The sequence below is a fragment of the Methyloceanibacter stevinii genome, assembly GCF_001723355.1.
Lineage (GTDB): Bacteria > Pseudomonadota > Alphaproteobacteria > Rhizobiales > Methyloligellaceae > Methyloceanibacter > Methyloceanibacter stevinii.
In genome coordinates this window covers 506,983-564,653 of sequence record NZ_LPWE01000011.1, presented here as the reverse complement: position 1 = coordinate 564,653, position 57,671 = coordinate 506,983, and the positions used below count along the sequence as shown (strand labels likewise).

52 protein-coding genes and 3 pseudogenes (2 of these 55 only partly in view) are annotated in these 57,671 nt (G+C 62.1%); 30 read left to right on the top strand and 25 right to left on the bottom strand.

Going from position 1 to position 57,671, the window contains the following annotated elements; genetic code table 11:
• Together AUC70_RS09475 and AUC70_RS09470 are read left to right on the top strand one after the other, a co-directional pair.
• Window positions 1–260 carry the final stretch of a glycoside hydrolase family 15 protein gene (locus tag AUC70_RS09475; RefSeq protein ID WP_069444574.1) on the top strand. The gene continues 1,585 nt to the left of window position 1, outside the view, so only the last 260 of its 1,845 coding nucleotides appear in the window; its start codon lies beyond the left edge, outside the window; the stop codon is at window positions 258–260.
• Window positions 261–346: 86 nt separating this feature from the next.
• Window positions 347–2,686 carry a fatty acid cis/trans isomerase gene (locus tag AUC70_RS09470; protein ID WP_069444573.1) on the top strand — a complete coding sequence of 780 codons (2,340 nt, stop codon included), beginning with the start codon at window positions 347–349 and terminating at the stop codon, window positions 2,684–2,686.
• Window positions 2,687–2,698: 12 nt separating this feature from the next.
• On the opposite strand, the gene AUC70_RS09465 is transcribed toward AUC70_RS09470, so the two are convergent.
• Entirely contained in the window at window positions 2,699–3,457 is a 759-nt protein-coding gene (locus AUC70_RS09465) for a flavodoxin family protein (protein WP_069444572.1), read from the bottom strand.
• Between the two features lie 450 nt (window positions 3,458–3,907).
• Entirely contained in the window at window positions 3,908–4,477 is a 570-nt protein-coding gene (locus AUC70_RS09460; RefSeq protein ID WP_069444571.1) for a TetR/AcrR family transcriptional regulator, read from the bottom strand.
• A gap of 166 nt (window positions 4,478–4,643) precedes the next feature.
• On the opposite strand from AUC70_RS09460, the gene AUC70_RS09455 reads away from it, so the two are divergent.
• The 4 genes from AUC70_RS09455 to AUC70_RS09445 all read left to right on the top strand — a co-directional run bounded on the left by AUC70_RS09455 (window position 4,644) and on the right by AUC70_RS09445 (window position 9,222).
• The gene (locus AUC70_RS09455; protein ID WP_206599356.1) at window positions 4,644–5,210 is read left to right on the top strand and encodes a cytochrome P460 family protein; all 567 of its coding nucleotides are present in this window, start codon (window positions 4,644–4,646) and stop codon (window positions 5,208–5,210) included.
• 141 nt (window positions 5,211–5,351) lie between these two features.
• The gene (locus AUC70_RS09450; protein WP_206599355.1) at window positions 5,352–7,475 is read left to right on the top strand and encodes a glycoside hydrolase family 15 protein; all 2,124 of its coding nucleotides are present in this window, start codon (window positions 5,352–5,354) and stop codon (window positions 7,473–7,475) included.
• A complete protein-coding gene (locus tag AUC70_RS17565) occupies window positions 7,472–7,699 on the top strand; it encodes a carbohydrate-binding protein (protein ID WP_206599354.1) in 228 nt (75 codons plus the stop codon). Before AUC70_RS09450 ends, AUC70_RS17565 begins: the two co-directional genes overlap by 4 nt.
• Before the next feature lie 158 nt (window positions 7,700–7,857).
• The gene (locus AUC70_RS09445) at window positions 7,858–9,222 is read left to right on the top strand and encodes an alpha/beta fold hydrolase (RefSeq protein WP_069444570.1); all 1,365 of its coding nucleotides are present in this window, start codon (window positions 7,858–7,860) and stop codon (window positions 9,220–9,222) included.
• Here AUC70_RS09445 and AUC70_RS17170 read toward each other — a convergent pair.
• The 9 genes and pseudogenes from AUC70_RS17170 to AUC70_RS18605 form a co-directional block, all read right to left on the bottom strand.
• Entirely contained in the window at window positions 9,217–9,369 is a 153-nt protein-coding gene (locus AUC70_RS17170) for a hypothetical protein (protein WP_158007422.1), read from the bottom strand. The genes AUC70_RS09445 and AUC70_RS17170 overlap by 6 nt on opposite strands.
• Window positions 9,370–9,410: 41 nt before the next feature.
• Window positions 9,411–9,605 (bottom strand): YidH family protein, encoded by a 195-nt coding sequence (locus AUC70_RS09440; RefSeq protein ID WP_069444569.1) that lies wholly within the window; start codon window positions 9,603–9,605, stop codon window positions 9,411–9,413.
• Between the two features lie 42 nt (window positions 9,606–9,647).
• A complete protein-coding gene (locus AUC70_RS09435; protein WP_158007421.1) occupies window positions 9,648–10,082 on the bottom strand; it encodes a MarR family winged helix-turn-helix transcriptional regulator in 435 nt (144 codons plus the stop codon).
• A gap of 110 nt (window positions 10,083–10,192) precedes the next feature.
• Complete coding sequence (locus tag AUC70_RS09430) at window positions 10,193–11,077, bottom strand: transglutaminase family protein (RefSeq protein WP_069444663.1); 885 nt, start codon at window positions 11,075–11,077, stop codon at window positions 10,193–10,195.
• 115 nt (window positions 11,078–11,192) lie between these two features.
• Window positions 11,193–12,200, bottom strand: a pseudogene (locus AUC70_RS18045) (alpha-E domain-containing protein); the annotation flags it as partial.
• 26 nt (window positions 12,201–12,226) lie between these two features.
• Window positions 12,227–13,315, bottom strand: a pseudogene (locus tag AUC70_RS18040) (circularly permuted type 2 ATP-grasp protein); the annotation flags it as partial.
• 254 nt (window positions 13,316–13,569) lie between these two features.
• Complete coding sequence (locus AUC70_RS09415) at window positions 13,570–16,881, bottom strand: transglutaminase family protein (RefSeq protein WP_069444565.1); 3,312 nt, start codon at window positions 16,879–16,881, stop codon at window positions 13,570–13,572.
• A gap of 229 nt (window positions 16,882–17,110) precedes the next feature.
• A complete protein-coding gene (locus AUC70_RS09410) occupies window positions 17,111–17,473 on the bottom strand; it encodes a DUF1428 domain-containing protein (protein ID WP_069444564.1) in 363 nt (120 codons plus the stop codon).
• 13 nt (window positions 17,474–17,486) lie between these two features.
• Window positions 17,487–18,464 (bottom strand): VOC family protein, encoded by a 978-nt coding sequence (locus AUC70_RS18605; RefSeq protein WP_206599353.1) that lies wholly within the window; start codon window positions 18,462–18,464, stop codon window positions 17,487–17,489.
• A gap of 105 nt (window positions 18,465–18,569) precedes the next feature.
• On the opposite strand from AUC70_RS18605, the gene AUC70_RS09400 reads away from it, so the two are divergent.
• The 3 genes from AUC70_RS09400 to AUC70_RS09390 all read left to right on the top strand — a co-directional run bounded on the left by AUC70_RS09400 (window position 18,570) and on the right by AUC70_RS09390 (window position 20,386).
• A complete protein-coding gene (locus AUC70_RS09400; RefSeq protein ID WP_069444563.1) occupies window positions 18,570–18,881 on the top strand; it encodes an ArsR/SmtB family transcription factor in 312 nt (103 codons plus the stop codon).
• Window positions 18,878–19,342: an SRPBCC family protein gene (locus AUC70_RS09395; RefSeq protein WP_069444562.1), complete on the top strand. Its 465-nt coding sequence runs from the start codon at window positions 18,878–18,880 to the stop codon at window positions 19,340–19,342. The genes AUC70_RS09400 and AUC70_RS09395 overlap by 4 nt, the downstream gene beginning before the upstream one ends.
• 351 nt (window positions 19,343–19,693) lie before the next feature.
• On the top strand, window positions 19,694–20,386 hold the full coding sequence (locus AUC70_RS09390) for a hypothetical protein (RefSeq protein WP_069444561.1): 693 nt from the start codon (window positions 19,694–19,696) through the stop codon (window positions 20,384–20,386).
• A gap of 9 nt (window positions 20,387–20,395) precedes the next feature.
• Here AUC70_RS09390 and AUC70_RS09385 read toward each other — a convergent pair whose 3' ends face one another.
• From AUC70_RS09385 to AUC70_RS09365, 5 genes are all read right to left on the bottom strand, one after another.
• On the bottom strand, window positions 20,396–20,812 hold the full coding sequence (locus AUC70_RS09385) for an HMA2 domain-containing protein (protein ID WP_069444560.1): 417 nt from the start codon (window positions 20,810–20,812) through the stop codon (window positions 20,396–20,398).
• An 82-nt stretch (window positions 20,813–20,894) separates the two neighbouring features.
• Window positions 20,895–23,147, bottom strand: coding sequence for a heavy metal translocating P-type ATPase (locus tag AUC70_RS09380; RefSeq protein WP_083241446.1), 2,253 nt, complete (start codon window positions 23,145–23,147; stop codon window positions 20,895–20,897).
• 12 nt (window positions 23,148–23,159) lie between these two features.
• A complete protein-coding gene (locus AUC70_RS09375; RefSeq protein ID WP_141702055.1) occupies window positions 23,160–23,564 on the bottom strand; it encodes a hypothetical protein in 405 nt (134 codons plus the stop codon).
• A gap of 88 nt (window positions 23,565–23,652) precedes the next feature.
• Window positions 23,653–24,006 (bottom strand): magnetosome protein MamC family protein, encoded by a 354-nt coding sequence (locus AUC70_RS09370; protein WP_069444557.1) that lies wholly within the window; start codon window positions 24,004–24,006, stop codon window positions 23,653–23,655.
• Window positions 24,003–24,602 (bottom strand): hypothetical protein, encoded by a 600-nt coding sequence (locus AUC70_RS09365; protein ID WP_069444556.1) that lies wholly within the window; start codon window positions 24,600–24,602, stop codon window positions 24,003–24,005. Before AUC70_RS09365 ends, AUC70_RS09370 begins: the two co-directional genes overlap by 4 nt.
• Window positions 24,603–24,827: 225 nt before the next feature.
• Between AUC70_RS09365 and AUC70_RS09360 the strand changes: the two genes are divergently transcribed.
• The 6 genes from AUC70_RS09360 (at window position 24,828) to AUC70_RS09340 (ending at window position 29,222) form a co-directional block, all read left to right on the top strand.
• A complete protein-coding gene (locus AUC70_RS09360) occupies window positions 24,828–25,055 on the top strand; it encodes a FeoA family protein (protein ID WP_206599352.1) in 228 nt (75 codons plus the stop codon).
• A 4-nt stretch (window positions 25,056–25,059) separates the two neighbouring features.
• A complete protein-coding gene (locus tag AUC70_RS09355; RefSeq protein ID WP_069444554.1) occupies window positions 25,060–25,296 on the top strand; it encodes a FeoA family protein in 237 nt (78 codons plus the stop codon).
• Complete coding sequence (feoB, locus tag AUC70_RS09350) at window positions 25,296–27,626, top strand: Fe(2+) transporter permease subunit FeoB (RefSeq protein WP_069444553.1); 2,331 nt, start codon at window positions 25,296–25,298, stop codon at window positions 27,624–27,626. The genes AUC70_RS09355 and feoB overlap by 1 nt, the downstream gene beginning before the upstream one ends.
• Before the next feature lie 50 nt (window positions 27,627–27,676).
• A complete protein-coding gene (locus AUC70_RS16315; RefSeq protein WP_083241445.1) occupies window positions 27,677–27,952 on the top strand; it encodes a FeoC-like transcriptional regulator in 276 nt (91 codons plus the stop codon).
• Entirely contained in the window at window positions 27,918–28,577 is a 660-nt protein-coding gene (locus AUC70_RS09345; RefSeq protein ID WP_083241444.1) for a hypothetical protein, read from the top strand. Before AUC70_RS16315 ends, AUC70_RS09345 begins: the two co-directional genes overlap by 35 nt.
• A 171-nt stretch (window positions 28,578–28,748) precedes the next feature.
• Window positions 28,749–29,222, top strand: coding sequence for an Rrf2 family transcriptional regulator (locus AUC70_RS09340; RefSeq protein WP_069444661.1), 474 nt, complete (start codon window positions 28,749–28,751; stop codon window positions 29,220–29,222).
• A 37-nt stretch (window positions 29,223–29,259) separates the two neighbouring features.
• Here the strand turns inward: AUC70_RS09340 and AUC70_RS09335 are convergent, their stop codons facing one another.
• The gene (locus AUC70_RS09335) at window positions 29,260–30,096 is read right to left on the bottom strand and encodes an LOG family protein (protein WP_069444551.1); all 837 of its coding nucleotides are present in this window, start codon (window positions 30,094–30,096) and stop codon (window positions 29,260–29,262) included.
• Window positions 30,097–30,251: 155 nt separating this feature from the next.
• Here AUC70_RS09335 and AUC70_RS18025 point away from each other — a divergent pair, with 155 nt between their 5' ends.
• Window positions 30,252–30,647, top strand: coding sequence for a hypothetical protein (locus AUC70_RS18025; protein WP_244505564.1), 396 nt, complete (start codon window positions 30,252–30,254; stop codon window positions 30,645–30,647).
• Complete coding sequence (locus tag AUC70_RS18020) at window positions 30,644–31,147, top strand: hypothetical protein (RefSeq protein WP_244505563.1); 504 nt, start codon at window positions 30,644–30,646, stop codon at window positions 31,145–31,147. Before AUC70_RS18025 ends, AUC70_RS18020 begins: the two co-directional genes overlap by 4 nt.
• A 780-nt stretch (window positions 31,148–31,927) precedes the next feature.
• On the opposite strand, the gene AUC70_RS09320 is transcribed toward AUC70_RS18020, so the two are convergent.
• Together AUC70_RS09320 and AUC70_RS09315 are read right to left on the bottom strand one after the other, a co-directional pair.
• On the bottom strand, window positions 31,928–33,688 hold the full coding sequence (locus AUC70_RS09320; protein ID WP_141702054.1) for a PQQ-dependent sugar dehydrogenase: 1,761 nt from the start codon (window positions 33,686–33,688) through the stop codon (window positions 31,928–31,930).
• Between the two features lie 8 nt (window positions 33,689–33,696).
• Window positions 33,697–34,572: an SMP-30/gluconolactonase/LRE family protein gene (locus AUC70_RS09315; protein ID WP_069444548.1), complete on the bottom strand. Its 876-nt coding sequence runs from the start codon at window positions 34,570–34,572 to the stop codon at window positions 33,697–33,699.
• A gap of 134 nt (window positions 34,573–34,706) precedes the next feature.
• Between AUC70_RS09315 and AUC70_RS09310 the strand changes: the two genes are divergently transcribed.
• Entirely contained in the window at window positions 34,707–35,600 is an 894-nt protein-coding gene (locus AUC70_RS09310; RefSeq protein ID WP_069444547.1) for a LysR family transcriptional regulator, read from the top strand.
• Window positions 35,601–35,853: 253 nt separating this feature from the next.
• Here the strand turns inward: AUC70_RS09310 and AUC70_RS09305 are convergent, their stop codons facing one another.
• Window positions 35,854–36,513 (bottom strand): GntR family transcriptional regulator, encoded by a 660-nt coding sequence (locus AUC70_RS09305; protein WP_069444546.1) that lies wholly within the window; start codon window positions 36,511–36,513, stop codon window positions 35,854–35,856.
• A 148-nt stretch (window positions 36,514–36,661) separates the two neighbouring features.
• Here AUC70_RS09305 and AUC70_RS09300 point away from each other — a divergent pair, with 148 nt between their 5' ends.
• The 8 genes from AUC70_RS09300 (at window position 36,662) to AUC70_RS09270 (ending at window position 45,153) form a co-directional block, all read left to right on the top strand.
• Window positions 36,662–37,069 (top strand): cobalamin B12-binding domain-containing protein, encoded by a 408-nt coding sequence (locus AUC70_RS09300; protein ID WP_069444545.1) that lies wholly within the window; start codon window positions 36,662–36,664, stop codon window positions 37,067–37,069.
• A gap of 14 nt (window positions 37,070–37,083) precedes the next feature.
• On the top strand, window positions 37,084–37,545 hold the full coding sequence (locus AUC70_RS18015; protein WP_244505562.1) for a phenylacetate--CoA ligase family protein: 462 nt from the start codon (window positions 37,084–37,086) through the stop codon (window positions 37,543–37,545).
• A gap of 107 nt (window positions 37,546–37,652) precedes the next feature.
• On the top strand, window positions 37,653–38,501 hold the full coding sequence (locus AUC70_RS18010; RefSeq protein ID WP_244505561.1) for a phenylacetate--CoA ligase family protein: 849 nt from the start codon (window positions 37,653–37,655) through the stop codon (window positions 38,499–38,501).
• Window positions 38,498–39,478 carry a methylmalonyl Co-A mutase-associated GTPase MeaB gene (meaB, locus tag AUC70_RS09290; protein ID WP_069444544.1) on the top strand — a complete coding sequence of 327 codons (981 nt, stop codon included), beginning with the start codon at window positions 38,498–38,500 and terminating at the stop codon, window positions 39,476–39,478. The genes AUC70_RS18010 and meaB overlap by 4 nt, the downstream gene beginning before the upstream one ends.
• On the top strand, window positions 39,475–41,181 hold the full coding sequence (locus AUC70_RS09285) for a methylmalonyl-CoA mutase family protein (protein ID WP_069444543.1): 1,707 nt from the start codon (window positions 39,475–39,477) through the stop codon (window positions 41,179–41,181). Before meaB ends, AUC70_RS09285 begins: the two co-directional genes overlap by 4 nt.
• An 8-nt stretch (window positions 41,182–41,189) precedes the next feature.
• Complete coding sequence (locus AUC70_RS09280; protein ID WP_244505560.1) at window positions 41,190–42,512, top strand: gamma carbonic anhydrase family protein; 1,323 nt, start codon at window positions 41,190–41,192, stop codon at window positions 42,510–42,512.
• A 21-nt stretch (window positions 42,513–42,533) separates the two neighbouring features.
• Window positions 42,534–43,124 carry an ATP:cob(I)alamin adenosyltransferase gene (locus AUC70_RS09275; protein WP_069444542.1) on the top strand — a complete coding sequence of 197 codons (591 nt, stop codon included), beginning with the start codon at window positions 42,534–42,536 and terminating at the stop codon, window positions 43,122–43,124.
• 301 nt (window positions 43,125–43,425) lie between these two features.
• The gene (locus AUC70_RS09270; protein WP_069444659.1) at window positions 43,426–45,153 is read left to right on the top strand and encodes a thiamine pyrophosphate-binding protein; all 1,728 of its coding nucleotides are present in this window, start codon (window positions 43,426–43,428) and stop codon (window positions 45,151–45,153) included.
• Window positions 45,154–45,158: 5 nt separating this feature from the next.
• On the opposite strand, the gene AUC70_RS09265 is transcribed toward AUC70_RS09270, so the two are convergent.
• Window positions 45,159–46,112, bottom strand: a complete 954-nt coding sequence (locus AUC70_RS09265) for an AEC family transporter (protein WP_342022010.1) — start codon at window positions 46,110–46,112, stop codon at window positions 45,159–45,161.
• Window positions 46,113–46,223: 111 nt separating this feature from the next.
• Here AUC70_RS09265 and AUC70_RS16310 point away from each other — a divergent pair.
• A pseudogene (locus AUC70_RS16310) lies at window positions 46,224–47,105 on the top strand (LysR family transcriptional regulator); the annotation flags it as partial.
• 100 nt (window positions 47,106–47,205) lie between these two features.
• On the opposite strand, the gene aldA reads toward AUC70_RS16310, so the two are convergent.
• Window positions 47,206–48,582 (bottom strand): aldehyde dehydrogenase, encoded by a 1,377-nt coding sequence (aldA, locus tag AUC70_RS18005; protein WP_244505577.1) that lies wholly within the window; start codon window positions 48,580–48,582, stop codon window positions 47,206–47,208.
• On the opposite strand from aldA, the gene AUC70_RS17555 reads away from it, so the two are divergent.
• A complete protein-coding gene (locus tag AUC70_RS17555; RefSeq protein ID WP_206599362.1) occupies window positions 48,499–48,813 on the top strand; it encodes a hypothetical protein in 315 nt (104 codons plus the stop codon). The genes aldA and AUC70_RS17555 overlap by 84 nt on opposite strands.
• A 41-nt stretch (window positions 48,814–48,854) precedes the next feature.
• Here AUC70_RS17555 and AUC70_RS09245 read toward each other — a convergent pair whose 3' ends face one another.
• From AUC70_RS09245 to AUC70_RS09235, 3 genes are all read right to left on the bottom strand, one after another.
• Window positions 48,855–49,745: a transporter gene (locus tag AUC70_RS09245; RefSeq protein ID WP_069444537.1), complete on the bottom strand. Its 891-nt coding sequence runs from the start codon at window positions 49,743–49,745 to the stop codon at window positions 48,855–48,857.
• Between the two features lie 859 nt (window positions 49,746–50,604).
• Entirely contained in the window at window positions 50,605–52,350 is a 1,746-nt protein-coding gene (locus AUC70_RS09240; protein ID WP_206599350.1) for an outer membrane protein assembly factor BamB family protein, read from the bottom strand.
• A gap of 86 nt (window positions 52,351–52,436) precedes the next feature.
• Window positions 52,437–52,955 carry a QcrA and Rieske domain-containing protein gene (locus tag AUC70_RS09235; RefSeq protein WP_206599349.1) on the bottom strand — a complete coding sequence of 173 codons (519 nt, stop codon included), beginning with the start codon at window positions 52,953–52,955 and terminating at the stop codon, window positions 52,437–52,439.
• 1,080 nt (window positions 52,956–54,035) lie between these two features.
• On the opposite strand from AUC70_RS09235, the gene AUC70_RS09230 reads away from it, so the two are divergent.
• A complete protein-coding gene (locus tag AUC70_RS09230) occupies window positions 54,036–56,012 on the top strand; it encodes a sigma-54-dependent Fis family transcriptional regulator (protein ID WP_206599348.1) in 1,977 nt (658 codons plus the stop codon).
• Window positions 56,013–57,113: 1,101 nt separating this feature from the next.
• Window positions 57,114–57,671, top strand: the 5' portion of a protein-coding gene (locus AUC70_RS09225; RefSeq protein ID WP_206599347.1) for a (Fe-S)-binding protein. Its footprint extends 237 nt past the window's final position; 558 of the gene's 795 nt are visible here — the first part of the coding sequence; it begins with the start codon at window positions 57,114–57,116; its stop codon lies off the right edge, out of view.

The following is a 57,671-nucleotide window of genomic DNA, read 5'->3' as shown; positions in this document are numbered from 1 at the left end:
TGATGGGGCGTGAGAAGGACGCGATCGCGCTGTTCGAGCGGCTCATCGGCCTAGCCAACGATCTCGGGCTCTTGAGCGAGGAATACGACACGGACGCCAAACGGCTATGCGGGAACTTCCCTCAAGCCTTCTCGCATCTCGCACTCGTCAACAGCGCCTGCAATCTCGGACGTAACGGCAGGCCGGTCGAGCAGCGCACCAATACCGAAAATAAAGCGGCGTCGAAGAAGACCGCAACCAAGGCAGGGGCAACGCACTAGACGGAGCGAGCATGAAGGGGTCGGCGCGAATCTCATCGAGCAATCTATCGGGCGGGAGACTCACCGTGCGCGAAGCAGGACGTTTGATGGCTTTAAGCCTGGCACTGCTGTTCGCGACCGCGAGTGCCGCGGAGGAAGCCGCGCCTGCCACGGCCGAAACGAAGGACAAGGTTCCAAGCTACATCCACGACATCCAGCCCCTCTTCAACAAGAGGTGCGTGGCCTGCCACGGCTGTCTCGGCTCCCCGTGCAATCTGAAGCTCTCGTCGTTTCGTGGACTCGAGCGCGGGGGGTTCGGTAAGAACCCCTATTCCAACCATCTCAACGCGTATGCGCGTACCGGCATGGACGTGGTTAAGACCACGGAGGAGTGGCGCAAGCGCGGCTTTTTTCCCGTGCTGTCCCGGGGCGGCTCCCGCGAAGAGAACCTGTCCCGGTCGATGCTGACTCAGATGATCGAGGCGGGCGCCAAACACAACACGCCGGGCTTTTCCCGGAAGGCCCTTATGCCGCTCTACGCCAAGCGCTATGAGCATCGATGCCCCGCGACGCCGGAGGCCCTGTCGGCGCAGATTGAGACAAACCCCGCGATCGGTATGCCGTTCGGACTGACGGCACTTGCCGGCAAAGACATTGAGACACTGCGGGACTGGGTCGCCGCGAACGCGCCCGGCCCGACGGATGCCGAGAAGCGCAAAGAGGATATGGTCGCCGACCCGAAAGCGGTCCGCGCTTGGGAGGATTTCTTCAATGCGGACGACAAACGGTCTCAGCTCGTCTCCCGCTACATATTCGACCACTTGTACCTGTCGATGATCGTCCTGGACGAAAGTCCAGGCGACTACTTCCGGCTTGTTCGGTCAACGACCGCGCCGGGGAACGCGAGCCAGAACCCGCCGGCGCGCGTCGACGTCATCGACACGCCCTTCCCCTACACGAACCCCTACAAATATGCCGGGGTCGATCGCTTCTATTATCGCCTGCAGAAAGTCACGACCCCGCGTGTTCAGAAGAACCACTTCGTCTGGAAGCTGAACAACGAGGATATCGAACGCCTTCAGAAGCTGTTCCTCGCGCACGACTGGGGCAAGCATGTGCACCTCGACGGAAAGCACGATGCGCCTTGGGATCTCGGCAATCCCTTCAAGGTCTACGAAGCGATCCCCGTCGAAGCCCGCTATCGCTTTCTCCTGGAGAACTCGGAGCTGATCGTGTCCGGGATCACGTATGGCCCCGTTTGCCTCGGCCAGACCGCGACCTACGCCGTGAAAGACCAGTTCTGGGTCTTCTTCGTCGATCCCAAATACGATGTATCCGTACGCGATCCGAAGCTTGGGCTTGAGACCTGGGAAACCTTCATGGACCGGTCTCTCTTTGGCAACGACGCTTATGAGCAAGCCTATGGGGCCGCGCTCAAGAGGCTTCGGCCCAAGGGATACACGATCGACGCGATTTGGAACGGCGACAAGACCAACGACAACGCCTGGCTCACCGTCCTGCGTCACGAATCGAACGTCTCGGTCATGAAGGGCCGGCAGGGCGGGATCCCGCGCACGCTGTGGCTTATGGACTACAGCGGCTTCGAACGCATCTACTACGACACGGTCGCCAACTTCGAATATTGGTCGGGAGACGTTCCCAAGCTGGAGACCCTCATCTTCTTCAACTATCTGCGCCAGGAGTTCGAGGACAACTTCCTTTTGCTCTTGCCGAAAGGGGAACGCCAGAAGTACCGCGATGAGTGGACACAAGGCCTCGGCCAAGTGGCGCTCGCCCTTGAGCCGTTCGCCGGCGAGGAGCAGCCGACGCAAGTCAAGACATCCGCTCGCGATCCCATAGTCAGCCTCGTCGGCGAAATTCAGGAGCATATGGGTAAGACGGTCAGCGGTCCGCCGGACCTCCTGAATCCACACGTAAAGCCGAAGGTCTCCCTGGACGACCCGATCACGAGCTATGACGAGTGGGTTGCCGCCGCATCTCTCCTGACGCAAACGCGCGCCTACACGTTCCCGCGCTTCCTTCCGAGCGTGATCATCCTGCGGCTCAACGATCCGCAAGGACATGCGAGGGTCTATTCGCTCATCGCCAATCGAGTCTACGAAACCCAGGACACGATCTTGTTCCAGAACGGCGAGAAGCTGCCGCACCTCTATACGATGAGCATCTACCCGACCATCGTGGGCGGCTTTCCCAACTATTTCCTTGAAATGGATCTCGCCCAGTCCGGCGACTTCCTGCGCCGCTTGCGCGATGTCAAGACTTTGAGGGATTGGAACCGCCTACGCGACCGCTACGGAATCTTGCGCAACAGCCCGCGATTCTGGGAGGCATACGACTGGTTCACGAACTGGAACGAGAAGCACCGGGGCATCTACGCGGGCTATCTCGACCTGTCCTACTACGATCTCTTCGACTCGGTCTACTAGACCCACGCACGGTTACGATCGGTAGTCGGGGTTCTCGTAACCGAAGCGGCAGCCCGCTTTCCAAGCTACGCGATCGTTGCCGTGATTAGGATAGCCCCCGGCGTCCTTCAGGATGCGCGCCAGGTGCATCAAGTTCCACGTCATGATGGTGGTATTGCGCTGGGTGAAATCGTTGTCGAACCCCGCCGGCCCATCTGCGAGCTCGTCCCCATAGGATGGCCCGGGTCCGGCTTCGCCGATCCAGCCGCAATCGGCCTGGGGCGGAATGGTGTAGCCCGAGTGTTGTAGGGCATAGAGCGTCGTCATGGCGCAGTGCTTCACGCCATCCTCGTTGCCGGTGACAACCGTGCCGCCGACCTTGCCGTAGTAGAGGCTCTGCCCCTTGGCATTGAGCATGCCCGACATGCCGTAGAGCCGCTCGATCAGGATCCGGCACACGGAACTTTCTTCACCGAGCCAGATCGGCGTCGCGAGAATAAGGGTGTCCGCCCCCTCGATTGACGGCCACAGTTTGGGCCAGTCGTCGCGGTCCCATCCGTGCTCGGTCATGTCGGGATAGACGCCGGGCGCAATCTGATGGGACAGGGCATGGATGCTCTCGACGCTTACGCCGCTCTTCCGCATGATCTCTTCGGACACGGAGAGCAATAGGCGCGTATGAGACTCGTCCGGATTTCGTTTGAGCGAACAATTGACCGTGACGGCTTTGAGGTCGGAGAAGTCAGTCGTGTTTTGAGAGCAGAGGTCTTCTTGTTGCGCGGTGAGAGGCATGGCGAAGGCTCCTTACCAGAATGAGGTGCCTTCATTTTAGCAATCAGTATTCCGCGTTCCTGACACTCTGAATGAATTCTGTGTGATCGGCCGCACCGTGGGGCGGGCGGAAAAATGAAAGAGGGCGATCGCTGGGAGGGGAAAGCGATCGCCCTCTCTGTCCTGCCTACCGGTCAAAGTTGGTCTGGTAGGGGTTCGGGAAGCCTTCGGCCGCAACAGGCGCAACGCCGGCAGTGACCAAGGCCAGGGAAATCAGGATCGTCTTCAACATTGTCATTCTCCTTCGCGTAAGTTCGTTCCGAGCCGTTGGTGTCTCGGTACGCCAAGTCATATTGGGTTTGGGACCGATCGTTCAATTAACAACAAGTCACATACGCGTGTTTATAGACCGATTGGTCTATAACCAATCCGTGATCGCCCCGTGAGCGCGAGACGCAGGCCTGCGTGCGGCTAGATTGCGTCGAGTGTCTTGTCGATGATCGCTTGCAGGGCTTTCGCCGAATAACCGGCGCGGGCTAGAACGCGGAGGCCCATATACGTAGTCAGGATGGACGCCGCCGTGGCCGACCGACGCCCTTCCGACCAGCGCGAACCGCGCCGGCTCTGCTTGAGCGCCGTAACGATCGCATCCTGCAACCGATGCAGCATGGCGCTGACGCGCGTCTCGACTTCCGTGTCGAGACTCGCACGATCGATGGCCGCATTGCACATGAAGCAGCCACGGCGCGCCTTGTCGGACTTCACACCCTCGAGCATGGTCCTGATCTTGGCCAACCCGTCGCCTGCAGCGGGATCACTCAAGAACGCGATCCCGGTCTCCACTTCTGTCTTGTCGTAGCGATCGAGCGTCGCGAGATAGATGCTGTGCTTGTCGTCGAAGGCTTTGTACAGACTGCCGCGGGCAATCTTCATTGCGCTGAGCAGATCCTGCAGCGACGCGCCCTCATAGCCCTTCTGCCAGAACACTCCCATGGCGCGATCGAGCGCCTTGTCGATGTCGAACTCTCTTGGCCGTCCCATCGCTTCCCCCGGAGCGATTATCTCTTTTTATAGACTGATTGGTCCATATATCCTCGCGCGTTTCAACCTTTTGTTGATCGATCGGTGCTGAACTCGAACTCTGGGGCCAGAAGGCTTTCAGTGCCGCAGCGGCAGGGACTCGCTCCAAGCTAAAAGGAACAGGCCAGTGAAACGGTTACTCATCGCAGCGTTGTTCCTGACGCCGCTTCTGGCCGCTTCGCTGTCCCCAACAGGCCCCGTTACTGCCGAACCCCTAACCGCGGCATCGCTCGAGCGCCTGTTGCGCGTGCCCGAAGTCGACTACAGGCTCGAATGGGTTTTCCTGGGGGCCTTCTCGCTGCGGGCGGAAGATCCCGAAGATGGCGCCAAGGGCCTTCACGACGTCTATGCGCCGAGGGAGGCCGTCGAGGCCTACCGGAAGACCGGGACCTTCCCCGACGGTACGGTTCTGGTGAAGGACTCCTTCCTCACGAAGACCGAAGAAATGACCACAGGCACAGTGAGCTACGCGGACCACCTCAAGGGACGTTTCGTGCTGGTCAGGGACTCGACCAACCGGAACGCCAAGAACTCGCCGCTATGGGGCGATGGCTGGGGCTGGGCCTTCTTCGAGGGCGAGGAGACCGAAAAAACCGTGACGACGGACTACCGCAAGGACTGCCTCGGCTGCCACGAGCCGGTCCGAAGCCAAGACTTCCTCCACACCCAAGCCTACCCGACCCTCGGCCGCTGACCGGCGCACGGCCGATTTCGTGTCATCTTCTCGAAGGACTTGATTGCCAGTATCGCCGCCTTCGATCACGATGCATTTTTCGAAATGCGCGCCGGCACCATGCAGCCACAGGACCATTCCCCCAACACGCGGTAGACCCCAATGAAAGCACCAAACGGCCCTTGCCGTCCCACCTGGGCCCCGGCCCGCAAGGACATCGTCGGCAGGAGCCTCGGCTCATCCCGGCTCTGGTACACCCTCGCGCAAGGCATCGTGACGGAGCTCTACTACCCGCGCATCGACATCCCCCAGATCAAGGACCTCGGCTTCATCGTCGCCGATGGCAGCGGCTTCTGGGTGGAACTCCGCCGCAACGGGGATTACACGGTCGAGCTCGCGGCGCCAGGCGTCCCCTCGGCAACCGTCACCCACCGCCACCCGCGCTTCACCTTCACCATGGAGGTGTCCCCCTCGCAGCAGCGCGATGTGCTGCTGATCCGCTACAAGCTCGAAGGCGACCCGACCCTGAAGCCCTACGTGCTCTTGGCGGCGCGGCTCGGCGACAATGCCGAGAACAACGTGGCCTATGCGGGCCACCATGACGGCCACGACGTGCTTTGGGCGGAGCAGGACCGGTTCGCGCTTGCGCTGACGGCTGTCCGCGACGACGGCTCCGATGCATTTGGCAAGCGGTCCGTCGGCTGCCTCGGCGTGAGCGACGGCTGGCAGGATTTCAATCACAACGGCCAGATGGGCTGGCTCTACGACGAGGCGGGACCCGGCGCCGTGTCGCTCATGGGCGAACTGACGCGCTCGGGCAGGCTCTCGCTTGGCTTCGGCGCCTCGAAAGAAGCCGCCGCCACGCTCTCCGCGTCGGCCATCATGGACAATTTCGACGAGGAGGTCCGAGAGAACACGCTCGCCTGGCAGGACTGGCTGCGCCAACGGCGGCCGGCAACCTTCGGCGGCAAGATCGACGAGCGGCTCGCGCTCTGTGCGACCGTCATCAAGGTCCATCAAGACCAGACCTTCCGCGGCGCAGCCATCGCCTCGCTCTCGATTCCGTGGGGCGACACGAGCACCAGCCGCGGCGGCTACCACCTCGTGTGGCCCCGCGACCTCGTGGAAACCGCCGGCGCGCTCGTCGCCATGGGCTCGTTCCGCGACGCACGCGAGGTCCTGCGTTATCTGATGGCGACCCAGCATACGGACGGGCACTGGTTCCAAAACCAATGGCTCGGCGGCCACCCCTTCTGGCAGGGCATCCAGCTCGATGAGGCGGCCTTCCCTATCCTGCTGGCGGCGGCGCTCGAAAGTCATGGCGCCCTCGACGATATCCCGGTCAGGACCATGATCGCCCGCGCCGCAGGCTTCATCTGCCGCGCCGGCCCCACGACGGACCAGGACCGCTGGGAGGAAGACTCCGGCCTCAACATGTTCACCATCGCGGTGGCTATCTCCGCCCTTGTGGAGGCCTCCCGCTATCTCGACGGCTCCGCCAAGGCGCATGTGCTCCGGGTCGCGGACTATTGGAACGCCAAGCTCGAGGACTGGGCCTTCGTGCGCGGAACTCCGCTGGCCGACCAACTCGGCATCAAGGGCTACTTCATCCGGACCGTGCCGCTCGGTGTCCTCGGCACGCCGGGCGCGGCCAACGCGCCGGTCGTCATCAAGAACCTGTCGCGGGATCCGAACCTGCCGGCCAGCGGTCAGGTGTCGACCGACTGCCTGCAGCTCGTGCGCTACGGGCTGCGCGAAGCGGACAACCCTTTCATCCTCGACACGATCAAGGCGATGGACCATCTCCTGAAGACCGACACGCCCGAAGGGCCGGTCTGGCATCGCTACAACAATGACGGCTATGGCGAACATACGGACGGCACGGGCTTCGACGGCACCGGGCATGGGCGCGGCTGGCCGCTTCTGACCGGCGAGCGCGGTCATTACGCGGTCTGTGCCGGCGAGGACGTCATGCCTTATGTGGAGGCGATGATGGCCATGTCGAACGATGTCGGCCTCATGCCCGAGCAGGTCTGGGACACAGACCCCATTCCCGAATACGACCTGTATCCCGGCAAGCCGAGCGGGTCGGCCATGCCGCTCGTTTGGACCCATGCGGAGTTCGCCAAGCTGTGCCACAGCCTGGCCGCGGGGCGTCCCGTCGACCGTCCGCGGGCGGCCTGGGCGCGGTATCAGGGCGTCCGTCCCACGATCGACTATGAGATCTGGGGGCCGCGCCACAAGCCGAACCGGATCGCGCCGGACGTTCTCTCTACGTCGCCGTGACCGCTCCGGCCTTGGTCCACTACGGCACCAACGGTTGGCGCAATATCCATGACGTCGAGACCGAGGACACGCTGCTCGGCGTCCATGTGGCGAAGCTGCCCACGGAGGGTCTGAATCCCGGCGACACGGTCGAATTCACCCTCTACTGGCCCGAAAGCGGGAGCTGGGAGGGGCAGAACTTCCAGATCACGGTCGAAGGGGAGGCCGCCCTGGTCCCCGCTTAAGGCGCCGACCTTGGGGCTGAGTCATTGGCGGCGTGCGGCGGAGCAAATCCGGCCCCGATGCACGGACACCGGCGCACATTTACAATTCGGTGATGATTCGCCATTGATCTTCCAAACTGAATCCTTGTCTGGCGCGCACCGGCGGGCCAAAGGGCGCTATGACCTACCTGAAGAAAGTCTGGCTGATCGCTGCCTTGGTGCTGCTTCCCTTCACGGCAGCCTATGGGATCGACAGGCTCGTGCTGGCGCCGTCTTGCCCCGACTGTCACGCCGCGATGACCCAGGCCCTCCCCCTTTTTGATGGGTCCGAGGACGGTCTCGTGCGCATCCGCGCCAACAACATGACCTTCCGGGCCCGTGTCGCCGGCAGCGGCAATCGCGACGGCGAAGGCGTGATCCTGCTGCACGGCTTTCCCGAAACCTCGATCATGTGGGAGTCGCTGCTCGAAGCGCTGCGGAAAGCCGGTTACCGCGCCATCGCCTTCGACCAGCGCGGCTACAGCCCCGGCGCGCGGCCGCGGCTGGAGAACGACTACACCAAGGGCAAGCTCGCGAACGACGTCCTGGCCGTGGCGGACGCGGCGGGCTTCGAGAAGTTCCACGTTATCGGCCACGACTTCGGCGGGGCCATCGCCTGGACACTGGCCGACCGCTATCCGGAACGGGTGCTGAGCCTCACCTCGCTGGCCATGCCGCATCCGCTGGCGCTCTCCGAGGCGCTGTCGAACCCGAGCCCACAATGGCCGGCCAGTAGCTATGTCCTGTTCTATCGACTGCCGGTGCTTCCGGAACTGGCCATGAGCTTCGACCAAGCCGCCCTGCTCACGCGCTGGAAATGGTCGCGGCATCCAAAAGACCAAGTGGCGGAGTATCGCCGCGTGTTCGGCGAGCCGGGAGCAATCCACGCGGCTCTCGATTGGTACCGCGCGTTCGAGTTCCGCTCGTTGGATCCTGCCGGCAAGGTGCGCCCCCCGACCTTGTTCCTGTGGGGCGAGGAAGACGGCGCCTTCAGCCGCGCGTCTGCCGTGGCCACCGCCAACTACATGGACGGTCCCTATCGCCTGCGCACGCTCAACGCCGGCCACAACCTCATGCTCGACGCCCCCAATATCGTCGTCCCGGAAGTGCTTGAGCATCTGGCCAGTGCAGCCAAGGCCCGCAATCAGTGGACGGCGGCCCTGGCATCGAGTTCCGACAGTACGGACGAGACCGAGGCTTCTTGCGACCAAGTGCCCCCGCATTGCCTGCGGATCCAGCTTTCGCCGGAAGGCAAAACCTTCCGCATCCGCAACCAGTGCAGCGACACTTACAAGGGGGTCGTGCGGGTCACCTGTTCCGCGTGGGCGCCCAATACCGGCATCGAGTACCGCTTCAACCTCGGTGCCAAGTCCGAACTGGCTCAGGAGGGCGTCGGCGCCCGCACGGGCCAATCGAACGGCACATGCTATTTCCGGCCTCGGCTCTGCGCGAAGGTCACGGCGCCGGTGAAGCCGAAGGCCGCATCGATCTGGCCCTTCCTATAGGGCGCTGACGAGAAGCGGGATGCTGGCGACCACGATCAGCACCGCCAGAACGATCGCTAGCGCAAACTCCATCGCGAAACCCGTCGTGTGGATCTGCTCGTCCTTCAACAGCGACCGCGTGCGTACGAAACGGATCGTTGCCGCCACGATGAAAGCCACGCCCACGAGGATAAACCAGACGCCGGTGCTTAGACCGACGCCCCGGACATCTTGTCGAGCTGCGCGTGATGCTCGGGCTTGATGCCCACCGCATCCGCCATGGTCATGACGAAGAGGTCGAACCGGTCGATCAAGAACCCGAACGCGATGATCGCGACACCGGTCCGCATCCAGGCGAGAAAGGTCCGCTCGTTGGCGGCGTGGTCCGTATAGGATTTGATCATGACGTCCCCTCTTGGCCTGGCATCAGATCCCTGCGGTCATCCTCATGTCGCCCGGATCGTGCTGCGCCGGCTAGGCGCACACCGGGGCTTCGAGAGCTCTGCCTGCAAGGAGGCAAGCTTGTCCAACGACACGCCCTTCATCGGGATCGCATCGAGCCCGTCGGCCACGACCTGCTCCGCATCGCTCAAGAGCTCCAGGCCCGCAGGCGTGAGCTTCGCGAGGCTGCAGCGCGCGTCCCGCTCGTGCTTCTCCGTGGCGACCACGCCGATCTTCTCCAAAGGCCGCAACGCGCGCGTCACCGCCGATGCCGTGAGCCCCACGGCCTCCGCGAGATCGACCCGCATGACACCGCGGCCCTCCTCGTTGGCAAGCGCCTTGAGAATTCTGTACTCGCTGAACGAAATCCCCCGTGCCATCGACAACGCATTATCCAGCCGCCGTTCGATACGGGCGGCTACATCCAATAGGACCAGCACGGCATCCTCTCTTTCGCTCTCATTCATGCACGCATGATACCGTATTATTACTTGAGTAATCAAGTATTATGCTTGCATCTGGACCTTTGGCTCGGCGCCGGCAGCAGGCCCTACCCGTTGCCCTCAACGGGCACGACGTCGACCTCGACGCGAAGCTGATGCGCGCCGGACCCGACGAACACCCCATGCACGGGCGAGACGTCGGAGAAGTCCCTTCCGACCGCCAAATCCACGTGATCGGTCGATGCGTGGATCGCATTCGTGGGATCGAATCCGATCCAGCCGCCCACCTCTCCGGTCCAGACGGACACCCAGGCATGGGTCGCGTCCGGCCCTTGCAGCCGCTCCTCACCGGGCGGCGGAATGGTGCGCAGATATCCGCTCACATAAGCTGCCGGCAGTCCCAGACCGCGCAACCCCGAGATCATGATCTGTGCGAAGTCCTGGCACACACCGCTGCGCTGCGCGAAGGCTTGTGCGACCGTCGTCGAAATCTCGGTCGTGGTCGGCTCGTACTCGAAGTCGTTCCGGATACGCGACATCAAATCCGTACACGCTTCGAATATGCCACGGCCTTCGGGAAAGCTTTCTTGCGCGTACAACGCCACATCACGTTCGAGCGAAATCAGCGGGCTCGGAAACAGGAAATGGGCGAGTCCGCTGCCGGATAGATCACGCCGGGAGAGCGCCTCCTGCGCCACCCGCTCCCAGGCAAGGTTCTCTTCGATGAGGGCCGGACGGTCGAGGCACTCCACACGCGCCGAAGATTTGATGGTAAGCTCCGTGTGCTTTGTGTCGATGGTGACGACATCGACGGCGTTGCCGAAGAAATCGTCGTACACCCCGATTTGATCGGGCGGCGGATCGACTCGAACCGTATGCCCCAGCTTTCGCTGAAGCGCGCTGTTTCGCGGCGTCAGACGGAGCGCGAGCGTCGCGGACATGACGGGCTCGTCGTAGGCATACGCCGTGAGATGATCGATGTCGTAGATCACGACAGGCTGCTCGTCTCCGCCGCGACCGAGACTTTCTGGCGCCGCGGGAAATAGCGGACGCAATCGCATCGGCGAGTTGCAGGATTCTCTGTTCGAACGCGAGGATGGCTTGCTTGTCGATCTCGTTGGCCTTGGCCATCTCCAATTCGGTAGCCAGGATCGAAGAAATGCCTTGCGGTTCCTCGGGCACACCGTCGTTCCGCAGGGTCGGCAGGATCGCCAAATGGTCGCTGATCGCCGAGAGCTGGAAACTGACGGAACGCGGATTATAGGGATCGAGCATCACCATATCGCGCACCGGCGCCAGCGCCACGCCAGTCATGTAGCGCGACCGGTAGGTGATCTGTGAATCCACCAGATCGAGCATGACTTCCAAATCCTCGGCCGTCGCCTCGTCGTCGATGAATGTGCGCGCAATCCGGCAGGTGAGAATGGCCCGTTCGATCCGCCTGCCGATGTCGAGGAAGCGCCAGCCCGCATCCCGGTTCATGCTCTCCTGGGTGAGGCCAGAAAGCGCGGCGAGCCCCTCAAGCGCCTTGTCCGCGGCGTCCAGCACATCCACTTCGCTCGGCAACGCATCGAGGCTCGGGAAATGCGCGTCGATCTGACGGGAAAGCCGCGAAGCGTCGATGGAAATCCGTTCACGGATGACCGAACTGGCGCTGCGGGCAAGACGGATGCCGGCGAGACCGGAGCCGTATGCGCTGTCGTCGGCGAGAGCGTGCCGGGCAACCTCCAAAGGCGAGCTGCCCTCTTGTTCCGGCGCGATCGCGCCCCAGGCCACGAGCAGGTGTGTGAGCTTCTCGATCGTCTCCGGTACGTTGCCCGACAGAACATCCATATCGATGCTGCGCACGCACAGGCACCGGACAACACGCAACGTCGCTTCGGCGCGCTCCAGATAGCGGCCGTACCAATACAAATTGTCCGCCGCGCGGCTTGGAATATTGCTGAGACCCGCTGGATGTGGACGTTGTCGCCCACCGACAGCAAGGACTCCGGTGCGACCGGCTTGGATGACAGCACCCACACGTCGGCCGACTGGACGCCGACGCCCATGCTGATGGCCCGCGCGTCCGTATCGGCGGAGATGCGGCAGAACCCGCCCGGCATGATCTCCCATCCGTTCTCCGTCGCCGCGGCAAAAACACGGAGGACGAAGGGGCGCGGGACCAGCTTGTCGCCCTCCCGCACAGGCGTCGTCGACAACTGGACGACTTCCTGACCGACATAGTCCATGCCGCGCCGCTCGACGGCTTCGCGCAGCTCGGCCCGCCCCGCCTCGTCGAGCATGCCCGGCACCGTCGACAGCTCGCCCTGCAGAAGCGACATCTGGCCGAACAAGGCGCCGGAGATTGCCATCTCGTCGAAATTGTCGAGGACGTGCCGTTTGCTGCGCGGATCCCCGCACCACCACGTGGCGATATTGGGAAGCGCAAGCTTCTGACCGATGAGTTTGGAAGCAAGCGACGGCATGATGCTCATCATCGCACGCGACTCCGCGATACCGCAGCCCGGCATGTTGGCCACGAGCGTGCCACCGTGGCGCAGCGCCGACATCAAGCCTGGAACGCCGAGCCGCGATTGCCCGTTCAACTCGATCGGATCCACATAGTTGGAGTCGACGAAACGCCAGATGGCGTCGGCGCGCTTGGGACCGGCGATCGTGCGCACATGGGTCATCGCGTCGTGGACAACGAGGTCTTCGCCTTCGACGAGCAGGAAGCCGAGATAGCGTGCGAGATAGGCTTGCTCGAAATAGGTCTGACTGTAGGGACCCGGCGTCAGCAGACAGACCCTCGGCTCCGCGCCGGCAGCAGCCTCGACGAGCGCCGAGCGAAAGTCACTGAAGAACGGCGCCAGACGGCACACATTCATGCGGCGATACCCCGTCGGCAACGCGCGCGACATGACAAGCCGGTTCTCCAAGGCGTAACCGAGGCCCGAAGGTGCCTGGGCACGATCGCTCAGCACCCACCAGCGCCCATCGGGCCCGCGGCCGAGATCGGCGGCATAGAAACGCAGCCAGCGCCCCCCGGGCGGCGACACACCCGCCAAAGGCCGCACGAACTCGCTCGAACCGGCGATCAGCGCCGCAGGGATGACGCCGTCGCGGACCAGTTCACCCGGACCGTAGACGTCCGCGAGCATGGTTTCGATCAGGCCGGCGCGCTGGGTGATCCCCGCCGCGATTGCGGTCCACTCTTCTTCCTCGATGAGAAGCGGCAGCCGGCTCATGGGCCAGTTGCGTTCGCGCGCCTCGCCATAGACGCGATATGAAACGCCGATGTCTTGGAGGTGCCGGTCCACGGCGGCGAGCGACCGCTCGTCCGCCGACAACTGCCGGATGAAGTTGAGCCAGGCCGCACGCGGGCGCCGTCCGGGCCGATCAGCTCGTCCGGCACGCCGGGAAGAGGCGCGTAGTCGTCATACCAGGCTTGCTGGGGCGTCTCGCCCGCCGCAGCCTTAGGTAAGGTCTGGTCCATCGGCCATCACGGTCGCCGTGCACTCCGGCGGAGGTCAAGAGTCAGCGGAAACTCGCCCGCCGGCTCTTCCGCAGGCAAGTCCACAATGCCGGCAGTATGACCGTGATCCTGGAAGCGCGCCAGCCGCCGCGCTTCGGCTTCGTACGAATTCACAGGGAACGTATCGTGGCTTCTCCCACCCGGGGTGGCGACGTGATAGACGCATCCCCCAAGGGACCGGCCATTCCACGAATCGACAATGTCGAAGGTCAGCGGCGCCTGCACCGGAATGGTTGGATGTAGCCCTGAAATGGGCTGCCATGCCTTGAAGCGGACCCCACCCACGGCCTCGCCCGTTTCTCCTGTCCCGGTCATGGGCACGCGCCGTCCGTTGCACGTAATCGCGTGCCGTTCGGGCACAAAGTGGCTGGCCTGGACCTGAAGGCGCTCCACCGACGAATCGACGAAGCGGCTCGTCCCGAAGGGCGTACTCTCCTCGGCCAGAACGTGCCAAGGCTCGAGCGCTTGGCGCAGCTCGATACCGACCCCCGAATACTCCACGCGGCCATAAAACGGAAAGCGGAACTCCCACTGCGCCTTGAACCATTCCGGATCGAAATGGTAGCCAGCCTGTTCAAGGTCGCCCAGGACACCGAGAAAGTCCTGCCACACATAGTGCGGCAGCATAAAACGGTCATGAAGCGCTGTGCCCCAACGGACGAACTTGCCCCGCTGCGGCTCCTTCCAGAACATCGAGATCAATGCGCGGATGAGGAGTTGCTGGGCGAGGCTCATGCGCGCGTCTGGCGGCATTTCGAACGAGCGAAACTCCACCAGGCCGAGCCGGCCTGTCGAGCTATCCGGCGAGTAGAGCTTGTCGATGCAGATTTCCGCACGATGGGTGTTGCCGGTAACATCCGCCAAGACGTTCCGGAACAGGCGGTCTGTCAGCCATGGCTGGATATGCGCCTCGCCGTCGGGCATCAACTCCAGCGCGATTTCGAGTTCGTAGAGCCCATCGTGGCGCGCCTCGTCCATGCGCGGCGCCTGGCTCGTAGGCCCGATGAAGAGCCCCGAGAAAAGATAGGACAACGAAGGATGGCGCTGCCAATACAGCACCAGGCTCCGCAGCAAATCAGGACGGCGCAGGAAGGGCGAATCCTCCGTAGTCGCTCCGCCGATCACCACATGATTCCCGCCGCCAGTTCCCACATGACGACCGTCGATCATGTACTTGTCCGTGCCGAGCCGGCTCTGACGCGCATCTTCATAGAGGTTCGTGGTGATATCGACCGCTTCCCGCCAGCTTGAGGCCGGATGCACATTCACCTCGATCACACCGGGGTCAGGCGTGACCTTGATGACGTTCAGGCGCGGATCGGACGGCGGCGGATAGCCTTCGATCTGGACCTTGGAGCCGGTGGCCTTGGCGCTCTCCTCGATCGCCACAAGCAGCTCCAGATAGTCCTCGAGACGTTCCACCGGCGGCATGAACACCCGGATGATGCCGTCGCGCGGTTCGATCGACAGAGCGGTGCGAACCACGCATTTCACCTGGAATTCCTTAGACTGCTCTTCCCGCGTGGGCTGTTCCGACTCGCTGGGCCCACTGGCCGGGAGGACCTCTGCCATCTGCGCCCGCGTCGGCAGCGGCCCGCGTGGAATGCTCGGGTCCTGAGGATAGATGTACGGATACTCGGGCTCCGGCACGTGCGGCAGCGAGCTCAGCGGCAGGCGGTAGCCAAGCGGGCTGTCTCCGGGCGTCAGAAACAGCTTGCCGCGGCGTAACTTCCATCGCTCGCTCTTCCACCGCGTGTCCTCGGCCTTGCTCTGCCAGCGCTGAATGGGAAGCACGAACCCCGACGGCTCCGAGAGGCCGCGCTCGAAGGTCCGTACCATGCGGGAGCGGGTCTCGGGATCGTCGATCTTCGGATCTGAAGGGTCGACATTTTCCGGTAGTTCCGCTTCCTTGAGCGACCAGTAGACGGGATCCTCGTAGGCGGGCAGCGCATGATCCGCGCCCACGCCGATACGCTCGGCAAAATCCTCCGCCAAAGCCGCAGCCTGGTCGATCGTCGCGTGCGGCTCCTCTTCCTCGCCGGCAAGCAGGGACACATCGCCCCAAATCGGTTCGCCGTCCTTCCGCCAATAGAGCGCGAAGGCCCAGCGGGGCAGACTCTCGCCCGGATACCACTTGCCCTGACCGAAATGCAGGAAGCCGGTCGGCGCAAAGCGCTGGCGCAACTTGCGGACCAGCGTGTCCGCCAGCCCCCGCTTGGTCGGGCCGACGGCGGAGATGTTCCACTCCTCACTTTCGAAATCATCGACGGAGACGAAGGTCGGCTCGCCGCCCATGGTCAGCCTGACATCGTTGGACACGAGATCCTGGTCGACCGCTTCGCCGAGAGCGTCGAGCTTCTCCCAGGACTCGTCGGAAAAGGGCTTCGTCACGCGCGGCGCTTCGTGGATGCGGTCCACCCGCATCTCGAAGGCAAAACCGGTGCTCGCCGCGTCGACCGTTCCCGTGATGGGCGCCGCCGACTGGTAGTGAGGCGCTGCGGCAAGGGGGATATGCCCTTCCCCGCACAACAGACCGGACGTTGCATCGAAGCCGACCCAGCCGGCGCCCGGGATATAGATCTCGGCCCAGGCGTGGAGATCGCAGAAATCCTTGTCGGTGCCCATCGGCCCCTCGATCGGATCCACGTCCGCTTTCAGCTGGATCAGATAGCCCGACACAAAACGCGCCGCGAGCCCCAGATGACGGGCGATGTTCACGAGCAGCCAAGCAGAATCCCGGCAGGACCCGGACCCGAGGGCCAGCGTCTCTTCCGGCGTCTGCACGCCCGCCTCCATCCGGATGACGTAGCGGATGCGCTGCTGCAGTTCGTGGTTGAGATCGACGAGGAAAAAGACGGTGCGCTCGGCCTCTTTCGGCAGATCCCGGAGAAAGGCTGCGACCCGGGGTCCCGGCTCCGCGTCGGACAGATAGGCCGCCAGGTCCATCCGCAACTCTTTGGGATAGGTGAACGGATATTGCTCCGCATAGGATTCCACGAAGAAGTCGAACGGATTGACGGTCGAGAGGTTCGCCGTGAGGTTGACCTCGACGCTGAACTCCGTTGGTCTTTTCCGGAAAACCAGCCGGGCCAGCCAGTTACCGTGCGGATCCTGCTGCCAGTTGATGAAGTGCTGGCGCGGCGTCACGGACAGCGAATAGCTGCGAATCTGCGTCCGGCTGTGCGCCGCGGGCCTCAGGCGGATCACCTGGGGCCCAAGGCCTACCGGCCGGTCGTACTGATAGGAGGTAAGGTGATGGAGGGACGTGAGTATCGCCATTCAGCCCAGTTCCGTGGCGCCGCAACCGCGGGAGTTCGCTTCTTTATTGGTTCGCCGGCGATCACCATAGCAAACTCGGCCGCAGCACCATGCCTGTATTTGTCGCAGGGGCCGCATGGAAATTAGCCACGTGGACGGAGGGTGCAAGAGTGCGCGGCGGGGCACCCCAGCGCTGCGACCGGCAGGAGGGGAGCCGCCCGGTATCGAGCAACGAAACAGGTGGAGCGGACTACTGATCCACGAGCACGTCGAAGCCGCCGAAAATCATCCGTTTCCCATCGAACGGCGGTTCGGCAAGTGTGCCGGCCTTCATGCGCTCGTTCATTTCGCTCATAACCTTGGGCATTCCCTCATCGTGAGCAGTCCTGGTCTCCCACTCGACGAACCCGAAGACGACGGTTTCGTCAGGCTCGCACTTCACGGCTAACGGAAACGACGTCAGCTTCCCCGGGGGAACCTCGACGCCCCAGCATTCCACGCAGCGGACCGCGCCATGCTTCTTGAACATCTCCGCGGCTTCCGCGACATGGGCGCCATAGGTGGCTTTGTCAGTGGACGGAACGGCGGCAACGAACGCAACAATATACGACATCCGATTTTCCCTCCTATCGTCCTGCCGCCGCTGCTTCGAGCGCGGCGATATCGATCTTGGTCATCTGCATCATGGCCGCTTGGGCGCGTCCTGCCGCCTCGGCATCGGGATGACCGAGCAGGCGTGGGAGCGCTTCAGGCACGATCTGCCAGGAAACGCCGAACCGGTCGACCAGCCAGCCGCATCTGCTTTCCGCGCCGCCCCGTTCGATCAGTTGCGACCACAACCGATCGGTCTCCCGCTGATCTTTCGTCAGAACACTGATCGATGCCGCAGGTGACAGCTTGTGATACGGACCGGCGGTGAGGATCATCATCGGCGCGCCGGCGAGCGTAAACTCGACGACCATCGGATCGTTCGGCTGCCCATGCGGATAGATGCCGTCGATCTCGCTATCCGGCAGGAGCGACACGTAGAACTCCGCCGCCCCCTGCCCGCCGCTCTCGAACCAGAGACACGTCCGAACCTTCGATTTGAAGCTCATCGGCGATGGTGCAGCGCCGGTGCCGTCTGCCAGGGATCTCGCCAGCTCTTCCAGTTGTGCCGCCGCCGCGGACCAGCCTTGCCGAAAGCCCATCTCGAGATGAGCCTGTTTGTCGGCGGCTTTGCCGTGGCGCGCTCCCCAGACCATCTTCGTTCGCTGGCTGGGCGCATCCGACAATTCCACGTAGCCCGTCATGAAAGACGACTCGCGGGGCACGAAACCTTCGGCGTAAGAGTCCGTGAAAGTGAGACGCCTTCCACTGACGACCTCCAGCCAAATGCCCGTGTTCTCCATTCGCGTGCCATCCGGCCCCACCATAACGGTGTTCATTCTGCCGCCGGGCCGAAGGTCGAGATCGGCTTCCGAGACCTGCCACGGCTTCGGGCAGAACCATTGCTTGAGCAGATCCGGCTCGGTCCAGCAGCGCCAGACCGCGCTGCGGGCCGCATCGAGATCGCATTCAATTTCGAGCGTGAGCCCGTCTTCCCGGAATGTTGTGTCAGCCATAGAGGGCCTCCCTCAATGATTGCGCGATCAGGCGGCTCCCGATGCGCTCTTGAATTCCCCGAGCGCACGCTATAGAAACATAATCATATGAGCAATAGGTGATAAATGCTGGATGCAACATTTGCCGCTTTGTCGGATCCCACGAGACGCGCGATCGTCGGATATCTCCGGAATGAGGATATGTCCGTCGGCCAAGTGGTCGAAAAATTCGAGCTGACTCAATCGGCGATTTCACGCCATTTGGACGTTCTGGAGAACGCGCGTCTCATCAAGCGCAAGCGTGTGGGACAGCGGCGGGTCTGCTCGTTGTCGGCCATGCCGTTGCGCGAACTCGGCGATTGGCTTGAGGCCTATCGCATCTTCTGGAATGACTCCTTGGAGCGCCTCGACCAAACGATTGCGGGAAAGAAACAATGACCGTTGCGGCTGAAGACGTGCTGGAAATCCGCCGCGTCATCAATGCCTCGCCCGATGCGGTGTTCGATGCCTGGACTACGCCGGCGCTTGTCGAAGCGTGGTGGGGACCGCACGGCTACCTGACCCGGGTGATCGAGCTCGACGCGGTCGTCGGCGGCCAGTTCCTGTTTCAGATGACGGCGCCGTCCGGCGCTTCTTGTCCTATGAGCGGTACGTACACAAAGGTCGAGCGGCCCCGTCGTCTTGCCTTCGAGGTCGCCGAGCACTGTATCGCGGACATACCCCACGACGTTCGCGAACCCTCGGGCCCTTCCCACGTCGATATCACGTTCAAAGGCAATGGCGAGACCACCGAGATCGTCCTGCGGCAGAAGGGTCTTGCAGCCGACTATCGCATGCTCGCCAATGGCGGCTGGTGCCAGAGCTTGGAGCGGACAGCCGAGGTTTTACTGCGCGGCTGATCGCGAAAACGCGCCCTCCACGGACTATTCCCGGACATGCTAGAGTGTCGCAGCTGGCTGGTGCGCTGTCGCGTGGCGCCCTGTCGGCTAGAATTTGATCCGGGGACTGCCTTCGATGCCACTTCTAGACGATGCCACGTGCCAACTGCTTCACGTGGCCTTTGACGACCTGCCCCCCGAGTACAAGGCGCGCGCTACGGGGTCGACTATGCGCGTCTCTGCCTCCTCGGTGGCGGAGAACTGTTTCTGACCCGCTATGGCTGGGGGCTTTCCAAGCGCGCCCTGCCCAAGGCCTGGTTCATCGATCAGCGTTATCAAGAGACGGGCCAGAAGCTCGATGGGACGGGAACCGTGTACCGCGTTCCGATCGTTGTTCCCGTGGGCGCCACGAAGGACGTCGTCGTCAAATTTTCGCGGGTCGCGCAGGACGTTCCCATCTTCGTGGACAAGCCCGTGGCGGAACTCGTCCCCCGGTCTGTCATCGACAATGCCTGTTTCAACGATCCGTTCGAGGAGTTCGGGTTGCTGACGGAACTGCGCCGCGGTCCGTTCGGCCCGGACCGCCCGCCCATCAAGACGAAGCGGCCGCTCGCCATCTACAGTCCGCCGCGCGAATACAAGGTCTGGCAACTCGGCCGCAAAGAGGGTCTGTTCGCGCAGCACGTCGCGCGGCTAAAGGCAGACCAGGAAAAGAACGGCACCGACGTGCCCGTAACGCTCCACCTGAAGCGCGACTACATCCTGTTCTTTCAGTGGGTCAAAGGGCTCGATGCGGTCCAGCTCTATACCGACGGCTTCCTGACGGCAGAGGACCTGCAGGCGCTCTACCATCGGTCCAACATGGATCTGCGCGCCCACGACCTTGTCGTCCTGGATCACAAGCCGCGCCATCTGATCCTGCGTCCGCGCCGAAACGGGATCGAACTGGTCGCGCGGGACGGCACGTTCGACTATGCGCTCATCGATTTCGAGCTGTTGAAGCACGTTCCGACGGATTTGCCGGACAAGACGCCCACAAAGGAACTGGCCAACGCCGTCGCTTGATGCGGCGCCTTAGCGCAGACCGGTGAGCAGCGACAGCAGACTGCGTTCGAGCGTCCGCTGCACAAGCGTGGCGAACACGGCCTGACCGACGATCTGGCCGACACCGCGCGAGATGTCCTCGTGAGCCTTCTTGTCGATCGGCCCCGCGCTTGGCTTGGCGCTGAGCGGAATGACACCCGGATCACCGCCCGTCATGTCGATAGGCGGCTTGCCGCCATGCATATGCGAAACCGCGTCACCCAATGGATTGACGACTATGTCGTAGTGCACGATCACCGAATGCGCCGAAGGGTTGAGCTCGACGCGATGAACGCCCTCAAGGCTCAGAATCTTGCTCTCAAGTTCCTCCGCGAAGGCACGATCTTGCTTGATCCGCGGAACCTTGAAGCGCGCACGCCCGGGGACGTGATGAACGCAATAGACCATATGATCCTCCTCACCCGCCGCGGCTAGGTACGATCCTACCTACCGAGATTGACAGGTTCGTCACGACTTTGCACGCCCCGTCTTAGTGGATCGTCGGGGCGGCATTGTGATTGTCACCGGCGACGGCCCCAGAGGCTTCGTCGACCAGCACTTTGTCTTGCGGCGCTTCGTCCACCGGCGTTATGTCCCGAGGCTCTTCGCTCGCACTGTCCGGGAAACGGCTGGCCGACAGCGCACGCGCCAGCAAGCCCAGCGTCGTCCCGTTATGCAGCGTCGCGGCCGCGACCGGACCGAGCCAGCCAATCGAGGCCACCACGTAGAGCCCCGTATTGACGCCGATCGCCGCGCGGAAATTGCTGCGGATGATGTCCATGGCAGTCTGCGAGGCTTCCCGCGCATCCGCCACCCCGTCAAGGCAGTCCTGAAGCAGCACGATGTCGGCGGTCGCCCGCGCGATATCGGCACCGCGCGGCATGGCGATGCCGACATCGGCCGTGGCCAAGGCCGGCGCGTCGTTGATGCCGTCTCCCACGAAGGCCGTGTGATGTCCGTCGTCGCGGAGCTTCTGCACGATCTCCGCCTTGTCCTCGGGCTGGAGCTCGGCAAAGACCGCATCAAGGCCGAGCGAGGCAGCAAGCGCCTCGGCACGCTCCTTGCGGTCGCCGGTCAGCATGATCAGCCGCTCGACGCCGGCGGCACGCAAGCGCTTCACCGTGTCGGCGGACTCGGCTCTCAATTCGTCACGGAGCGCGATGAGCCCAACAGCCTGGCCGCCGAAGGCGACGTAGAGCAGCATCTTGCCCTCGGCGGAAAGCGCCCGCGCGGCATCCTCATGCGCGCGCAGATCGATGTTCTCGTGGTCCTGCAGAAAGTGCCGGCTACCGATCAGCACTTCCTGGCCGTCCACGCGCGTCCTCAGCCCATGGGCGATCTCGACGTCGATATCTTCATGGGCGACATGGTCGGTGCCGCGCTCGCGCGCCGCCTGCACGATGGCTGCCGCCACCGGATGGCGCGAATGCTCTTCGATGGATGCGGCCATGGCCAGCAGCCGCTCCTCGGACAGAAGCTCCGGCATCAACGGGACGATGTCGGTAATAGCGAGATCGCCGCGCGTCAGCGTCCCCGTCTTGTCGAACACCACCGTGTCCACCTTCGACAGCGCCTCGATGCTCGGGCCGCCCTTGATCAGAACGCCCCTGTTTGCAGCCTCCGACATCATCGATCGGATCGCCACCGGCGCGCTCAGCTTGACCGCGCAGGAATAGTCGATCAGCAGGACCGACATCACACGCGTGATGTCCCCTGTCAGCAGGAACGTCGCCAGGCCAAGTCCGAGTGTCGTCAGGACACGCTGGTTGGCGAAGTCCTCCGCGACCCGCTCGGTATCTGATTTCGCGGTCAGGGACTCATGAATGAAGGCGGCGATGCGCGCCGTGGTCGTTTCGTCGCCCACATGGTGCGCCTCGATCCTGATGTGTCCGTTCTCGACGACGCTGCCGGCGATGACCTGATCGCCGGTCTCCTTGCCGACGGGAACGCTCTCGCCCGTCACGGAGGCCTGGTTGACCTGCGCCACGCCGTCGTGAACCACACCGTCGACAGGGATCAGCTCCCCTGCCCCCACCACGACGATGTCGCCCGTGTGCACGTCGGAGAATGGAACCTTCACCACCTCTTCGTCCCGTACAATCCAAACGGACGCCGGATGCGGGTAGAGCAGATGTGACAGCAGATCCTCGGAATGGCGTTCGGTGGTCTCCTCGAGATAGTCGCCGGTCGCCATGAGTTCGTCGGTGAGAAGGGCCGTACCAGTTCGCCCCTGCGCGGCGCCGAGCGAGATGGCCGTGGCGTCGAGCACCTCGACCGACACACCCTTCGCGAACAACGACCAGACGCCCCGCAAAACACGCGGCGCGATTGCACCCCAGACAAGGGCCTTGCCGAGCGTGGCCGGCAGTACGGGAAGAGCCAGAAGCAGCGCGGCGCGCAGCGCAAGCGGGGTAATACTCGGTTCGCTGTCGCCGTTGAGAAATCGAAGCGTGTCGTGCGACAGCGTCTCGAGCCGGTGGACGATCGCCGACCGGGTTGCTGCCTCTCCGTCGTGACCGATGACGACGGAGGAGGCGGCCGCATTGATGCGCACCGACTCGACGCCGTCGAACTCGGAGATGTGGCTCGTCAGATGGCCCACATCCAGCCGCGGCTGCCGCAGCAACGGCAGCTTGAGACGCAGTCTCTTGGGCGACGCGTGCGCAACCACGACGGTGTTTCGCCGCTGGTGAAGCGGCTGTACGTTGTCGCCGCTGGACAATGCGGAAGCTTCAAGAGGCATGAGACAACCGCGCTATTGCCCGTGATGGGTCTTGATCTCGGACTCCGCGTCGCGGAAGCGCTCTTTCGTCTCCTCGAGGCCGCCCTGGATGCCGAGCCAGATTTGCGTGACACCGCGAATGGCCGCGCGCTGAATGTGCTCGTTGGTCAGGACATAGGTCAGTGCACTGCCTACGAGCATGCCGGTGACAAACCGATTGTTGAGCAGGCCGAGCGCCCCCGGAGCCGGGAACTGGGACGGGGCTTGGCCGGGCGCCGCCGGGCCGTAGCCTGCCGCGTGGCCCGGACCGTAAGGGTGCGCGTGCCGATGCCAATGCGGACCATTGCCATAGCCTTGAGCATAACCCTGGCCTTCGCCTTGCGGGCCGCCGTTCGGGTTACCGGGATACATCTGATACATGTGGGGGTGAGGACTCATCGAGACTTCCTTGTGATTGCGTCTTCATTGACGGCGTCCTGGCCCGAGTCCGTCTCGGGCCGAAGGGGATTGGTATTGGAGCGCGGTGCTAGTTGCCCGTCTCGCCCGTGGGTCCTTCCGACTTCTCCTGGCCAGCCAGGTAGAGCGCTCCGGCGCCGGCAGCCAGCACCACGGCGACACCTGCCAGCGGATGGTTGCGCGCAAGATGTGCTGCCGTGCCGACAAGCACGCCCGCACCGGCGCCGATCGCTGCGTTGGTGACCGTGTGCTTGATGGCCTCGTCGCGGGAAATCTCACCCTCGCGCATGCGGCGAAGATCTGTCACCGCGGCCCAACCGCCCGCGATCATGGCGCCGGTGGCACCCGTGCGCAGCAGATAGGGACCGGCCGGCAGCATGGGCGCAGCATAGCCGTAGCTCTGAACGTCATTGGAATAGGTCACTCTTTCGTCTCCTTGTCGTCGGCATATGATCCGCCGCGGACGTCCGCTTCGGACGCATGCTTCGCAGCATCTGTGTCGCCACTCTTGCTCTCGCCGCCCTTAGCCGCACCGCCGCCTGCAAAGGCTCCGGCAAGCATGGTCTTGAGAGCGGGCAAGTTCGTCGCGAGAAGCGCCGCGCCTGCACCGACGAGGGCGCCCTTCCAGAACTCTTCGTCATCGAGCGAGAGAAGCTTGCCGATCGTCTGGGCGTCGACATGTCCGCGCGACAACCGGTCGAACGCGTCCATGTAAGCGGCACTCTTGTCGTGCTTCTCGTATGCGTCGCCACCGTGCGCGCCAGGTGCGGCACCGTAAGGATCGCCCGCGGGACCAAACGACGCACCATGCATGGTTCCGGGTGCGCCGCCAGGTCCGTAGCCAGGATTGCCGGGAGGCTGAAAGGTTGGGGGCTCGGGTCCGAAATAGTACCAACCGAACGGAAGCGCGCCTTCCGCATGCATCCCATTTTCCTCGGATTCGCCGCTATCGCCTCCGAATTGACCGCTCGGTTGCCCGCCCATCCGGTTCTCTCCGCCGGGACCGGTCTCGTTACTCATGCGTCGATCACTCACTCGCTGTTGTTACCGTGCAACGGCACGCCTCTTTGGCAGGATATTGTCCCCTTGCACATCCGAGCCCTGACCGGGATCAGTTTATAGGGACAAAAAATATGACTTATTTAGTCGACAATCTGGCGTGCGGGGCGGTTGCGTGTCAATGCTTGGGACGATGATGGATCGCTTGGTGCCGAGACTATGAGTGCAGGGGGACTACCGCTGGCAATGGCCGGCACTGATGAGCGGGTCAAAGTCGTCGCCGTATCGGGCGATCAGAATGATCAACGTCGATTGTTCGATCTCGGAATTGTCGTCGGCAAGGAACTGACCGTCACCCAGCGTCAGACGGACGGGCGAATGGTGGTTGCCCTCGGAGATCTTCGGTTGGCGCTGGGAGTCGGCGTGACAAGAAAAATCCTGGTCGTGCCTGTCAGCGATGTCGAAACGAGGTGAAGGAATGGATGAAGGGCTTCGCGGCCTGTCCGTGGGAGACCGGGCTTCGGTGATCGGTTTCAACGAGGGCGCACAACATTACCGGCAGAAGCTACTCGCCATGGGTCTCACGCCCGGCACCGAGATCAGCGTTGTCCGCGTGGCCCCGCTCGGTGATCCCGTCGAGATCAAGGTGCGCGGTTTCTCGCTCAGCCTGCGCAAGCACGAAGCGGACGCATTGAAGATCGAGAGGATCGTTTAATGGATGAGGTGAGCATTGCCATCGTTGGCAATCCGAACTGCGGCAAGACCACGCTCTTCAATGCGATGACCGGCACGCAACAGCGCGTCGGAAACTGGCCGGGCGTGACCGTCGAGAAGAAGGTCGGGGGCTTTGCCTATCGCGGACAGCGAATTGAGGTCGTCGACTTGCCCGGCGTCTACTCGCTCGACGGCGCAGGCGGGTCCGTCTCTCTCGACGAACGCGTTGCGCGCGACTACGTCGTCGAGGGTGGCGCGAACTTGATCGTCAACATCATCGACGCCTCGAACATCGAGCGGAATCTCTATCTCACCACCCAGTTGCTGGAAATGGGCGCCCCAATCGTGGTGGCGCTCAACATGGTCGATATCGCCAAGTCGCGGCACTTGGAGATCAATATCGATGAATTGTCCAAGCGGCTGGGCTGTCCGGTCATCCCGATTGTCGCTTCGGCCGAAAAGGGGGTCGATGACCTCAAGGCCGAGATCGTCCGTGCCGCGAGCGAGGCGCAACCGGTTCGGGAAACGCCCACCTATGGGCCGGAGGTCGAAGCGGCCCTCGCCGAACTCCTCCCGCACATCACCGAGACAGCAACGAGCGGATCGTCCCGCTGGCTCGCCGTCAAGCTTCTGGAGGGCGACGAAAGCGCGTCGGGCACCCTCGATTCGGAAGCGGAGAGGATCGCTGCGCGCCAAAGGGACAAGATCGAGGCGGACCTCGGCGTCGATGCCGACACGCTCATCGCCAGCGGACGCTACGACTTCGTCAACGGCCTGACACAGAAATCCGTGCGCCGGACCACGCAATTGAACAAAACCGTGTCCGACAGCATCGACCGCGTCATCCTCAACCGGACGCTGGGCATCCCGATCTTCCTAATCATCATGTATGCGATGTTCATGTTCACCATCAACATCGGCGGCGCATTCATCGACTTCTTCGATATTGCCGCAGGCACCATCTTCGTCGACGGGTTCGGCCATCTCCTTGAGAGCATTGGCAGCCCCGACTGGGTCGTGACCCTGCTCGCCACGGGCGTCGGCGGCGGCATCCAGACCGTCGCGACTTTCATCCCGATCATCGCATGCCTATTCCTCTTCCTTTCGCTCTTAGAGGACTCCGGTTACATGGCGCGTGCCGCGTTCGTCATGGACCGGCTCATGCGCATGATCGGCCTGCCCGGCAAATCCTTCGTTCCGCTGATTGTCGGATTCGGCTGCAACGTGCCGGCGATCATGGCCGCCCGGACGCTGGAAAATCAGCGCGACCGCACCATGACCATCATGATGGCGCCGTTCATGTCGTGCGGCGCCAAGCTTCCGGTCTATGCCCTCTTCGCGGCGGCGTTCTTTCCAGTCGGCGGGCAGAACCTCGTCTTCGCGCTCTATCTGATCGGCATTCTCGCCGCGGTGTTCACCGGGCTGATGCTCAAGCACACGCTGCTGCGCGGTGAGACCTCTCCCTTCGTGATGGAGCTGCCGCCCTATCACATGCCGACCTTCAAAGGCATCATGCTGCGCACCTGGGACCGGTTGCAGAGTTTTATTCTGCGCGCGGGCAAGGTGATCGTCGCCATGGTCGTCGTGATCGCCTTCCTCAACTCGTGGGGAACCGACGGAAGTTTCGGCCACGAGGATTCGGAGGACTCGGTACTGTCCGAGATCGGCCGCGGACTCGTCCCCATCTTCGAACCAATGGGCATCCAGGAAGACAATTGGCCGGCGACAGTCGGTATCTTCACCGGCCTGCTCGCCAAGGAAGTCGTGGTCGGCACGCTCAACACGCTTTACTCCAGCATGGCCGCGAACGACGCCGAGCCCGGCTCCGAGGAGGGCGAAGACGCGTTCAACTTCTGGGGCGGCCTGCAAGCGGCATTCGAGAGCATCGGACCGAACCTTCGGGATGCCTTCGGTACGGCGCAGGATCCGCTTGGCATGGACATCGGCGATGTCAGCTCACCGGCTAGCGCGGCGGAGGAGCAAGGGGTAAGCGCCGGCATCTTCGGATCGATGGCGAGCCTCTTCAATGGCCAGGTTGGCGCCTTCGCCTATCTGCTCTTCATCTTGCTCTATATGCCCTGCGTCGCGGCTACCGCCGCCGTCTATCGCGAAATCGGCGCGGTCTGGGCCATATTCGTCAGCGTGTGGACGACCGCGCTCGCATACGGTGTCGCTGTGCTGTTCTATCAGGCCGCGACGTTCTCGCAGGATCCAGTGTCTTCCGCTTGGTGGATCGGCGGAATACTCGCGCTCTTTGTCGCGGCGTTTCTTGGCATGCGTTATTACGGCACCCACGAAAATCACCGCCTCCCCGCACTCCGGGGTGCGTGATGCCCAACGTGCATGCCAAAACCTAACCGCATGGACGACAGCGAACGCCAATGCTGCTTGATCTGAAGAACTACCTCGAGACCCATAGCCCCGCCAGCATTGGGGACCTCTCGACACATTACAGCGTAGAGCCGGACGCTTTGCGGGGCATGCTCGATCATTGGATCCGCAAGGGCAAGGTGAAGCGTCTCGAGTTCGGATGCAGCTGCAACAAATGCTCGACGGGCGGCACCTGCGGCAGTTGTTGCGCTACGTCTTTCGAGATCTACGAGTGGCTGGGCGATGGAGACGATGGAAAAACCGCTTCTCCTGATCGGCGTTCATAGGGACGAACTCGCCTTCGGAGATCGCCTGGCCGGGCTTCTCGGGGACCGCTGCGACGTGCTCCGCGTGGACAAGGGGCTGGAGAACGCCAATCCCACGCCGGACGATGAATTCCAATACCGCATTCGCCATGCCGAGATGTACCAGCAGGTTCTCCAGCAACTGCACCGGCGAACCGGGCCTGTGATCGATATCCATACGGGTCTCAACGAGAGCGGCCGGTGTGCCGATATCTATTGTCACAGCGAAGACTTCTTGAGTTGCCTGGACCACGCGCTGGCAAACCGTGCGCATGGTTCCGCGTCAGAGGATGCGGATATACGGCGGCTCAAGATCGTGTCGCACGAAACAAACGGGTCTCGTGCACCGTCGGAACAGGAATTGCGTCCTGTCGTGTGGACCTACATTCCCGAGATCGTCTGGCGCAATCCGCGTTTTCTCTATGTCGGCATCGAGGTGTTTCTGACCGCACCAGGCGCCGGCCGGCAAGAGGACCATGCCTATGCGCGCGATCTCGTCCTTCTGTGCGCCGGTTGTGCCGCGCAGCGGGAAGATCGCGCCCAGCTTCACGCGCCCGCTTCTGACGGCTTCGCGAATTGCCGGAGCGGCAGATGCGGTTTCCGATAGGCTTTGGCGAGGGGAAGATCATCGGGCTGCCCGACTCGTGGTAGAGTAGAAGTCCATTTGTAAACGGTTTTCCGATCCGGCCCTGCCTGGGCGAATCGCCGCCTTGCCGGGCCATTGCCAAATTATCCCACTCGGCCAGGATGATTTGGTATGTATGGTGCCGAGACGCCTATGCAACTGAGCAAACAAACTCATCACGCCATCCGCATTCTCGTGCGTTGCGCCCGCGCCGGGACAAAGCGCCTTCGGGCAGCCGATATCGCGCGCGCGGAGAGGATCACGGAGTACAACGTCGCCAAGATCGTACCGGGCTTGGTGCGGGCGGGATTCGTCGAGACGGTTCGTGGCCGCTCCGGTGGCTTGGGTCTGGCGAGGCCCGCGGATGAGATCCGTATCGGCGAGGTGGTCCGGTTCACGGAGGCCGCCAGGATAAGGTCGGCCCGCAAAGGGGGCACCGCCCGCTCCGCGCCCAAGAGAGCCGGGACTCCCATCAATCAAGTTGTCGGCGATGCGCTGGAGGCTTTCATAAGCGTTCTGGATCTCCACACGATCGCCGACCTTGCGGGCTCGAAACGCGGACAGGCGGATGTGCTCGGCACGGCAGCCGAGGAGCCCCGCTCACGAAAACGCAAAGTCGTCGCTTGATGAGCCGTCCGATAGCCGCCTGAGAAGTCGGACGGGCCTATGGCACGCGCAACGAAGGCTCGGTCAAGACACCTGCGCGAGACAGCACAGCCCAGGCCTCTTCGGCACTGTCGACCATTTCGAACGAGCCCGCATCGTCTTCTCGGATCGTGCCCCGCTCCACCAATGCGCCGAAGTCGATCAGGTTCGTCCAATAGGCGCGCGCAAACAGGATGACCGGAATCGGCGCCATCTTCTGAGTCTGCTTGAGCGTAAGTATCTCAAACAACTCGTCCAAGGTCCCGAAGCCGCCCGGAAAGATCGCAAGCGCCCGCGCCCGCATGGCAAAGTGCATCTTGCGGATGGCGAAGTACCGGAAAGACAGGCTGAGCTCCGGCGTGATGTAGGGATTGGGGTGCTGTTCCTCCGGCAAGACAATATTGAAGCCGATGCTCGGGGCCCGGCCTCCATGGCCCCCCGGTTCGCCCGCCTCCATGATTCCGGGCCCGCCGCCGGTCGCCAGGACATTGTGACGTGGACCGCTCGACGCGAGCGCACCGCCGCGTTCCGAGACAATGCGTGCAAAGTGGCGTGCCTCTTCATACCAGGCGGACATGGCGCGCTGCTGCTCGGCGCGCGCCCTGCCAGCTGGGTCCGTGGCCCGGCTCAAGGCGGCATCGGCCGCCTCGGGCGAAGCGATCAGGTGACTGCCGAAGACGACGACCGTCGAGGCAATCGCCTCGTCGATCAGCGCACGGTCCGCCTTCATGAACTCGAGAGCGAGACGCAACGGGCGCATCTCGTCGCCTTCGAGGCAGTTGTGTTCGTCCAGCAAAACAAGCTGATCGAGCGCCAGTTTTTTTTGGCTCTCGGGGTCGAAAGCGTCGTTTTCCATGGGAGACGTCCAGGCGATATGGGCTAGAGGCCATCCTATGCCAGCAGGACCGCTTGACGCCAATCAAGGCGCCAAAACGGGATTGGCGCCACATAGAAGCTGCCCGGCCGACGCGCGTGCGTTGGCGGCAATCCGCTCCCTGACGAGGTTGTGCGATGCAGGGGCTCAAGGATATCGACTACGTCCTGGACAAGCTCGCCTGGATGCGGGCTGAGCGCATTTGGCCGAACGGCCTGCGCTATCTTTGGACGGATGCCTTCGGCGTCGTCCTTCTCGCCTCGCTGTACGAGGCGTTACAGCAGCAGAAATATCTCGACGAGGCCGCTCAGGTCGTTGGAGACGTCAGGCGCGTTCTCGGACGCGATCGCGGCATTCGCATCGGCGAAGCACCGGATCGCTACGGCCAGTATTTCCACTACCTCGCCATGTGGCTTTACGCGCTCCACGTGATGGGCCGTTTCGATCCCGCCTACCGGGCGGAGGGGATCAAGCTGGCGCGCGAGATCCACGGGCCGTTCGTGGTGCCGAAGCGCGGTGCCTCTGGAAGATGAAAGAGGACCTCAGCGGGCCCGAACCCGGTTTCGGCTTTGGCGCCCTCGATGCCTTCGACGGCTATGTGGCCTACCGGCTTCTCGACGACGTGGAACTGGCGCCGGAAATCGCCGAGATGAAGGAACTCATCGACGCGGTGGCCGGCGGCCTCGTCATCAGCCAAGACCTCGGGCTTGGGATGATGCTGTGGATGACTCAGTTCTTCCCGGATGAGCCATGGGCGCAGGTCCAGCGTACCCGTTCGCTGGCCATGTTGGACCGCATGTGGATGGAGGACGGCTATTTCTGCCGCGAACCCTATGCACCGCATGTACGCATCGCCTTTGCGAATTACGGCGTCTCAGTTGGCTTGCAGGCCGTGGCTGCAATGCCCGAACGCGTGAGGCGGCTGAACGACTACTTCGACGCATATCGCTCGGGCGATGAGTACGACCGGGAGGCCATCACTCACGTCATGTCCTGCAGCTCCCATTTTCCGGGGCTGTTGTTGCGGGACTAGGAAATTGCTGGATTGGTTGCGGGGGTAGGATTTGAACCTACGACCTTCAGGTTATGAGGCGAATGACCTGAGCCATAATATATTGATTTAATTAGTTAATTCTGCTGTGGATAAATCTTTGTGCTAGAGTTTGTGCTAGCTGAGTCGCCTGCAGATCGAATATCGACCGATTACCCATTCTGCTGAGCGACTTTTCGCACAGGAAGCTTCAGCCTCGCATCACGGCCAGTCTTCGGGGGTGCAATTCACCGTCGCTTGTCTTTGTTCCCGCCTTCGGTTGCCCCTCCTCGAAATGGATAGCCTCGAGTCGCCTTGGGATCTCCGAACTGATCGTAACTGCTTCGTCCGACGGGAGCGTGCCAACGGCCGTGACTTGTTCGTTGAGCGGCCCGGCGACGACCTTGGCCACCTCGACCCTTACCGCCTCGGCTTCGCTCTCTTGATCGGCAGCGCCGACCGACACAGGTGCGGACGCGAAAAGCAGGCTGACGGCTACGAGACAACGTGCTGCAACACCACGAATTTCTGATATCTGGATACCTCGCGAGCGTCTATATTTTACCACTATTGCGGCATTGAGAAGCCCAATTGCCGGGTAGGAGTCATCGTAGCGGTCCACGGCTTGGCCTGGATTGACAGTCCACGTGCCTGTCACACCGACGGTAGCAACGAGACGGCGACGCGACACAGACGACGGGCCATTTCGCGCCGAACGCATCCGGCCACGGGCCGTATCGAACTCGCCCCCGTAAGTCCGGCCGAGACCGTCGAACCTAGCTACTATTGCTTGGCGTGCCCGATCGCCCAGACATAGGTGGCAACCGCGGCGAGTTTGTCATCCGGCAAAGGAACGCCGCCATAAGGAGGCATTGCGCCGGGATGCTGGTTCGGCTGCGGCACGCCGTGCCTGATGGCCTTGGTGATGGCCTGAATGCTGCCGTCGCCCCAAAGCCACGTCCCGTTCGTCAGATCCGGTCCAACCGGTGTCCCAATGCCATTGGCCCCGTGGCATCCCGCGCACGTCGCGGCCACGTCCTTTCCGTGAAAAATCCTCATGCCAAGCGCGACTTCCTCGCGCGTCGCTCCAGGCGGCACCGGAAGATCGGCAACCGCGCCTTGTGCTCCCTCCGGCGGAACCGTTCCGCCGGACGAGGCAGCCGCCTCGACCATTGGCTCAGGCGCCGCCTGAATTACTGCATTGGGGTCGCCAGTGTAGGTCACGCGCCAAATACGGCCACTCTTGTCATCGCCGATGTAGAGAGCGCCATCCGGACCGATCGCAAGCCCCGATGGCCGACGCGCAGCTCCGCCCGGCTCCTTGTTCGGGCCGGCAAATCCATCCGCGAACACGACGTAGTCGCCGGAAGGCTTCCCGTCGGCAAGCGGCTGGAACACGACGTTGTATCCGGCTTGCGGGCCAGGGGCCCGGTTCCACGAGCCGTGGAACGCAATGAAGGCACCGCCGCGGTATGCCTTCGGGAATTGCGAGCCTTTGTAGATTTTGAGGTCGTTGGGTGCCCAATGCGCGGGAAAAACCGCGACGGGTAGTTCGTACTCGCTGCACTGGCCGACTTTCTTACCGCCATCGCCGCCATATTCGGGCGCAAGCACAAGCTTCTTCTGCTCCGGATCGTAGTAGCAGAAGGGCCAGCCGTAATTGGCCCCGATCTTTAGGATCATGACCTGCTCAGCTGGAAGCTCGAAGCCTTGTTGCTGCGAGTAAAGCTCAGGCCAATTCTCGTGGAGTTGATCCCGGCCGTGTTGGGTCGCGTAGAGGCGGCCGGCCGTATCGAAATCGTAGCCCTCGGCATTGCGAATACCGGTAGCGTAGCGCTCCTTGGACGAGAAAACCTGTCCCGTCTTGTTGGCGTCGTAGCGCCAGACCCCACCGCGCGTATCGAGTTCCGTACAGGGCTCCTGACCTGGCGAATGCGGCATGCGGTTCTTCACTTCGCAAGTGTTGGTTGCCGAGGCGCTTGAGAGAAACAGATTGCCCTCATCGTCAATGGCGAAGGGATGCATCGGGTGGTCGCCGGTCAGAGGCATACCGCTCACGATCGTCTCTAGTTTACTCGAGGGCCTGACGTTGTCACCCTTCAGTTCGAAGCGGACGATGCGGTCGTCGCTCTCCGCATAGAGCCAATTCTTGTGGAGCCAGATGCCGGTGCCACCCTTGACCCCGGCCGTAGACGATGGGCCGAACCGCTCAATCACGTCGGCCTTGCCCGTGCCCTTCGTATCCTTCAGCGCAACGAGAAATCCACCCTTTGGACGGGGGGCGTCCGGGTAATAGGCACCGCTCCAGGTATTCGCGTAAACGACGCCGTCCGGCGTTACGGCAAGCTGACGGACATGACCGAGCTTGTCCGCGAAGATCGTCGCGCAAAATCCGTCGGGCAAGCTAATGTCCGAGGACTCAGGACAACGCCGATCCTCGGCACGAGCCAAGTCCTCTGCAAGAACCAAGGACGATGCCGCCACGAGGAGTGCGAGAACCAGCGCCGCGCGGCCCAAGGTCCCGTGGAGTCGTCCAGATTTCACTACCACCCTCACTGTTCCCAGTGAAAGGCGGCCAGAGCGCCATCTTGCATGAGCGGGATCAGCAGAAGCTTGTCGTCGCTTTGGTAGAGGAAATCTGCGGTTCCCTGGTTGAGATCGAGCAGTTTCTCGACCTTTCCGGAAGGCTCGACCCGGAAGAGCGCGCCGGCCACCCAGTCCGTAACGAGAAAACTACCATTGTCGCCCAAGGCCAGGCCATCGAGATTGCCGACCGGCGTGCCATCGCCGATATCTGCGACCTCTTTGCTCTTGAGGTCGATGGTCCTGAGATGGTCGGGTTTTGCTGACATCATTTCGCCGCTGCCCCAGGAGGACACGATCAACTTGTCGCCGTCGGCGTAGAGCCCGTTCGGCCCCGCGAGGTCCTCACTGCTCAGCCACGCTCCGAATGTGTCGCCGTCGAGCGCGTAGATCGTGTTGGTGAGCGTGTCCGAGACGAATATGCGTCCGTCCTTGGCCACCGTGACGTCGTTCAGGAACTTGGCGTCCGGAGCCTCGTAGACCTTCGAGATCTCTCCAGTTCCGGTGTCAATGACGACAAGCCGGTCGATATCCGCGACATAGAGCCGATCTCCGTCAATCCCCATGCCCTTCGGGGCATTCAGCCCCTTTGCCCATTCCGCCTCAATGATTTCACCTTCGGGCGAGACTTTTGTGATGAAGCCCTTGCCGTCCTTGTCCGTGGGAGCGCCATTAATATTGGATACGTAGAGCACCTTTCCCTCGGTGTCGAACAGGACGGATTCAGGCTGCTGCAATCCTTCCGCGCGCCAAACTTCTTTGAATTCGTCGGCCAGGCAAAGGCTGGGAACGCTCACCACGGCCATCAATGTGGTCGCGAGCAGAAGGGTCCTGATTCTCGACATTCAGTGCTCCATGATTGGTGATTTTGGCGAGGAGCGGCACGAGGTGCCGCACGGTGTCTTGATTCTAAATAAGCGCTGCACCAAGCGCACATTAGGTCGTATAATTTGCATAGTCCTATGAGCTGGATTCATGAATGAGCCGCCAGAACGTTACCGACCTCCCCGCCTTCCTCGCCGTCGCAAGAGAGCGCAGTTTCACCAAGGCAGCGGCGAAGCTGGGAATCTCACAATCGGCATTGAGCCACACGATTCGCGAATTCGAGGAACGGCTCGGGGTGCGGCTGCTGACCCGGACGACAAGAAGTGTCGCGCCGACGGAAGCAGGAGAACGCCTGTTGCGCTCCGCCGGACCGCGGTTTGATGAGATCGAGGCCGAACTGGAAGCTCTGAGGGAGCTTCGTGAGAAGCCCGCCGGGACTATTCGCATCACTGCGAGCGACCACGCCGTCCGCTATCTACTTTGGCCCAAGCTTTCGGCTTTTTTGCCAAGCTATCCCGATATCCGGGTCGAGATCGCCGTCGAAAACGCCCTGACCGACATCGTCGCCCATCGGTTTGACGCGGGCGTTCGCTTTGGCGAGCAGGTGGAAAAGGACATGGTCGCCGTGCGCATCGGCCCAGACCTCCGATCCGCCGTGGTCGGCGCGCCATCTTATTTAGCACGGCGCCAACGGCCAATGAGGCCGCATGATCTGGTCGACCATAAGTGCATCAATCTGCGCCTCCTCGCTCAGGGCGGTCTCTATGCCTGGGAGTTCGAGAAGGATGGCCACGAGATGAACGTGCGCGTGGAGGGGCAACTCGTCTTCGACAGCATCCTCCCCGCCCTCGATGCCGCCCTGGCGGGTTTCGGTCTCGCCTATGTGCCGGAGGATATGGCTCGGCCCCATCTCGCCGACGGACGACTAAGCCGGGTGCTTGAGGATTGGTGCCCGCCTTGGCCCGGATACCGGATATATTTCCCAAACCGCAGGCAACCGACCTCAGCCTTTGTCTTGCTGGTCGATGCGCTGCGCCACCGGGACTGAACAGGCAGATCGGCCGCAGGCGGGGGCACAAGCCCATCCGCCCGGCGATCAGACTCGCCATCATGACCGCTGACGCGACCTGGCCCCGCTGCGAGGTCGTAGAGATCTCTATCCCATCTTGCAGCGCCGCGGCGTGGCGCAACTGGGCCTCTCTAAGGACAGGCATCGCATGGGCGGGAAGAAGATTGAAGAAATGGCCCGGACTGGAAATAGCCGAGCCTGTGCGGCTACCAGCGCATAAAGGCTGACTCGATCATGCTGGCTCCGGGGCGCCAGATCTGCACACCCGCTCGTAAGCGTCGACCAGGTGTTTACGCATCAACTCGGCCGCCTCATCGGCCTCACCGCGGCTCATGGCGTCGAGAACACGTCCGTGTTCGTTCCAGATTCCGGTCGCCGGCCCCGAGTTCAGCACCCGTCCCATCCCGCGGCGCAGATGATTCCAATGCAACTTCATGGTATCCGCGATCAGCGGGTTGCCCGACAGCCGGTAGATAAAAGAGTGAAAATCCATGTCGGCCTGCTGCACGGCCTTGCTGTCGCCGGACTTTGCGACCGCGCGACCGCGTTCCACCAGCGCTTGCCCCTCCTGGATGTCTTTCTCTGTCATCTTTGGCGTTGCCAGCTTGACCGCCAGCGGCTCCACCACCGAGCGCAACTGGTAGATCGCCTCCAGAAAGTCGAGATCGACCGAGGTGACCTTCAGCCCGCGCCGGCCGGCCTGCACAAGAAAACCTTGTGACTTCAAGACGTTAAGCGCATGCGTCACCGGCTGGCGCGACACGTTGAGGCGGGAGGCGATCTCCTCCTGCGTCAGTCGCTCGCCGGGCTGGAAGGTCCCATCGCACAGGGCATTGAGGATGACCTCGTAGGCCTGATCCACGAGGGTTTTTGCGGGTTCAAGGCCCTGCAATGCGCGTACTCCTTCTGATTCCGACGATTCGATGGGGGGAGAAGGCCCCGAGTATGGTTGCCTCTTGACAACCGCGCAAGTCATGCCACTCTGTATTCCAAATTCTGAATTCAATAAACAGAACTAAATCGGCTTGGGAGGAATTGAGTTGGATCGGCCTATCCGTGTGCTCCTCGCTAAAGTGGGGCTCGACGGCCATGATCGCGGTGTGCGCGTTGTTGCACGCACCCTTCGCGATGCTGGCATGGACGTCATTTATTCTGGGTTGCATCGTACGCCCGAGGAAGTTGTCGACGCCGCCATCCAAGAGGACGTGGACGTCCTCGGCGTCAGCCTGCTTTCGGGCGTCCAGATGACCGTTTTTCCGAAGATCTTCAAGCTCCTCGGCGACAAGGGCGTCGACGATCTGATCGTCGTCGCCGGAGGCGTCATGCCCGACGAGGACGTTGTCGAGCTCAAGAAGATCGGCGTCGAGGAGGTGCTCCTCCAGGATACGCCGCCCCAGGCCATCGTCGACACGCTCACGCGCCTCGTTGCAGAGCGCGGCGCGCGCTGATCGGAGCAATCGACATGGAATATTGGTCTTTTCCGCCGTCCTATCCCGACGACTATTTTCCGGAAGCCTCCTCGCGCTATTGGTTCAAGAAGCGCGAGACGATGCCGCCGAGCGAGCGCGAGGCAGCCATTCTTGAGCGTCTCAAGGTCGTCTGCCGCTACGCCTACGACAACGCACCGTTCTATCGGCGCCGTTGGGACGAGGCCGGCTTCCACCCGGATCATCTCAAGTCGCTCGAGGATTTCGAATCGAAAGTCCCGGTGATCACCAAGCAGGAGCTGCGCCAGTCGCAAGCGGAAGCGCCTCCATTCGGCGACTATCTATGCATTCCGGACAGCGAGGTGTTTCACATCCACGGCACGAGCGGCACGACGGGGCGCCCGACGGCATTCGCCATCGGCCGCAACGACTGGACCGCGATCGCCAACGCGCACGCCCGTATCATGTGGCTATGGGTATGCGCCCAGGCGACATGATCTGTATCGCCGCCATTCTCTCTCTATATATGGGAAGCTGGGGGGGCGCTGGCCGGCGCGAGCGGCTCGGCGCCAAGGCGTTCCCATTTGGAGCGGGCGCGTCCGGCATGACACGGCGGTGTGCCCAGTGGCTCGATGCCATGAAGCCCGCCGGCTTCTATGGCACGCCGACCTATGCCTTGCATCTGGCACAGGAGGCCATCGACAGCGGGCTGAATCCTCGCGAGTTCGGGCTCAAGTTCATGTTCTTCTCCGGCGAGCCCGGCGCCTCCATTCCCGGCGTGCGGGGCCGCATCGAGGAGTATTTCGGTGCGAAGGTTTTCGACAGTGGCTCCATGGCGGAAATGTCGCCCTGGATGAATGTCGCCGGCAGCGCCGAGACGGAAGGCATGCTGTGCTGGCAGGATGTCGTCTACACCGAGGTGTGCGATCCCAAGACCATGCAGCGCGTGCCCTACGGTCAGCGTGGCACGCCGGTCTACACGCATTTGGAACGCACGTCCCAGCCGATGATACGGCTCGCGTCAGGCGACCTGACGCAATGGGTCGACGGTCCGAACCCGTGCGGGCGCACCTACCCGCGGCTGCCGCACGGCATCTTCGGGCGCATCGACGACATGTTCACCATTCGTGGTGAGAACGTCTATCCGAGCGAGATCGACGCCGCCCTCAATGCCACGCCCGGCTACGGCGGCGAGCATCAGATCGTCATCACGCGCGAATCCACGATGGACGAGCTTCTGCTGCGCGTCGAGATCGACGAGGAGTCGGCGCCCGATCCGTTCCGAAACGATGTCTGCCGCCGCATGCAGACCCTACTCGGGTTGCGCGCCAAGGCTGAGATCGTGCCAAAGGGCTCGCTGCCGCGCACCGACTTCAAGGCCCGTCGCGTGGTCGACGACCGCGCCGTCTTCCGCAACATGTACGAGCAGATAAAAACGGAGACCGGGGCGTGAGCCGTTATGCGCCGTCTAGCAGCCTGCTTGGACGCGCAAAGTCCGGCGAGACCGCGGCTATCGCACGCCTAATCTCACGCGCCGAAGCGGGGGTCGAGGAAGTCAGGGAGACTCTGGCGGGGATTTACCAGCTTTCGGGCTCCGCGCATGTGATCGGGATCACGGGCGTCCCCGGCAGCGGCAAGTCCACACTTGTCGCCGCGCTCGCGGGCCGTTTGCGTAAGCTCGGCATGAAAGTCGGAATTGTCGCGGTGGACCCATCGAGCCCCTACACCGGCGGCTCGATTCTGGGCGACCGCATCCGCATGACGGACATCGCGTCCGATCCCGGCATCTATATCCGCAGCATGGCCACACGTGGGGCCGTCGGCGGGCTAGCCCGGGCAACTCTGGAGGCGACCGATATCCTCGATATCGGCGGCTTCGACACCATCATCGTGGAGACCGTCGGCGTCGGCCAGGACGAGGTCGAGATCGCCAAGGCGTCGAACACCACGATTGTCGTGTCCGCGCCGGGTCTGGGCGACGACGTGCAGGCGATCAAAGCCGGCATGCTCGAAATTGCCGACATTCACGTCGTTTCCAAATGTGATCGTAGCGATGCGTCGCGCACGATCACCGATCTCAAGACCATGCTGATGCTCGGGCTGAAGCCGGGCGAGACGCCCGATTGGAACGCGCCCGTGGTTGGCATCAGCTCCTATACGGGCGACGGCTTCGACGAACTCATCGATGCGCTCACCCGCCACCGCAAGGTGGCCTTCGACTCCGAAAGCGGCAGGAAGCGCCGTCTCGCGATCGCCAGGTATCGCCTCCACAAGACCGCCGAGACTCTGCTGATCGAGCGCTTCACCGAAGAATCCAGACCCCATTGCTCGGCGCTCGCCCAGCGCCTCAGCGATCGTCAGGCCGATCCCTATTCGCTGGCGAACGAGCTTGTAACAGCCTCACTCGAAAAAGGAATATTTAACCGATGAACGAGATCTTCAATGATTCCTCCTTCTCCCGGGAAGTCATCGACAAGATCCGGGCGGAGGAGAAGGACTGGGAGGCCAACGAGGTCGCGCAGTTCCTTCGCAAGCAGGCCGAGAGCAAGGAGCAGTTCTTCACGCTCGGCGATTTTCCGGTCAAGCGCACCTATACCGCCGCGGACCTGGCCGAAACGCCGATCGAGGACATCGGGCTGCCCGGCCGCTATCCGTTCACCCGCGGCCCCTACCCGACCATGTACCGCTCACGGCCATGGACCATGCGCCAGATCGCGGGCTTCGGCACCGGTGAGGACACCAACAAGCGTTTCAAGTATCTGATCGCGCAGGGTCAAACAGGCATCTCCACCGATTTCGATATGCCGACACTGATGGGCTACGACTCCGACCATCCCATGAGCGAGGGAGAGGTCGGCCGCGAGGGCGTCGCAGTCGACACCCTTGCCGACATGGAGGCCCTGTTCGAGGGTATCGATCTGGAGAAGATCTCCGTCTCCATGACCATCAATCCGTCCGCCTGGATCCTGCTCGCGATGTACGTCGTGCTGGCGCAGGAACGTGGCTATGACCTCAACAAGCTCTCCGGGACGGTCCAGGCCGACATCCTCAAGGAGTACATGGCTCAGAAGGAGTACATCTTCCCGGTCGAGCCGTCCGTGCGCATCGTTCGCGACTGCATCACCTACTGCGCGCGTAACATGAAGCGCTACAATCCCATCAACATTTCCGGCTACCACATCTCCGAGGCCGGCTCCTCGCCGCTCCACGAGGCCGCGTTCACGCTCGCCAGCCTCATTGTCTACGTCGAGGAAGTCTTGAAGACGGGCATGGAGGTGGACGAATTCGCGCCGCGCCTAGCGTTTTTCTTCGTCTGCCAGGCCGACTTCTTCGAGGAAGTCGCTAAGTTTCGGGCGCTCCGCCGCTGCTACGCCAAGATCATGAAGGAGCGGTTCGGCGCTAAGAATCCCGAGTCGATGCGCCTGCGCTTCCATTGCCAGACGGCGGCGGCCTCTCTCACCAAACCGCAATACATGGTCAATGTCGTGCGCACGTCCATGCAGGCGCTTGCGGCTGTCCTCGGCGGCTGCCAGTCGCTCCATACCAACGGCTACGACGAAGCCTTCGCGATCCCGACCGAGGACGCCATGCGCATGGCGCTGCGCACCCAGCAGGTCATCGCCGAGGAGACCAACGTCACGCAGGTGATCGATCCGCTTGGTGGCTCCTATTACGTCGAGACGCTTACCGCCGACTACGAGAAACGCATCTTCGAGATCCTTGCCGAGGTCGAGAGCAACGGGGGAACCCTGAAGCTAATCAGCGACGGCTGGTTCCAGAAGCATATCGCCGACTTCGCCTATGAGACCGCATTGCGCAAGCAGTCGGGCGACAAGCCCGTCATTGGCGTCAATCGCTTCGTGGACAACCAGGACGATCCCGAGATCCACACTCACCCCTACGACCAGACGACGGCAGAGCGTCAGGTCGCGCGCACCCAGCGCGTACGCCGCGAGCGCGACGCCGAAAAACACGAGGCTCTTTTGAAGAAGCTCGTAGAGGTGGCGAAAGATCCCTCGGAAAACATCATGCCAGTGACGGTCGAACTCGTCGCCAACGGCGCCACAATGGGCGACATCGTCGAAACGTTGAAAGACGTTTGGGGCACCTATCGTGAGACACCCGTCTATTGAGCCAGCGCATGCCACTGTCGCGTCACCAACTCAAGTCTTCTCGTGCGGCCGCGCGAAAGGGCAGTCCCGCTGCCGCCGCGCTGCTGCTTGCCCGCAGCGTCGCGCTGGGTCACGGGCGGCTTAGTGTCCGCCGATTCATGATCGCGCGCAGTTTGCGCGCACCGGGAATCGAAAAGTTCCAGCCCTATTGCTCGCAAGCCGCGGCAAAGTTGTCTGTGGACGAACTGCTGACGAGCGCGCGCTTGATCAAGGGGAGCATGCGCAGCCGCGACGGCGTCTACACAATGGCTGCAGACCTTCTCCCGTCGCGGAAGCCCTACATCCTTCCCTATGACGGCATCGAACCGCTCTTTGCCAGCGAGCACCAGCTCAGCGGGCACGGCTCGTGCGTCCTGGGAAAGGTCGAGATCGGGGCAGGACCATTACTCGCGGCCAATTCGGTGCTCCGCGCTGACGGTCACTACGTGCGCATCGGCGACTCGTTCTCATTGGGCGAGTATGGAACGGTCCATATTGCCCACGATCTCTATCCCACCCGTATCGGGGATCGGGTGACCGTGGGAAGCAACGCCGTGGTCCACGCGTGTGATGTCGGCAATGACTGCGTCATCGAGAATGATGCCGTCATTCTTGATGGCTCGGTCGTCGAGAATCACGTCGTCATCGAAAAGGGAGCGGTCGTCTTCCCCCGTACGAAACTGGAGGGCGGCCACGTCTATGCCGGCATCCCAGCCATGCCCGTTCGCGCCTGCAGCCCGTATGAGTGCGAGGCGCGTGCCGTGCAACTGCGCGAAGAGATCGCAAGGTCCATATTTGTCCACGAGGCAGCCGGCACACCGGACCTCGTTCCGCCAGACGATGCCTTTGTCGCCAAGACGGCGCACCTCAAAGGCCGCATCGACCTTGCGAGCAACGCAAGCGTCTTTTTTGGCTGCCGGCTGGAGGCCAACGGCTTCGCGATCCGAATCGGTCGCAACGTCAACATTCAGGACAACACCCGCATTCACTGCGAGAAAGGCGACTTTGTCATCGGTGCCAACTCGACGATCGGCCACAACGTCGATTTGCATGACTGCCGCATTGGCGAAGGATCACTTATCGGCATCGGCTCCACCGTAAACTCCGGCGCCGTCATTGACGACGACGTGCTGCTCGCCGCAGGAGCTGTCGCCGAGCCCGGACAGCATCTGACCGGCGGCTGCGTCTGGGCGGGACGTCCGGCCCATCCACTTGCCAAGCTCGACGATGCAAAACGCGAGATGATGCGGAGTGTCATCGGACACTATCTCAATTACGCCAAGGCTTTTCGTGCGGAGCAAGCCACCTCGTAGGACAACTGGAGGGAATCTCCAATGGAACAACTCCGTCGCCAGGCGACCGCACATCCAGGTGACTGCGGTCAGACCAAGCTCGACTCAGGAGTGATCGTCGATAAGGACAGCGTACCGGTCGAAGCGATTGGCGCGATAGTGGAGTTGCGTGCCTGGATCGCAGTCTTGATCTCGCTTTCGTCATCGCCCCTACTCAAAAGCCTGCGCGCAGTACGGGCCGATCTGGCGGCAATCATCCGCCGGATCAAAGCCACTGGCACTCCCCGGCTTTCACAGGAGTCCCTCGAACGCATCGATGCTGCCGTAGAGGGGCTCGAGGCAGAGCTAACCGCACAGACTCCGAACATGAGAGTTAGCGAACTCCCGACCTCGGCCTTCGCTGAGGTCGCATACGCGGTCTGCCTGCGAGCCGAGCGACGCTTGGCCGAACTGAACCAACTCAACAACATTGCTGATGCCATGCTCTCAACTGAAGGCGGCAAGGAAGCCGCTGGCGCCATAGCACTCGCCTACCTCAACCGCCTTTCCGATCTCCTGCGCCTGCTCGAAGCGAGTTGTGGATCCCTGTCCGTTCCTTCGACCGCGATAGCTACCATCGGTGAAAACGGTTGAAAGCCTGTTGGACTACACAACCCGCGCCTGTCGTGGCTGCGATAGCAGATTCTCCCGCCCATCAGCAGGCCGTCGGAGCGGGTCTGTTGGGGATCGGAATCGCAATGGCAAACAAATCTGACGGCCGCGACACGCGCCTTGCACTCTTGCCGTTGATCTACCCGAGTTTGGCCGACACCAGTCCGCACTCCAGCCCACTCGCGAGCTACGTCGACCCGGCTAGCCCAGCCACAGCCGCCGCGACAACACCTAGGAAGGAACCGTGCCACGCTACGACTGACGAAACTATGCAAACATGAACATGGATAGTACGAGAATCGCCGACAACTCGTCGGCAGCGATCATTGCGCGGTTCCTGCGCCGCCGCGGTGTCGACCGCGTTTTTGCGCTGTGTGGCGGCCATATCATGCCGATTTGGATGAGCATTGATGCAGAGGGCATTCGCATCATAGACGTCCGCGACGAGCGTGCAGCCGTTCACATGGCACATGCCCATGCCGAACTGACCGGGTCGCTCGGGGTTGCTCTCGTGACCGCAGGCCCGGGACTAACCAATGCGATCACCGGTATCGCGAACGCTCATGTGGCTCGCGCGCCGGTGCTGGTCCTGTCGGGCGTGCCGCCACGTGCGCAAGAAAATCGCGGTAGCCTGCAGGACCTCGACGGCGCGCTTCTCGTGCGCTCGATTACGCGTTATGCGCGTACAGTGCGCGAGCCATCCCTGGTGCTGCAGGAGCTTGATGCGGCCGTGGAACGCGCCGTCGGGCGGGGCGGCGACCCAGGTCCTGTCTACCTCGATTTTCCCACCGACACTCTCCGCGCGAAGGTCGTCCCCGCGCTGCAGATGGACGAGCACTTTCGCCAGAAACCGACGCCGGCCCTTGTGCCTCCAAGAGATAGCCTCGAAGATGCAGCCGAGATTCTCTGGTCAGCCAGAAGGCCGCTTGTGATATCGGGCCGCGGCGCGCGTACGGCGGGCCCGGCGCTCACGCGCTTTCTAGATCAACTTGGCGCACTCTACCTCGATACCGGCGAGAGCCGCGGTGTCGTTTCCGACGGACACCCCTCTGTCGTCAACGGTGTGCGCGGCAAGGTGATGACCGAGGCCGACGTCGTCGTGACCCTCGGCCGCCGGCTCGATTTCCAGCTCGGGTTCGGTTCGCCCGCGATCTTCGGCGACGCCAAGTTCGTGCGCATCTCTGATGCGCCCTCCGAGCTTTCCGACAACCGGCGTGGCGAGGTTGAGATTCATGCCGATGGCGCCCTGACCCTCAACGGCCTTTTGGAAGCGGCCGGCAATCGCGAACCCGCAATCGATCACGAGTGGGCGGCGCGTTTGCGCGCCGAACACGAACGCAAGACGGAGTCGCTCCGGCTGGCGATGGCGTCCGCCCCGGACGACGAAAACGGACGCATCCACCCCCACAAACTCATCGCGGCCCTCCAGAACCATATCGGTGATGACGACATCGTCGTCACTGATGGCGGCGACTTCCTGAGCTTTTGCCGCGTCGGCCTATCCGCAAAGCGCATGCTCGACCCGGGCTCGCTCGGCTGTATCGGCATCGGCCTGCCGTTCGGCATTGCCGCCGGGCTCGCCTTTCCCGAACGGCCGGTAATCGTCGCAACGGGCGACGGCTCTTTCGGCTTCAACGCCATCGAGATCGACACCGCTGTGCGCCATAACGTGCCGCTCGTCGTCGTTGTCGCCAACAACGGCGCTTGGCAGATTGAGGTCCACGATCAGCGCATCACCTATGGCAAGGTCGTCGGCACAGAGCTGCAATACGCCGACCATGCCGCACTGGCGCGAGCACTCGGCATGAAGGCCGAGAGAATCGAGAGCGCCGAGGAATTGCCTGCGGCCATCGAATGGGCGATCGCCAACAAGCCGGCACTACTGGACGTCGTCGTTTCTCCGGGGGCCGTCTCGTCCGACTCCAAGTCGGGCCTGGCTTGGGTTCCGGATCTACAGCCGCTGGCCGCCTGGGACGAAGCCGAACTCAAATGGCGCGACGGCGTGAGCTAAAAGTGTCACCGTGTCGCGATCTCCAACTCCGCATAGCCGCCCCAATAGAGCAGAAATGTGATGGTAACGAGCGAGACCAGGGTCGAGAGCATAACGGCACTCGACGTCGTCACCGTCTCGCGGCCGTAGAGCTCCGCTAGCATGAACGGTCCCGTCCCGGTCGGAAGCGCGGACAACAGCACGGCAATTCCGGCGAGAAACGGGGGCAGCCCGAAGAACATTGCAAGCACCCAGGTCAACGCCGGATGCACCAGCAGCTTACCTGTCGAAAGGAGTGCTGCCTTCGACCAGATCCGGCCGGTGCTCTCCTTGCTGCTATCGGCGAAAAACAGTCCGAGGGAAACGAGTGCGCACGGTGCGGCGCTGGCGCCCAAAAGATCGAGAAAGCTATCGAGGGCCATGGGCATCGGGAGTCCTGCCGCAGCCCAAATGCCGCCAAGCAAGGGGGCAATGATCAACGGGTTTCGGATGAGCGATCCCCCAACAGTCAAGACAATCGCTACGCCGCGCGGCTGCGTCTGCCGCCCTGCCTCGACCAACACGATCGCGATGGCGAAAAGCACAACGGTCGTCGCGACGGCCGCGAGTGTTACGGCGGGTAGGCTGTCGGTACCCAGCACCAGCAGACACAGGGGAATGCCCATATAGCCCGTGTTGGAGTAGGCCGCGCCCAGCCCGTCGACGCTCGCATCCGAGAGGTTGTTGCGGGCAAAGAGGCACAATACGACCGTGACGCCATAGATGACCGTGCTCGACAGAGCAAAGATCGCGACAAACTCCATGAGGTCAAGGTTCCCCCAGTCCGCTCCCGCCATCACGTCGAACAACAGCGCCGGCAGCGCGAGATAAGAGACGTAGCGATTGAGATCGAGGGAAGCGTGCGGACCGAGAACCCCCACTTTGCGCGCGCCGAATCCGGCGAGAATGATGGCGAAGACCGGCAGAACCACCGTGACCATGGAGAGCATTGAAGGGACCGTTATTGGAGGATGCGACGCGCCACACTAAGGCCGCATGATCGATATGATCCAATGCAATGATCAGACGCTAATGATACATTTTCAGCATGAATGGGGATGGTCCCCGGACAAGGCTCCCAGATGATTGACACCAAGCACCTGCGCTCGTTTTGCGTCCTCGCCGAGACCCTGCATTTTGGCCGCGCGGCGGAGCGGCTCAATCTTTCCCAGCCGCCGCTCAGCCGGCAGATTGCCGCTCTCGAAACGGAACTCGGTATCGCTCTGTTCAAGCGCAGTTCCCGTAGCGTCGCGCTGACCGCCGGTGGCACGCAGCTCCATGCCGACGCCAAGGCCATCCTTTCGCTGCTCGAGCAGGCCTGCAAAAACGCAACGGCAGCGGAACGCGGCCAGATCGGCGCCCTGCGCATCGGGTTCACCAGCTGCGCCGCCTACAATGTTGTCCCGGGAATCGTGCGATCCTATTCGGCGGCCTTTCCGAATGTGCACTTCACGATCCGCGAGCAGCTGCCCGAGGACCTCAGTACCCATGTCATCGAAGGCAAGATCGACGCCGCCATCATGTTTCCGCCGGAGAACGCCCAGGCGCTCAATTCGCGCACAGTCTACACGGAGCCACTATGCGCGGCGTTGCCAAAGGGACATTCCCTCGCCCATAAGCGCCAGATCGCCATCGCGGAACTGGAGGACACGCCATTCGTCATCGCACCGCGCAGCGCTGCTCCGAGCCTCTACGACGCGATCATCGGACATTGCCAAGCCAGCGGTTTCACGCCCCAGGTTCGCCTCGAGACAAACCTTCAGCAGACTATCCTCAATCTCGTTGCGGAAAGCGTGGGCGTGGCCCTCGTACCGAGCTCGATGAAGAAGGCGCGTCTCAACGGCGCCGTCTTCCTGTCCATTCAGGACGCGCCGGTCGTGCACCAAGTCGTTGCCTGGGCCAAGCGAGATATCAATCCCTGCCTTCATGGCTTTCTGAACCTCTTGGACCCAGGCTCGCACACGAACACATACAGCCAAACGCCGCGACTAGGGGGCGGCTCCAGCAGGGCCGCCGCCCCCCCTCCGCAACCGCCTATCCGTGCTGCATATAGACGATTTGCGTCTCGGTGTACTCGTAGAGACCGTGCTTGCCGTCAGCACCGCCGATGCCCGACTTACGTCGACCTGCATGGAAGCCCTGCATCGCCTCGAAGTGCTCGCGATTGATGTAGGTCTCGCCGAATCGTAATTCGCGCGTCGCGCGCATGGCTGTACTGAGATCGTTTGTGAATATCGATGACGTCAGTCCATATTCGGAATCGTTGGCCAGCGCGATCGCTTCATCGACGCTGTCTACCGCCTGTATCGGTAAGACAGGGCCGAATATCTCCTTGCGCATAATCTCCATGTCGGCACGGCAATCGGTCAGAATCGTTGGCTGATAGTGGTGGCCCCGCGGAACGTCGGCCGGCCCGCCACCGACGACGACCGTGGCGCCGTCGCCTTTCGCGCGCTCCACCATGCCGGCCACCTTTTTGAGTCCCACCTCATTGACGAGCGGCCCCATGTCGAGATCTTCGTTCGACAGAGGATCGCCATACCGGGTGTCCCGCATCAGCTGTGCAAGCCGGTCAACGAACTCGTCGGCGATCCTGCGCTCCACGTAAACACGCTCGGCGCAGTTGCAAAGTTGCCCCGTATTGGTCATGCGCGAGTCGTAGACTGCCTTTGCAGCAAGACCGAGGTCGGCGTCGGCCAGCACGATGGCGGGAGCCTTTCCACCGAGTTCCAGGTTGACGCGTGTGAGATTGGCGGCTGCAGCCTGCATGATACGCAAACCCGTCTCGACACTGCCCGTGAAGCTGATCAGATCGACGTCGGGGTGGCGCGACAAGGCCGCGCCGGGGCCCGATCCCGTCCCGCTGATGTGATTGAACACGCCCGGCGGCAGGTCAGTCTCGGCAACCAACTTAGAGAAAGCGAAGGCGTTGAGCGGCGTTTCCTCGCTCGACTTGACGACGATGGTGTTGCCAGTAACCAGGGCCGGCGCCATCTTGCGCGCAATCAGGAACAGCGGGAAGTTCCACGGGATGATGCCCGCGACGACGCCGATCGCCTTTCGGTGAAGAAAAATGCTTTCGCCGGGACGGTCGCTCGAGATGACTTCACCCTCTATGCGCCGTGCCCACTCGGCCATGTAGTCGATATAGTCGGCGGTGAACTCCACCTCGACCTGGGCGAGTGGGAGAATCTTGCCCTGTTCCCGGCTGATAATCTTGGCGAGTTCGTCCACGTTCTCGCGTAGCTTTGCCGAAATCGCACGCAAATGCCGAGCCCGGGCGATTGGTGGCAATCTTTCCCAATCCGCTTGGGCCGTTCGCGCTGCATGAACGGCCCGGTCCACGGTATCCGCGGAGCTGTCAGGAACCGACTCGAGGCGCTCCTGCGTCGCGGGGTTGAACACGTCGATCGCATCGTCTCCGGTATCTGCAAACCGGCCACCGATAAAGTTTTGATACGGACTTTCTTGAAGCACTACTTCCTCACTAACTTGCACTTGCCCTCAGATCTGGTGTCCGAGGTGCTGTTGCTGCCGCCATTGGTTGCCAGGAACGGCGCGGAGTGGATGGATACGCCCGCTCCGCGCGGCATTTTGGCCTGTCAGTTGGCGTACGACCTACGAATCGACATCACGCTGTGATGGACCGGTTTCCTTTCCATTGTCCGCGACCGTGCCGGGCTCTACCAGACAACCGCGTATTTCAAGTTCCAGCTGTCGTTGTAGGAGTGGTTCTTGCCGGCCAGACTCTGGGAGTAGCGCAAGGTGAGCCACTGGTTCTCGAAGGTGTCGATCATGAAGCCGAGACCACCGTCAAAGGACCACGCCTCGTTAAAGCCCGCATAGGCCCCAATATACTCGTAGTCCAGAGCGATGAAGGGCTCGAGCCAATCGGTGGCCAGCCAGCCGAAGCGGTTGTTGGTGTGATACAGCATGGCGGGTTGAACGCGGCTGGGCTTTGAAGATTGCCAAACGAAGCCCGCATTACCCGTCCAGTCGAACGCCGAGCCAATGGGCGTGTACCAGAGAACGCTGGACAAGTTTTTCCAGGTCTGATCGCTGACATCGGTGTCCCCGATCGGGATCTGCACGAACGACTGGACGCCGAGCGTGGAGGCGGGCGTCGGTTTGAACCAAGTCGCAAAACCGGTAATCGTGTCGCCGAAGCCGCTGACTTGGCTGCCGTCCGGATTAGCCTGGCTCTTGCTGTTGCGAACGGAGATCTCCGGCTGGATGATCTCCCAAGCCACGCCGACGTTTCGGTTGAACTCCGGCGTCCAGAAATAAACGTATTTCGACAGGCCGACGAGCGCCTGCGATCCATCGCCCACGATGCTCTCGCCGCTGTTCGACCAGACCTTGGAGTTGTCCTGCACATACGCATACTGAACGAACACATTGAACGGGTCGAAGTTGACCGGAAGGTCGTATTCCTTTGGCCCGATAACGTCGAATGTCGTTTGCGCCCGGGCGGGAGTTCCCACCATCAACGCCATGGACATCGCCAAGATGGCGGCCCCGATGGCGGCGCGTCCACGCTTGTTGCCCAAATGCAATCTCGATGTGATACTCATTCTCAGTTTCCCCCAATCTCACTTGTGTGGCTCGTTGCTACGCACCGGATGGTGCAATGTGCGCTTCGAGACTTATTGAAGGCGGCCCTGAACGAGGCGCCTCGAAGCTATACCGCGACGCGACCGGATCCCCGTCCAGTCGGCTCGGATTTCGACTGCATGCAGGGCAGCCGATCGCCCCGGCGATCGCTCGCCGGACGAGCGTCAAGATACGCTGCATGCTGAATACACGGAGCAGCTGCCTGGGAGCGAAAGCTGGCCGCTGAACTTCGGTCTGGAATCGAAGGCACAGGTGCGGATCTAAGCCGGGAAGCGCATCACGCCCACGCCAGCCGAGCTCACGGAACGCGTGGTTCCGCAGTAGCTCTTCCCGCAATGGATTGTCCCGCTCGCCGCTTTCCCTTTTCGGCGTGGCCCGGGACTGACGGACCACTGGCATCGCATTTCTACCTTCGAAAATTCACGATGCATTCACATGAGCAAGCGCTATGCCAATTCTTAATATTCAGTGTCCAAACTAGGAGAACAAGCCACAAGTCCTTGCGCTAGCGACGTTTCCTGTCTTGATGCCGCACCTGCACAAATGATCGCGACATGGTGCCGCGCGTTAATTGGCGCGGAAGCGCGGAAACACCTGTAGCCCCGGTCGCGCAACACCTGTCGCTCTTCCGGCTGACTAGCGCAGAATCGATGGATTGCTCATCCAACGGGGGCGGCGTGGAACTAACGCTTGCCCCGCTAGAACCGGACGTCTCGTCGAACTCCGCACCCGACCGCGACTCTGTTTGCAGATGCACACCAAGGCGGCTCGCTCAAAGAAAAGCCTCCCCGTCTGAGGGACGGGGAGGCCAGTTGGACGTCAACGCAGTTCGTTTGGGAGGAGAACGCTAGTCCTCGTCACCGAGCGCGAACACCCACACGGATCCGCCTTCGGGGACCTTCGCCTCCCACCCGTTGGACTCGTGCATCTTGCTCTGGATCCAATTGATGTCGACGCCATAGCCGGAAACGACGGCGATGTATTGTTTGCCGTCGATCTCGTAGCTAACGGGCGGCGAAATGATGCCGGAGGGCGTGGGAAACTCCCAGAGAAGTTCGCCGCTCTTGGCATCGTAAGCCGGAACTTGCGATCATTGGTACCGCCGGCGAAGATCACATCACCTGCAGTCGCCAGGATCGAGCCAAAGTTCCAGGATTTCTCATACGTAGTCTTCCAAAGCTCGTCGCGTCCATTCACGCTCCAAGCCTGGATGCCTCCGATGTAGGGAGCACCTTCGGTGATATCCGGTCTCAGCGACTTGATATCGATGCCCGCTGACCACTGGCCCGGCAACACAGGCTGAACCACACCCTCCAGCGTCGTGCAGTGATTGTCGTTGAAGGGCACGTAGAGCGTTCCGGTCTTCGGGCTGTAGGCTTGGTAAAACCAGTCCTTGCCGCCCCAGACGCTGGGGCAGTAAGTCACCTTCTTGCCCGTACCGAGCTTGTGATCCTCGTTGTAGGTCGGACGGCCCGTCTTCGGATCGAAGCCCGTGAAGACGTTGTTCTTTACGTACTGTTTAGAGGCGTCGTACGTGATCTCGCCCTTGTCGTTGCGATCGAGCCAGTAGAGAACGCCGTTGCGTTGAGCGGTGATGAGGCCAGGAACCTCCTTGCCGTCCTTCTCGAAGTTGACCAACGAGGGGGCGTTCATGCCGGCCCAGTCCCAGGAGTCGTTCCAGTGGTACTGGTAGTGGCCGAGGATCTTGCCGTTATCAGGATTGATGGAGATGACCGAGGCCAGGTACAGGTTGTCGCCGGGGCGTTGATCCCCGGGCCAAGGCGATCCATTGCCGACACCCCAATAGATGATGTCGTTTTTGGCGTCGTAGTTGCCCGGCATCCACATGGTGCCGCCGCCGGTCTTCCAGGCATTCTTCCACTTGCCGTCCTGCGGCCACGTCTCGTTACCGGGCTCTCCGGGTCCGGGAATTGAATAGGTTGTCCATTCCTCCTTGCCCGTCTTGGCATCGAAAGCCTTGAGGTAGCCTCGAACACCGAACTCGCCGCCGGAGGGACCGACGATGACCTTCCCCTTCACGACCAGTGGCGCGGAGGTGATGTACTCGCTCCGCTTCTGCCAATCGCAAGCGGTGGCTTCCCAGACGAGCTTGCCCGTCTTAGCGTCGAGCGCCTGCAGGACGCAGTCAACGCTTGCGACATAGACGTTGTCGCCCCACAGGGCCACACCTCGGTTGGTCATGTGCAAAGCACTAAAGCCCTCCGCGATCTCGCGCTTGTATGTCCACAGCGTTCGGCCGGTCTTGGCATCGAATGCCAATACCTGGTTGCTCGGCGTAGCAACGAACATGTAGCGTCCGTTGACGATCGCCGGCGCTTCATGCCCTGAGGTCACGCCCGTCGCCGCAGCCCAAACAGGGCGCAGCTTGGAGACATTCTGGGCTGTGATCTGGTCGAGCGAACTGTAGCTCCATCCCGCGTAGTTGCCCTTGGTCAGAAGCCAGTTTTCTGGCTCAGGATTGGCCAAGCGCTCGTCGGTAACAGTGCTGTACTCTCCTGGCTCCGCCGCACAAACGGCCGGCACGCTTACCACAGCAAGCATCATTAGCAACTTCAATACTCTCATTTCGATTCCTCTCCTTGGGTCATAGACTTTTCGTTGTTGTCGGAGAGAAAGGGTTCCCCCCTTTCTCACTCTCGCGGCGGCCCTAGGCGGCCGTCGAAATCGGCCGCCACCGTCACGTTCCCATCCGCCAATTTCAGCGGAAGGATCGCCAGTCGCCGGGTTGCGGGCCCGACGACAATCTTTCCCTTGTTACCAACGTCGAACGTAGACCCGTGGCAATTGCAGACGAACTCGTGGTGCGTGTCGTTGTTCTCAGTGATGATGCAGCCGTTGTGGGTGCATACGGCCGAGTAGGCGACGACGCCATCGGCAGAAAGCGGCTTCGTATCGTCTTCGATCTCTGAGGGATCGAGCCGGCCGACAGCGATAATGTTGAAGCGAGATCCGTCGCGTAGGGTCTTTGTTACCGGATCCATGGGATAGGCCAGGATGGGCCTGGCCCCCACTTCCACCTGAGACGGCGCGATCGTCTCGCCCTGGTTCTCCCCTATCATGAACACCAGGAGATCGCCGGGTTGGGGACGCATGCTTGCGGCATCGAGAGCGGCATTGGCCAGCGCGCTCGGCAGAGCCGGTATCGCCAAGCTCGACAGCGCACCAACAAGAAGGCTGCGCCTTCCGCATGAAATATATTCCAGCGGTCGGCAACCACAAGCCGACCTCGTCTTCTCACTCACAGTTCGCTTCCTCCAAAGTTTGTCGTCTTCTCTAGTCTTGACGACGGTCGTTGCCGCCGCGGTTCTCAATCTCGCAACAAAGCTCCTACGGTTGGGAGGCGAAGGAATCCGCCTCTGCTGCCGGAATCGTTTCGGATGGTCTGAGCCCTGCGATATCGCCGGTCGTGCTGCGATTCATAGCCATCAGCCTAGCCCGCGCCGACGAAGGGCGGCGCGCACAGCAACCGTCGCCAAACAATGTGCTGTGCTTCGCGACGGTAACCGCCGCCTTCCCCGCCACGCTTGCAGAAGAATTGCCAGGTAACGACCACGCCGGCGGTGCACTCGCAATGGCCCCAACCACGGCTTGCGCATACTAGAGAGCGCAACGACCACGCGCGCGTTTGCACGATGCACGCTCATGCCCCCGCCGCACGCTAGTGATGGACCGCGAAGTACCATGTGAGTCGCCACGCAGTTAACATTGGCAGACATTCCGCAAGCGCCGTGCCACTTGCTCGCAAACCACGGGGCACAGTGTCACGGCGACCGCCAGCGGGGGAACACCACCTTGTTACAAAATGATTTTTCCTACGCTGGCCCGTGCCGGCGGAATTTCGCTGGTGTGATGGGCCCAGCGGCAGGCTGTGTAGCGTAGGGCTACACCTGTAGCGCGTGCAGCTTCGCCTGTTGCGACTCTTCGAGCGCCTGCTGTCGCTGGATGCTCTCGCTTAAAGACGAGCGCCATACCGCCGCGACTTGTACCTCGTGCTGGGACTTGTACCTCGTGGTGGCAGGGAGCCGTCTCCGGCCTTAGAGCCGACTATCTTTTGCCGCCAAACGACTGCATCGGACAAAAATTAGACGTCCGCACCGTCTCATAGCATAATGGATGTGAGAATGCCTCGACAACAAAGTCAACTGCGACACAACGACGTTGCTAAAATTCATCGGCATTCCGAGGAGGAGATGTTTGTGAGATCTGATCGAGATCACTTCGACCGAGTCATGAAGGTCGCGGCCACTCCTGCGCCGCCGCTCAAGACGGGCGACAACCAGAACATCATCCATCGTTCGTGGTTTCGCTGCATAAACGAGCTCCACCTGAATCCGGGCGAGAAACCCGCGCCGCACGTTGAGACGGCCGACCGCCTGTCGCAAAGCTGTGAGCGGATTGGTGACTTCCTAAATGTTGCGCGTGCAGGCATCGGCCAGTTGTTCAAGCAGGCACCTGACGTAGGCTACGTGCTGCTCACCGACGCCGACGGCGTCGTCGTCGATTCACTCGGCACCGACTGCTGGGGCGACAGCCTGGGTGAAGCCGGTCTACTCGCTGGTGCAAACTGGCACGAGACATACGCGGGAACCAATGGCATCGGCACCTGCATCCATGAGCGCACGGCGCTCACATGCCATCACGATGAGCATTTCTTTGCGGGCAACATTAGCTTGAGCTGCGATAGCGCTCCGTTGTTCGATGCGACTGGAAATTTCATGGGCGTTCTGAATGTCTCCGCCCTTCCAACTCCGACGTCGCACGGCAACTACAGCTTGGCTGCGTACCTTACGATGTTCTACAGCCAAGTCATCGAGGGCGCGAGTTTCATGCGCCACTTCCGCGACTGTTGGATCCTGCGGCTCGGCACCGCCTCGGAGCTGCTCGAAGTGTGCACCGACATGATGCTGGCGCTGGATCGCGACGGCACAATTGTCGGCGCGACCTCGACTGCGCTGCGCCAGCTCGGAGGCGATCCGAGCAATAGCCAACCCCAACATGGCAACGCCAGTTCACTGGCTGACCGGCATCTGTCCGAGGTCTGCAGCTGCACGCCGGACGAGGTCTGGAATATGATGCGCACGCAGTCGACGTCAGAGCGACATGTTCTAACGACGGCCGATGGGCAGATCCTGTGCGCGTCCGTCGTAGCCCCACGGACCGTTGCCCGCACGGGCAAGCCGCAGAGCCGCGCTACCACGCGCTCGGATTATTCCGCACTCAACGAACTCGCCGGCGACGACCAGCGCATGACGCATCTACTCGATCACGCCCGCAGACTAGTCGACAAGCAGGTCAGCATCTTCGTCCGGGGCGAGACGGGCACAGGCAAGGAGGTTCTGGCGCGAGCCTGCCACCTCTCAAGTGAGCGTGCGGGGAAAGCGTTTATTGCAGTCAACTGCGCGGCGCTGCCTGAGACGTTAATCGAGAGCGAACTGTTCGGCTACACCGCAGGAACGTTTACAGGCGGGCGCGGCAAAGGCAAAAAGGGCCTCATCCAACAGGCTGATGGCGGAACTCTGTTCCTCGACGAGATTGGAGACATGCCTCTGCACCTGCAAACACGACTACTGCGCGTGTTATCGGAACGGGAGGTGCTGCCGCTCGGCGCCAGTACGCATGTGCCCGTCGACCTAACGGTGATCAGCGCCTCGCACCGAGACCTACGCAAGCTCATCCTGGAAGGGCTATTCCGCGAGGATCTGTTTTATCGTTTGTGCGGCGCGACGCTTTTCCTTCCACCTCTACGGGACCGGCAGGATCGCAGCCACATCATTAGCCGGCTTCTCGAACAGGAGTCCCAGAAGCTGGGGAACTGCCCGCACATTGCCGACGACGCGATGGAGTTGCTCATGCGCTACCAGTGGCCCGGCAACGTCCGCGAGCTGCGCAACGCCTTGCGCTTCGCGCTGGCCATCACCGACGGGCCCTCCATCCATGCTGAGCACTTGCCGTTCGAGATTCGCTTTCCCGGCGCGGCGGCGAGCGGTGCCGGGGGCAGCGCACTCCTCGACGCTCCGCAGTTGTGGGAGACTCACTCGCCGCCTCTCGCCGAGACCGATGCAAACGATCCGGCAGTCAAGTTGAGGGCCTGCCTGCGGCAAAACAAATGGAATATAACGGCAGCGGCGGCCGAGCTCGGGCTATGCCGGTCGTCTGTCTATCGGCAGATGCGGCGCTTCGGAATCGTACCGCCTACACACATTTGAGGAGCGCGTTCGACGCACCTTCGGGTTTGATTCCCAAGCCGGAGCGTTCGCCTTCTGGCATGCATGTGAAAGGGCGGCACGCGCGCGATACCGTCGATCACCCAATGGCCATTCTGAGACAGCTTACAGGCGGGTGCGACCCCAGGGCGGCAGGGACTCTACTCAACTTTCGCAACGGACGTTCGTCCGTTGCCAGACGAAAGACCCCTCGAACACTCTGTCGGCTGTTGCGCGAATTGCTCAAGTGTAGTGTTGCCGCGCGACACTTGTCGTGCCGTTCAGGCACCTCTTGATGAAGCATGGCGAGAACGTGCAAGAGCATTGTGCGCCGCGAGATCAACTAGACGCGTTGGGCTTGTGCCCATGCACCACGCTGCATCCCGACGAATTATAATGCTGGAAAAAAAGACCAGCGGCTATGGTGGAACAGCCGCTGGTCAGAGGAAGGTGGACGTGCTCAAAGGCGAGCACCAACAAACTTGTAAAAGCAAGTCTGGTGCCAATGCCGGAACAGCGTCGTTTCCGGTAGTCCACAACGCCTTACATCCCTGCGAATAATGGTGTTTTCGTTCGGGGGCGAACGCCGTACCCCTTCGCTGGAAGAGCGGTTCCTGTTGCGCGGAGAGCGCAACTGCTGTTGCGCCAACGCGACAGATGTAGCCTCAATGAAGGACGGTCACAAAGTCTGCAGGCGCCGGCGCGTTTGACTGCAGAAGAGCGTCGCGCAGTGAAGAAGACCAGCAGCCCAAGGGAGAAGGAATGGGCCGCTGGTCTTCGGGGAGGAGCGCCGGGCATGAGGAGCCACGACACGTTCAACTAAAGCAAGTGCAATGCCAACACCGACGACGGCCGCAAAAGCACGGACCGGCTGTTGACGCATTCGACAGGTTGCGATGGCTCGACAAGCTGTGCACGCTTGCACCTGCATCTCAGACATCGATGTTCGTTCGTGCGTTTCAACAGCGAAACAAGCGATCCCGGTTTGATCGTCAATCTAGATTATGTACCATGCGCGCCGAACTTACGGCTCGGGTCCTGCGACCTTCGCGCTTCGCCTACAACCAGGTTCAACCCATACCCTGCAATAAAGCAAAGCCAACAATGCAGCTCGGAATCGAAGAACAGGAGCCTGGGACCATGCCCCATGTGGGCCTCTTCGTGACATGCCTTGTCGACTTCCTGCGCCCCAGTGTTGGATTTGCCGCAGTCAAGCTCCTCGAGGATGCGGGGTGTACGGTCGACGTTCCGCAGGGGCAGGTTTGTTGCGGTCAGCCGGCCTACAATAGCGGCAACTCCGACGGGGCGCGCCGGATCGCCGAACAGGTTATCGAAGCATTTTCCGGACTGGACTATGTCGTAGGCCCTTCGGGTTCTTGCATTGCCATGATCCGCAAAGAGTATCCGGAGATGTTCAAGCACGATCCCGTCTGGCATTCCCGGGCGGTTGCGCTCGCCGCGCGCAGTTTCGAACTCATGTCCTTCCTTTCCGACGTGCTTGCCGTGCGCCCGACACCGGTGCGCTTCGACGCGACGGCGACCTATCACGATAGCTGTTCCGGTCTCCGGACGCTCGGCATAAAGGAGCAGCCGCGCGCGCTTCTGTCTCACGTGGACGGCCTCACACTCAGCGAGATGTCCGACACCGAGACGTGCTGCGGG

Excerpts from the sequence above, each read along its gene's own strand:
- AUC70_RS09470 (WP_069444573.1), top strand. The coding sequence starts at position 347 with ATGGCTTTAAGCCTGGCACTGCTGTTCGCGACCGCGAGTGCCGCGGAG.
- AUC70_RS09465 (WP_069444572.1), bottom strand. The coding sequence starts at position 3,457 with ATGCCTCTCACCGCGCAACAAGAAGACCTCTGCTCTCAAAACACGACT.
- AUC70_RS09460 (WP_069444571.1), bottom strand. The coding sequence starts at position 4,477 with ATGGGACGGCCAAGAGAGTTCGACATCGACAAGGCGCTCGATCGCGCC.
- AUC70_RS09450 (WP_206599355.1), top strand. The coding sequence starts at position 5,352 with ATGAAAGCACCAAACGGCCCTTGCCGTCCCACCTGGGCCCCGGCCCGC.
- AUC70_RS09445 (WP_069444570.1), top strand. The coding sequence starts at position 7,858 with ATGACCTACCTGAAGAAAGTCTGGCTGATCGCTGCCTTGGTGCTGCTT.
- AUC70_RS09440 (WP_069444569.1), bottom strand. The coding sequence starts at position 9,605 with ATGATCAAATCCTATACGGACCACGCCGCCAACGAGCGGACCTTTCTC.
- AUC70_RS09415 (WP_069444565.1), bottom strand. The coding sequence starts at position 16,881 with ATGGCGATACTCACGTCCCTCCATCACCTTACCTCCTATCAGTACGAC.
- AUC70_RS09410 (WP_069444564.1), bottom strand. The coding sequence starts at position 17,473 with ATGTCGTATATTGTTGCGTTCGTTGCCGCCGTTCCGTCCACTGACAAA.
- AUC70_RS18605 (WP_206599353.1), bottom strand. The coding sequence starts at position 18,464 with ATGGCTGACACAACATTCCGGGAAGACGGGCTCACGCTCGAAATTGAA.
- AUC70_RS09400 (WP_069444563.1), top strand. The coding sequence starts at position 18,570 with ATGCTGGATGCAACATTTGCCGCTTTGTCGGATCCCACGAGACGCGCG.
- AUC70_RS09395 (WP_069444562.1), top strand. The coding sequence starts at position 18,878 with ATGACCGTTGCGGCTGAAGACGTGCTGGAAATCCGCCGCGTCATCAAT.
- AUC70_RS09385 (WP_069444560.1), bottom strand. The coding sequence starts at position 20,812 with ATGGTCTATTGCGTTCATCACGTCCCCGGGCGTGCGCGCTTCAAGGTT.
- AUC70_RS09380 (WP_083241446.1), bottom strand. The coding sequence starts at position 23,147 with ATGCCTCTTGAAGCTTCCGCATTGTCCAGCGGCGACAACGTACAGCCG.
- AUC70_RS09375 (WP_141702055.1), bottom strand. The coding sequence starts at position 23,564 with ATGAGTCCTCACCCCCACATGTATCAGATGTATCCCGGTAACCCGAAC.
- AUC70_RS09365 (WP_069444556.1), bottom strand. The coding sequence starts at position 24,602 with ATGAGTAACGAGACCGGTCCCGGCGGAGAGAACCGGATGGGCGGGCAA.
- AUC70_RS09360 (WP_206599352.1), top strand. The coding sequence starts at position 24,828 with ATGGCCGGCACTGATGAGCGGGTCAAAGTCGTCGCCGTATCGGGCGAT.
- AUC70_RS09355 (WP_069444554.1), top strand. The coding sequence starts at position 25,060 with ATGGATGAAGGGCTTCGCGGCCTGTCCGTGGGAGACCGGGCTTCGGTG.
- feoB (WP_069444553.1), top strand. The coding sequence starts at position 25,296 with ATGGATGAGGTGAGCATTGCCATCGTTGGCAATCCGAACTGCGGCAAG.
- AUC70_RS16315 (WP_083241445.1), top strand. The coding sequence starts at position 27,677 with ATGCTGCTTGATCTGAAGAACTACCTCGAGACCCATAGCCCCGCCAGC.
- AUC70_RS09345 (WP_083241444.1), top strand. The coding sequence starts at position 27,918 with ATGGAAAAACCGCTTCTCCTGATCGGCGTTCATAGGGACGAACTCGCC.
- AUC70_RS09340 (WP_069444661.1), top strand. The coding sequence starts at position 28,749 with ATGCAACTGAGCAAACAAACTCATCACGCCATCCGCATTCTCGTGCGT.
- AUC70_RS09335 (WP_069444551.1), bottom strand. The coding sequence starts at position 30,096 with ATGGAAAACGACGCTTTCGACCCCGAGAGCCAAAAAAAACTGGCGCTC.
- AUC70_RS18025 (WP_244505564.1), top strand. The coding sequence starts at position 30,252 with ATGCAGGGGCTCAAGGATATCGACTACGTCCTGGACAAGCTCGCCTGG.
- AUC70_RS18020 (WP_244505563.1), top strand. The coding sequence starts at position 30,644 with ATGAAAGAGGACCTCAGCGGGCCCGAACCCGGTTTCGGCTTTGGCGCC.
- AUC70_RS09315 (WP_069444548.1), bottom strand. The coding sequence starts at position 34,572 with ATGTCGAGAATCAGGACCCTTCTGCTCGCGACCACATTGATGGCCGTG.
- AUC70_RS09310 (WP_069444547.1), top strand. The coding sequence starts at position 34,707 with ATGAGCCGCCAGAACGTTACCGACCTCCCCGCCTTCCTCGCCGTCGCA.
- AUC70_RS18015 (WP_244505562.1), top strand. The coding sequence starts at position 37,084 with ATGGAATATTGGTCTTTTCCGCCGTCCTATCCCGACGACTATTTTCCG.
- AUC70_RS18010 (WP_244505561.1), top strand. The coding sequence starts at position 37,653 with ATGACACGGCGGTGTGCCCAGTGGCTCGATGCCATGAAGCCCGCCGGC.
- AUC70_RS09285 (WP_069444543.1), top strand. The coding sequence starts at position 39,475 with ATGAACGAGATCTTCAATGATTCCTCCTTCTCCCGGGAAGTCATCGAC.
- AUC70_RS09280 (WP_244505560.1), top strand. The coding sequence starts at position 41,190 with ATGCCACTGTCGCGTCACCAACTCAAGTCTTCTCGTGCGGCCGCGCGA.
- AUC70_RS09275 (WP_069444542.1), top strand. The coding sequence starts at position 42,534 with ATGGAACAACTCCGTCGCCAGGCGACCGCACATCCAGGTGACTGCGGT.
- AUC70_RS09270 (WP_069444659.1), top strand. The coding sequence starts at position 43,426 with ATGGATAGTACGAGAATCGCCGACAACTCGTCGGCAGCGATCATTGCG.
- AUC70_RS09265 (WP_342022010.1), bottom strand. The coding sequence starts at position 46,112 with ATGGTCACGGTGGTTCTGCCGGTCTTCGCCATCATTCTCGCCGGATTC.
- AUC70_RS17555 (WP_206599362.1), top strand. The coding sequence starts at position 48,499 with ATGAACGGCCCGGTCCACGGTATCCGCGGAGCTGTCAGGAACCGACTC.
- AUC70_RS09245 (WP_069444537.1), bottom strand. The coding sequence starts at position 49,745 with ATGAGTATCACATCGAGATTGCATTTGGGCAACAAGCGTGGACGCGCC.
- AUC70_RS09240 (WP_206599350.1), bottom strand. The coding sequence starts at position 52,350 with ATGATGCTTGCTGTGGTAAGCGTGCCGGCCGTTTGTGCGGCGGAGCCA.
- AUC70_RS09230 (WP_206599348.1), top strand. The coding sequence starts at position 54,036 with ATGAAGGTCGCGGCCACTCCTGCGCCGCCGCTCAAGACGGGCGACAAC.